At 59.2% G+C, this 57,460-nt stretch carries 54 protein-coding genes and 2 pseudogenes (1 of these 56 cut by a window edge); 28 read left to right on the top strand and 28 right to left on the bottom strand.

Features of this window, described 5'->3' with window-relative positions; all coding sequences use genetic code 11:
* Both KGA81_RS21470 and KGA81_RS21465 read left to right on the top strand, forming a co-directional pair.
* Window positions 1-148: the end of an LTA synthase family protein gene (locus KGA81_RS21470; protein ID WP_223548198.1), read on the top strand. 1,802 nt of this gene lie to the left of the window's left edge; 148 of the gene's 1,950 nt are visible here — the last part of the coding sequence; the start codon falls outside the window, past its left edge; the stop codon is at window positions 146-148.
* Window positions 149-202: 54 nt separating this feature from the next.
* Window positions 203-946: a phosphatase PAP2 family protein gene (locus tag KGA81_RS21465; RefSeq protein ID WP_223548196.1), complete on the top strand. Its 744-nt coding sequence runs from the start codon at window positions 203-205 to the stop codon at window positions 944-946.
* A gap of 121 nt (window positions 947-1,067) precedes the next feature.
* Here KGA81_RS21465 and groL read toward each other — a convergent pair whose 3' ends face one another.
* The 4 genes from groL to KGA81_RS21445 all read right to left on the bottom strand — a co-directional run bounded on the left by groL (window position 1,068) and on the right by KGA81_RS21445 (window position 4,580).
* Entirely contained in the window at window positions 1,068-2,714 is a 1,647-nt protein-coding gene (gene groL, locus KGA81_RS21460; RefSeq protein WP_223548194.1) for a chaperonin GroEL, read from the bottom strand.
* A gap of 49 nt (window positions 2,715-2,763) precedes the next feature.
* Window positions 2,764-3,057 carry a co-chaperone GroES gene (locus KGA81_RS21455; RefSeq protein WP_007985847.1) on the bottom strand — a complete coding sequence of 98 codons (294 nt, stop codon included), beginning with the start codon at window positions 3,055-3,057 and terminating at the stop codon, window positions 2,764-2,766.
* Between the two features lie 248 nt (window positions 3,058-3,305).
* Entirely contained in the window at window positions 3,306-3,782 is a 477-nt protein-coding gene (locus KGA81_RS21450; RefSeq protein WP_223548192.1) for an FxsA family protein, read from the bottom strand.
* Window positions 3,783-3,848: 66 nt separating this feature from the next.
* Window positions 3,849-4,580: a HugZ family protein gene (locus KGA81_RS21445; protein WP_223548191.1), complete on the bottom strand. Its 732-nt coding sequence runs from the start codon at window positions 4,578-4,580 to the stop codon at window positions 3,849-3,851.
* Window positions 4,581-4,743: 163 nt separating this feature from the next.
* Here KGA81_RS21445 and KGA81_RS21440 point away from each other — a divergent pair.
* Window positions 4,744-5,496 (top strand): annotated as a pseudogene (locus KGA81_RS21440) (SDR family oxidoreductase); the annotation flags it as partial.
* Between the two features lie 21 nt (window positions 5,497-5,517).
* Here the strand turns inward: KGA81_RS21440 and apbC are convergent.
* Entirely contained in the window at window positions 5,518-6,612 is a 1,095-nt protein-coding gene (gene apbC, locus KGA81_RS21435) for an iron-sulfur cluster carrier protein ApbC (protein ID WP_223548188.1), read from the bottom strand.
* Between the two features lie 324 nt (window positions 6,613-6,936).
* On the opposite strand from apbC, the gene metG reads away from it, so the two are divergent.
* The 8 genes from metG (at window position 6,937) to KGA81_RS21395 (ending at window position 13,911) form a co-directional block, all read left to right on the top strand.
* On the top strand, window positions 6,937-8,988 hold the full coding sequence (gene metG / locus KGA81_RS21430; protein ID WP_223548186.1) for a methionine--tRNA ligase: 2,052 nt from the start codon (window positions 6,937-6,939) through the stop codon (window positions 8,986-8,988).
* Between the two features lie 235 nt (window positions 8,989-9,223).
* Window positions 9,224-9,793 (top strand): electron transport complex protein RnfA, encoded by a 570-nt coding sequence (locus tag KGA81_RS21425; RefSeq protein WP_223548184.1) that lies wholly within the window; start codon window positions 9,224-9,226, stop codon window positions 9,791-9,793.
* A complete protein-coding gene (rsxB, locus tag KGA81_RS21420) occupies window positions 9,790-10,803 on the top strand; it encodes an electron transport complex subunit RsxB (protein ID WP_223548181.1) in 1,014 nt (337 codons plus the stop codon). The genes KGA81_RS21425 and rsxB overlap by 4 nt, the downstream gene beginning before the upstream one ends.
* Window positions 10,790-11,776, top strand: coding sequence for an RnfABCDGE type electron transport complex subunit D (locus tag KGA81_RS21415; protein WP_223548179.1), 987 nt, complete (start codon window positions 10,790-10,792; stop codon window positions 11,774-11,776). Before rsxB ends, KGA81_RS21415 begins: the two co-directional genes overlap by 14 nt.
* Window positions 11,773-12,384 (top strand): RnfABCDGE type electron transport complex subunit G, encoded by a 612-nt coding sequence (locus KGA81_RS21410; RefSeq protein WP_223548176.1) that lies wholly within the window; start codon window positions 11,773-11,775, stop codon window positions 12,382-12,384. Before KGA81_RS21415 ends, KGA81_RS21410 begins: the two co-directional genes overlap by 4 nt.
* Window positions 12,377-12,961 carry an Rnf-Nqr domain containing protein gene (locus KGA81_RS21405; RefSeq protein WP_223548174.1) on the top strand — a complete coding sequence of 195 codons (585 nt, stop codon included), beginning with the start codon at window positions 12,377-12,379 and terminating at the stop codon, window positions 12,959-12,961. Before KGA81_RS21410 ends, KGA81_RS21405 begins: the two co-directional genes overlap by 8 nt.
* Window positions 12,962-12,986: 25 nt before the next feature.
* Window positions 12,987-13,625: an endonuclease III gene (gene nth, locus KGA81_RS21400; protein WP_223548172.1), complete on the top strand. Its 639-nt coding sequence runs from the start codon at window positions 12,987-12,989 to the stop codon at window positions 13,623-13,625.
* A 106-nt stretch (window positions 13,626-13,731) separates the two neighbouring features.
* Window positions 13,732-13,911: a PA3496 family putative envelope integrity protein gene (locus KGA81_RS21395; protein WP_223548170.1), complete on the top strand. Its 180-nt coding sequence runs from the start codon at window positions 13,732-13,734 to the stop codon at window positions 13,909-13,911.
* An 80-nt stretch (window positions 13,912-13,991) separates the two neighbouring features.
* Here the strand turns inward: KGA81_RS21395 and KGA81_RS21390 are convergent, their stop codons facing one another.
* Window positions 13,992-14,618 carry a response regulator transcription factor gene (locus tag KGA81_RS21390; RefSeq protein ID WP_008053528.1) on the bottom strand — a complete coding sequence of 209 codons (627 nt, stop codon included), beginning with the start codon at window positions 14,616-14,618 and terminating at the stop codon, window positions 13,992-13,994.
* Between the two features lie 481 nt (window positions 14,619-15,099).
* Between KGA81_RS21390 and KGA81_RS21385 the strand changes: the two genes are divergently transcribed.
* Window positions 15,100-15,810 (top strand): hypothetical protein, encoded by a 711-nt coding sequence (locus KGA81_RS21385; RefSeq protein ID WP_223548167.1) that lies wholly within the window; start codon window positions 15,100-15,102, stop codon window positions 15,808-15,810.
* Window positions 15,811-15,953: 143 nt separating this feature from the next.
* Here the strand turns inward: KGA81_RS21385 and KGA81_RS21380 are convergent, their stop codons facing one another.
* Both KGA81_RS21380 and KGA81_RS21375 read right to left on the bottom strand, forming a co-directional pair.
* On the bottom strand, window positions 15,954-17,171 hold the full coding sequence (locus tag KGA81_RS21380; RefSeq protein WP_007985864.1) for an argininosuccinate synthase: 1,218 nt from the start codon (window positions 17,169-17,171) through the stop codon (window positions 15,954-15,956).
* 129 nt (window positions 17,172-17,300) lie between these two features.
* Complete coding sequence (locus KGA81_RS21375) at window positions 17,301-18,206, bottom strand: flagellar protein MotY (protein WP_223548165.1); 906 nt, start codon at window positions 18,204-18,206, stop codon at window positions 17,301-17,303.
* 159 nt (window positions 18,207-18,365) lie between these two features.
* On the opposite strand from KGA81_RS21375, the gene pyrC reads away from it, so the two are divergent.
* Together pyrC and rnt are read left to right on the top strand one after the other, a co-directional pair.
* Window positions 18,366-19,412 (top strand): dihydroorotase, encoded by a 1,047-nt coding sequence (pyrC, locus tag KGA81_RS21370; RefSeq protein WP_223548163.1) that lies wholly within the window; start codon window positions 18,366-18,368, stop codon window positions 19,410-19,412.
* Complete coding sequence (rnt, locus tag KGA81_RS21365) at window positions 19,409-20,086, top strand: ribonuclease T (protein ID WP_223548161.1); 678 nt, start codon at window positions 19,409-19,411, stop codon at window positions 20,084-20,086. The genes pyrC and rnt overlap by 4 nt, the downstream gene beginning before the upstream one ends.
* An 86-nt stretch (window positions 20,087-20,172) precedes the next feature.
* On the opposite strand, the gene KGA81_RS21360 is transcribed toward rnt, so the two are convergent.
* Window positions 20,173-20,775, bottom strand: coding sequence for a peroxiredoxin (locus tag KGA81_RS21360; RefSeq protein WP_223548159.1), 603 nt, complete (start codon window positions 20,773-20,775; stop codon window positions 20,173-20,175).
* 312 nt (window positions 20,776-21,087) lie between these two features.
* Here KGA81_RS21360 and KGA81_RS21355 point away from each other — a divergent pair, with 312 nt between their 5' ends.
* Window positions 21,088-21,306: a bacterioferritin-associated ferredoxin gene (locus tag KGA81_RS21355; RefSeq protein WP_116262067.1), complete on the top strand. Its 219-nt coding sequence runs from the start codon at window positions 21,088-21,090 to the stop codon at window positions 21,304-21,306.
* Window positions 21,307-21,504: 198 nt separating this feature from the next.
* Entirely contained in the window at window positions 21,505-21,978 is a 474-nt protein-coding gene (gene bfr / locus KGA81_RS21350; RefSeq protein ID WP_223548157.1) for a bacterioferritin, read from the top strand.
* Window positions 21,979-22,186: 208 nt separating this feature from the next.
* Here the strand turns inward: bfr and grxD are convergent, their stop codons facing one another.
* From grxD to KGA81_RS21335, 3 genes are all read right to left on the bottom strand, one after another.
* The gene (grxD, locus tag KGA81_RS21345; RefSeq protein WP_223548155.1) at window positions 22,187-22,528 is read right to left on the bottom strand and encodes a Grx4 family monothiol glutaredoxin; all 342 of its coding nucleotides are present in this window, start codon (window positions 22,526-22,528) and stop codon (window positions 22,187-22,189) included.
* Window positions 22,529-22,625: 97 nt separating this feature from the next.
* Complete coding sequence (locus KGA81_RS21340) at window positions 22,626-24,734, bottom strand: molybdopterin oxidoreductase family protein (RefSeq protein ID WP_223548153.1); 2,109 nt, start codon at window positions 24,732-24,734, stop codon at window positions 22,626-22,628.
* Window positions 24,735-24,868: 134 nt separating this feature from the next.
* Window positions 24,869-25,006, bottom strand: coding sequence for a hypothetical protein (locus KGA81_RS21335; RefSeq protein WP_411736569.1), 138 nt, complete (start codon window positions 25,004-25,006; stop codon window positions 24,869-24,871).
* Window positions 25,007-25,309: 303 nt separating this feature from the next.
* Here KGA81_RS21335 and argF point away from each other — a divergent pair, with 303 nt between their 5' ends.
* Window positions 25,310-26,230: an ornithine carbamoyltransferase gene (gene argF / locus KGA81_RS21330; protein WP_223548151.1), complete on the top strand. Its 921-nt coding sequence runs from the start codon at window positions 25,310-25,312 to the stop codon at window positions 26,228-26,230.
* Window positions 26,227-27,336, top strand: coding sequence for an ABC transporter ATP-binding protein (locus tag KGA81_RS21325; RefSeq protein ID WP_223548149.1), 1,110 nt, complete (start codon window positions 26,227-26,229; stop codon window positions 27,334-27,336). Before argF ends, KGA81_RS21325 begins: the two co-directional genes overlap by 4 nt.
* Before the next feature lie 114 nt (window positions 27,337-27,450).
* On the opposite strand, the gene KGA81_RS21320 is transcribed toward KGA81_RS21325, so the two are convergent.
* Both KGA81_RS21320 and ybaK read right to left on the bottom strand, forming a co-directional pair.
* A complete protein-coding gene (locus tag KGA81_RS21320) occupies window positions 27,451-28,233 on the bottom strand; it encodes a PhzF family phenazine biosynthesis protein (RefSeq protein ID WP_223548132.1) in 783 nt (260 codons plus the stop codon).
* 106 nt (window positions 28,234-28,339) lie between these two features.
* Window positions 28,340-28,810: a Cys-tRNA(Pro) deacylase gene (gene ybaK / locus KGA81_RS21315; RefSeq protein WP_007971306.1), complete on the bottom strand. Its 471-nt coding sequence runs from the start codon at window positions 28,808-28,810 to the stop codon at window positions 28,340-28,342.
* 347 nt (window positions 28,811-29,157) lie between these two features.
* On the opposite strand from ybaK, the gene KGA81_RS21310 reads away from it, so the two are divergent.
* From KGA81_RS21310 to glpD, 4 genes are all read left to right on the top strand, one after another.
* Window positions 29,158-30,009, top strand: coding sequence for an MIP/aquaporin family protein (locus tag KGA81_RS21310; RefSeq protein WP_223548130.1), 852 nt, complete (start codon window positions 29,158-29,160; stop codon window positions 30,007-30,009).
* 75 nt (window positions 30,010-30,084) lie between these two features.
* Window positions 30,085-31,590, top strand: coding sequence for a glycerol kinase GlpK (gene glpK, locus KGA81_RS21305; RefSeq protein WP_223548128.1), 1,506 nt, complete (start codon window positions 30,085-30,087; stop codon window positions 31,588-31,590).
* A gap of 95 nt (window positions 31,591-31,685) precedes the next feature.
* Window positions 31,686-32,441, top strand: coding sequence for a DeoR/GlpR family transcriptional regulator (locus KGA81_RS21300; RefSeq protein ID WP_085715846.1), 756 nt, complete (start codon window positions 31,686-31,688; stop codon window positions 32,439-32,441).
* Window positions 32,442-32,779: 338 nt separating this feature from the next.
* Complete coding sequence (glpD, locus tag KGA81_RS21295; protein WP_223548125.1) at window positions 32,780-34,318, top strand: glycerol-3-phosphate dehydrogenase; 1,539 nt, start codon at window positions 32,780-32,782, stop codon at window positions 34,316-34,318.
* Between the two features lie 67 nt (window positions 34,319-34,385).
* Here glpD and KGA81_RS21290 read toward each other — a convergent pair whose 3' ends face one another.
* From KGA81_RS21290 to KGA81_RS21280, 3 genes are all read right to left on the bottom strand, one after another.
* On the bottom strand, window positions 34,386-35,492 hold the full coding sequence (locus KGA81_RS21290; protein WP_223548123.1) for an NADH:flavin oxidoreductase/NADH oxidase: 1,107 nt from the start codon (window positions 35,490-35,492) through the stop codon (window positions 34,386-34,388).
* Window positions 35,493-35,769: 277 nt separating this feature from the next.
* A complete protein-coding gene (gene recJ / locus KGA81_RS21285; protein WP_223548121.1) occupies window positions 35,770-37,479 on the bottom strand; it encodes a single-stranded-DNA-specific exonuclease RecJ in 1,710 nt (569 codons plus the stop codon).
* 66 nt (window positions 37,480-37,545) lie between these two features.
* Complete coding sequence (locus tag KGA81_RS21280; protein WP_223548119.1) at window positions 37,546-38,088, bottom strand: YaeQ family protein; 543 nt, start codon at window positions 38,086-38,088, stop codon at window positions 37,546-37,548.
* 147 nt (window positions 38,089-38,235) lie between these two features.
* Between KGA81_RS21280 and KGA81_RS21275 the strand changes: the two genes are divergently transcribed.
* Together KGA81_RS21275 and KGA81_RS21270 are read left to right on the top strand one after the other, a co-directional pair.
* On the top strand, window positions 38,236-39,435 hold the full coding sequence (locus tag KGA81_RS21275; RefSeq protein ID WP_223548117.1) for a CaiB/BaiF CoA transferase family protein: 1,200 nt from the start codon (window positions 38,236-38,238) through the stop codon (window positions 39,433-39,435).
* Between the two features lie 61 nt (window positions 39,436-39,496).
* A pseudogene (locus tag KGA81_RS21270) lies at window positions 39,497-39,679 on the top strand (hypothetical protein); the annotation flags it as partial.
* Window positions 39,680-39,922: 243 nt separating this feature from the next.
* On the opposite strand, the gene KGA81_RS21265 reads toward KGA81_RS21270, so the two are convergent.
* The 11 genes from KGA81_RS21265 to ffh all read right to left on the bottom strand — a co-directional run bounded on the left by KGA81_RS21265 (window position 39,923) and on the right by ffh (window position 50,348).
* Window positions 39,923-40,210 (bottom strand): DUF3509 domain-containing protein, encoded by a 288-nt coding sequence (locus KGA81_RS21265; RefSeq protein ID WP_223548115.1) that lies wholly within the window; start codon window positions 40,208-40,210, stop codon window positions 39,923-39,925.
* A gap of 160 nt (window positions 40,211-40,370) precedes the next feature.
* Complete coding sequence (locus KGA81_RS21260) at window positions 40,371-41,726, bottom strand: transporter substrate-binding domain-containing protein (protein WP_223548113.1); 1,356 nt, start codon at window positions 41,724-41,726, stop codon at window positions 40,371-40,373.
* A gap of 119 nt (window positions 41,727-41,845) precedes the next feature.
* A complete protein-coding gene (gene thrC, locus KGA81_RS21255) occupies window positions 41,846-43,255 on the bottom strand; it encodes a threonine synthase (protein WP_223548111.1) in 1,410 nt (469 codons plus the stop codon).
* 66 nt (window positions 43,256-43,321) lie between these two features.
* Entirely contained in the window at window positions 43,322-44,626 is a 1,305-nt protein-coding gene (locus KGA81_RS21250; protein WP_223548109.1) for a homoserine dehydrogenase, read from the bottom strand.
* A gap of 133 nt (window positions 44,627-44,759) precedes the next feature.
* Window positions 44,760-45,491 (bottom strand): bifunctional protein-disulfide isomerase/oxidoreductase DsbC, encoded by a 732-nt coding sequence (dsbC, locus tag KGA81_RS21245; protein ID WP_223548107.1) that lies wholly within the window; start codon window positions 45,489-45,491, stop codon window positions 44,760-44,762.
* Window positions 45,492-45,767: 276 nt separating this feature from the next.
* A complete protein-coding gene (gene xerD / locus KGA81_RS21240; RefSeq protein WP_223548105.1) occupies window positions 45,768-46,664 on the bottom strand; it encodes a site-specific tyrosine recombinase XerD in 897 nt (298 codons plus the stop codon).
* Between the two features lie 98 nt (window positions 46,665-46,762).
* A complete protein-coding gene (gene rplS, locus KGA81_RS21235) occupies window positions 46,763-47,113 on the bottom strand; it encodes a 50S ribosomal protein L19 (RefSeq protein WP_003175895.1) in 351 nt (116 codons plus the stop codon).
* Window positions 47,114-47,158: 45 nt separating this feature from the next.
* Complete coding sequence (gene trmD, locus KGA81_RS21230) at window positions 47,159-47,911, bottom strand: tRNA (guanosine(37)-N1)-methyltransferase TrmD (protein WP_007941398.1); 753 nt, start codon at window positions 47,909-47,911, stop codon at window positions 47,159-47,161.
* Window position 47,912: 1 nt separating this feature from the next.
* Window positions 47,913-48,449 (bottom strand): ribosome maturation factor RimM, encoded by a 537-nt coding sequence (gene rimM, locus KGA81_RS21225; RefSeq protein WP_150754524.1) that lies wholly within the window; start codon window positions 48,447-48,449, stop codon window positions 47,913-47,915.
* A 5-nt stretch (window positions 48,450-48,454) separates the two neighbouring features.
* Window positions 48,455-48,706 (bottom strand): 30S ribosomal protein S16, encoded by a 252-nt coding sequence (gene rpsP, locus KGA81_RS21220; RefSeq protein ID WP_007972721.1) that lies wholly within the window; start codon window positions 48,704-48,706, stop codon window positions 48,455-48,457.
* A gap of 265 nt (window positions 48,707-48,971) precedes the next feature.
* Window positions 48,972-50,348 carry a signal recognition particle protein gene (gene ffh / locus KGA81_RS21215; protein ID WP_056726162.1) on the bottom strand — a complete coding sequence of 459 codons (1,377 nt, stop codon included), beginning with the start codon at window positions 50,346-50,348 and terminating at the stop codon, window positions 48,972-48,974.
* 210 nt (window positions 50,349-50,558) lie between these two features.
* Between ffh and KGA81_RS21210 the strand changes: the two genes are divergently transcribed.
* The 4 genes from KGA81_RS21210 (at window position 50,559) to KGA81_RS21195 (ending at window position 57,266) form a co-directional block, all read left to right on the top strand.
* Window positions 50,559-51,371, top strand: coding sequence for an inner membrane protein YpjD (locus KGA81_RS21210; protein WP_223548102.1), 813 nt, complete (start codon window positions 50,559-50,561; stop codon window positions 51,369-51,371).
* Between the two features lie 12 nt (window positions 51,372-51,383).
* Window positions 51,384-52,616: a transporter associated domain-containing protein gene (locus KGA81_RS21205; protein ID WP_223548100.1), complete on the top strand. Its 1,233-nt coding sequence runs from the start codon at window positions 51,384-51,386 to the stop codon at window positions 52,614-52,616.
* 257 nt (window positions 52,617-52,873) lie between these two features.
* Complete coding sequence (locus KGA81_RS21200) at window positions 52,874-54,190, top strand: MFS transporter (protein ID WP_223548098.1); 1,317 nt, start codon at window positions 52,874-52,876, stop codon at window positions 54,188-54,190.
* Window positions 54,191-54,419: 229 nt separating this feature from the next.
* Entirely contained in the window at window positions 54,420-57,266 is a 2,847-nt protein-coding gene (locus tag KGA81_RS21195; RefSeq protein ID WP_223548096.1) for a valine--tRNA ligase, read from the top strand.
* Window positions 57,267-57,460 lie beyond the last annotated feature (194 nt).

Genomic DNA, 57,460 nt, shown 5'->3' with positions numbered 1-57,460 from the left:
CGAAAGCCGCGAGTCGCGGTCCGGCGCCGATGACCCGTTGATTACCCGCGCAATCACCTATTACCAAACCGCCAGTTATGGCTTCAAGCAACAGCTGCTTGGCTGGAAGGCGCCCAAGGAGGGTGCCGGTCAAGTCGGCGAACGTTAACCGAATCGCCCCGGGCCGATGCCCCGGGGCTTGTTCCTTTGTTCAGGATCCACCATGTCATCAACCGCTGTCCGCCCTGCCTCTCGCCCACTCAACTTCCGGGTGTGCCTGGGGGTTCCCGCCATTGCGGCGATCGTTCTGGTGTTGCTCGAACTGACCTCACTGGACATGGACCTTGCCAAGCTGTTCTACGACCCGGTCGCGGGTGACTTCATCGGGCGGCACAGTTACTTCCTGGAAAACATTCTGCATACCCGCGCCAAGCAGGTCGTCATTGCGTTTTCGGTGTTTGCCATCCTCGGCTACATCGCTTCGTTTTTCATGGCAAAACTCAAGCCGTACAAGCGCGAGCTGGGTTGTCTGGTGCTGTCCCTGGGCCTGGCGACTTCCTTTGTCACGCCCATGAAAGCGGTGACCGCGGTGCAATGCCCCTGGAGCCTTGAGCAATTCGGCGGTCACGAGACCTACAGCGAACTGTTGAGCCCTCGCCCGCACACCGAAAAACCGGGACGTTGCTGGCCCGGCGGCCATGCGGCCACCGGCTTCACCCTGTTTGCCCTGTTTTTCGTATTGCGTGACCGTCGTCCGCGCATGGCTCGCGCAGCGTTTGTCTTCGCCTTCGCCCTCGGTTCGGTGTTCTCCATCGGACGAATGATGCAGGGTGCGCACTTCTTCTCGCACAACGTGTGGACGGCGGTGTTCTGCTGGCTGATTTGTTTGGGGTCGTATTACTGGATTCTGTATCGACCTGCACTCAAGACTGAGCACGAGACAAAGGCTGAACCGGTCAGCGCCTGACCTGACGCTATCGCGAGCAAGCTCGCTCCCACAGTGGATCGATGTGACCACTGAAATCCGGGCGATAAAAAACCCCGCCTGCTTTCGCAGGCGGGGTTTTTCGTACCGGGGTAAGGCTGGCTTACATCATGCCGCCCATGCCACCCATGCCGCCCATGTCTGGCATACCGCCGCCAGCACCGCCGTCTTTCTTCGGTGCGTCAGCAACAGCAGCTTCGGTGGTCAGGATCAGACCGCCGATCGAGGCTGCGGCTTGCAGAGCCGAACGGGTAACCTTGGTTGGATCCAGGATGCCCATTTCGATCATGTCGCCGTATTCGCCAGTCGCAGCGTTGTAGCCGAAGCTGCCTTCGCCGCTCTTGACCTTGTCGACCACTACGCTTGGCTCGTCGCCGGAGTTGGCAACGATCTGACGCAGCGGCGCTTCAACAGCGCGACGCAGTACAGCGATACCCACGTTCTGATCGGCGTTGTCGCCTTTCAGTTCGGTCAGTGCTTCCAGAGCACGGATCAGCGCAACGCCACCGCCAGGTACCACGCCTTCTTCAACGGCTGCACGGGTTGCGTGCAGGGCGTCTTCAACGCGGGCTTTCTTCTCTTTCATTTCGACTTCGGAACCAGCGCCAACCTTGATCACTGCAACGCCGCCGGACAGCTTGGCCAGACGCTCTTGCAGTTTTTCACGGTCGTAGTCCGAGGAAGTTTCGGCAACCTGGGCACGGATCTGAGCAATGCGGGACTCGATGTCGCCTGCTACGCCAGCACCGTCAACGATGATGGTGTTTTCCTTGGAGATGGTCACGCGCTTGGCGCTGCCCAGGTTTTCCAGGGTGGCTGCTTCCAGGCTCAAGCCGATCTCTTCGGAGATAACGGTACCGCCGGTCAGAACGGCGATGTCCTGCAGCATGGCCTTGCGACGGTCGCCGAAGCCTGGAGCCTTGACGGCTGCGACTTTAACGATGCCACGCATGTTGTTCACGACCAGAGTCGCCAGGGCTTCGCCTTCAACGTCTTCGGAAACGATCAGCAGTGGACGGCCGGCTTTGGCAACGGCTTCCAGCACTGGCAGCATTTCGCGGATGTTCGAGATCTTTTTGTCGACCAGCAGAACCAGCGGGTTGTCCAGCTCGGCAACCATGGTTTCCGGCTTGTTGACGAAGTACGGGGACAGGTAGCCACGGTCGAACTGCATGCCTTCTACAACCGACAGTTCGTTTTCCAGGCCCGAGCCTTCTTCAACGGTGATCACGCCTTCTTTACCGACTTTTTCCATGGCTTCGGCAATGATGTCGCCGATGGAGTTGTCGGAGTTGGCAGAGATAGTACCTACCTGAGCGATGGCCTTGGTGTCAGCGCATGGCTTGGACAGGTTTTTCAGCTCTTTGACGATGGCGATGGTCGCCTTGTCGATGCCGCGCTTCAGATCCATCGGGTTCATGCCGGCAGCGACGGCTTTCAGGCCTTCGTTGACGATCGACTGAGCCAGAACGGTAGCGGTGGTGGTGCCGTCGCCTGCGTCATCGTTGGCACGGGAGGCAACGTCTTTGACCAGCTGCGCGCCCATGTTTTCGAAACGGTCTTCGAGTTCGATTTCTTTGGCGACGGAAACGCCGTCCTTGGTGATGGTCGGAGCGCCGAAGCTCTTCTCGATGATCACGTTACGGCCTTTCGGGCCCAGGGTCGCTTTTACCGCGTCAGCCAGGACGTTGACGCCTTTGAGCATTTTCTTGCGGGCGGAATCGCCAAACAGAACTTCTTTAGCAGCCATGATCGATATTCCTTAAATACTTTGTAGTAGCGGGAAAATGAACGGGTAATCAGCCTTCGATAACAGCGAGGATTTCGTTCTCGCTCATTACCAGCAGGTCTTCGCCGTCGACTTTCACAGTGTTGCTGCCGGAGTAAGGACCAAACACAACCTTGTCGCCCACTTTCACGGACAGTGCACGCACTTCACCGTTTTCCAGTACGCGGCCGGTGCCTACAGCGAGGATTTCGCCGCTGTTGGCTTTTTCAGCAGCCGAACCTGGCAGGACGATACCGCCAGCGGTTTTCTTTTCTTCTTCGCTGCGACGGATGACGACGCGGTCATGCAGAGGACGAAGCTTCATTGTCGATCTCTCCTAATTGTGGTTTTCATCGGCCGGTGTAGTCCCGGCGGGTTTAACAAAGGCCGGCAGTGCCGGTTGCGGCTCGTCAAGCGAACCGCGGAAGTCTGTCTGGCGTAATCGCCAGAAACCTTGCGGTGACCGTTACATAAGGGCGCATAAGCTTATTACAAGGGCGGGGAGCGAAAATTTTTCAGGTCGCGGCCCCGCAAACGAACACGGCACCCGAAGGTGCCGTGTCAATGTGCGCATTACTTGGCATCGCGGTGTTCGAACTCGCCTTCGATCACGTCAGGCTCGCGGCCCAGCGGCTCGCGAGGCGCTGGGCCGCCACGGGCCTGGAGGTCATCGGCGAACGCTCGTTGACGCATGGCCTGCTCTTCGGCGCGCTGGCGCATTTTACCCGCCAGCAGACGACGACTGAACGGCAGCAACATGAACAGGCCGATCACATCACTGATGAAACCCGGAAGAATCAGCAGGCCACCGGCCAACGCCAACATCAGGCCTTCGAGCATGGTCTGGGCCGGCAGCTCGCCACGGCTCAGGCTTTCACGGGCACGCAGGGCCGTGGCCAGGCCGGCCACGCGCAGCACGAACACACCGAACATCGAGCCGAGAATGATCAGCAGCAGGGCCGGGAAAAACCCGATCGATCCTGCCACCTTGACGAATACGAACAGCTCCAACACCGGGAACAGCAGAAAGAGCAACAAAAAAGGGCGCATCAAATGGTTCCTCAACGCAAGAATACCTTGCCAGTTCACCCTAGATGACGTCGCCGTTGTGTGAATTCAAGCGTCGGCCACTTCACTTTTCGGCCAATGCTCGGCGTGAGCCAGGGAAACCAAGGCTTCGCGGATTTGTGTCGGCGTATTACAAGGAGCTTGAAACGGCAACCAGTACAGACTCTGGCCGATGCGCAGGTGCATGCCTTCGCTGTCGATACCGGCCATTTGCGCCGGCACGTTTTTCGGCAGTCCGGCCAACTCGACGTAATGGGCGATGGCCTTGGCGTGGTCGGCGTTCATGTGCTCGACCATGCTCACTTCGGCCTTGCCGGCGAACGGGTTGGCCAGGGTCAGGTCGTTGATCCAGTGAATCGCGCCAAAACCGCCGATATAACGGTGGCGTACGGGCTTGAGCACCCAGAAATCGAAATCGTGGGCCTTGTGATAACCCTGCGACTCGGGGAAGTAGCGGTAGTAACGCTCGGAGGCGGCTTCGATAGCGGTTTCGTCTTCGAGCTGCTGCGCCTCGGCCAGGTAAGTCAATCGACCAACGGCCTGGACGTCTTCAGCCCCACGTTCGCCCACGAACAGCGAACATTTCGGATCTTTCTGCAGATTATGCGTGTGCTGGGCGATGCGACTGATCAGGATCAGCGGCCGGCCCAGCTCATCCAGGCAGTACGGGACCACGGAGCCGAATGGAAAACCGGGCATCGATTTGGAGTGCGTCGAAAGCACCCCACGGTATTCCTTGAGGAGCAATTCTCGTGCATGCTTAGCCGCTTCAACGCTCAATTTATGACTCCTTAAATAGAATCCGTCATAAAAACGGACGGGCTGCTGGTGAAAGTCCCAGCATGCCATCGGGGCAGTTCTCATGTGCAGCCAAGCCAGGTCAGGTGCAGATCGAGAGGCTCTCTAAAGGAAACCACTCAGACCTGCCACCGGGGGCATGCGAATGCAACTCACTGACAAAGTAATCATTATCACGGGCGGTTGCCAGGGTTTGGGCCGTTCCATGGCCGAGTATTTCGCCGCCAAGGGCGTGAAACTCGCGCTGGTCGACCTCAATCAGGAAAAACTCGACGATGCCGTCGCGGCCTGCAAGGCCCAAGGTGTCGAGGCCCGCGCCTACCTGTGCAACGTGGCCAATGAAGAGCAAGTGACCCACATGGTTGCCCAGGTCGCTGAAGACTTCGGCGCGATCCATGGTTTGATCAACAACGCCGGGATCCTGCGCGACGGCCTGTTGCTCAAGGTCAAGGACGGTGAAATGACCAAAATGAGCCTGGCCCAGTGGCAGGCGGTCATCGACGTCAACCTGACCGGCGTGTTCCTGTGCACCCGTGAAGTCGCGGCGAAAATGGTCGAGCTGAACAACAGCGGCGCGATCATCAATATCTCGTCGATTTCCCGCGCTGGCAACGTCGGTCAGACCAACTACTCGGCGGCCAAGGCCGGTGTCGCTGCGGCAACCGTGACCTGGGCCAAGGAACTGGCGCGCTACGGCATTCGCGTCGCCGGCATTGCACCGGGCTTCATCGAAACCGAAATGACTCTGGGCATGAAGCCTGAAGCGCTGGAAAAAATGACCGCCGGGATCCCGCTCAAGCGTATGGGCAAGCCTGAGGAAATCGCCCATTCGGCGGCATACATCTTCGAGAACGACTACTACACCGGTCGGATTCTGGAGATGGATGGCGGGCTGCGATCTTTTAACAGGCGACCGGGATCAATCGTCGCTGACGCTGATATTCGGCATCGCTGGCGTCAACGCTTCCTGCAATACGATCCGCGCACCGACATGACGAGCCAGTTCCTGGTAGACCATGGCGATCTGGCTGTCAGGCTCGGCGATCACCGTTGGCTTGCCGCCATCGGCCTGCTCGCGGATGACCATCGACAGCGGCAACGAGGCCAGCAGTTCGACGCCATACTGGTTGGCCAGTTTCACGCCCCCGCCCTCACCGAACAGATGCTCGGCATGTCCGCAATTGGAGCAGATGTGCACGGCCATGTTTTCCACCACGCCCAGCACCGGAATGTTGACCTTGCGGAACATTTCCACGCCCTTGCGCGCGTCCAGCAATGCCAGGTCCTGCGGAGTGGTAACGATGACCGCACCGGCCACAGGCACTTTCTGCGCCAGGGTCAGCTGGATGTCACCGGTGCCTGGCGGCATGTCGATGACCAGATAGTCCAGGTCGCCCCACGCGGTTTGGGTCACCAGTTGCAACAGGGCGCCGGAAACCATCGGCCCGCGCCAGACCATCGGCGTGTTGTCATCGGTCAGGAACGCCATGGACATCACTTCGACGCCATGGGACTTGAGCGGCACGAACCACTTCTGATCCTTGACTTCAGGGCGGGTGCGCTCCGGTATGCCAAACATGATGCCTTGGCTCGGACCGTAAATGTCCGCGTCGAGAATCCCCACCTTGGCGCCTTCACGGGCCAGTGCCAACGCCAGGTTGGCCGCCGTGGTGGATTTGCCCACGCCGCCCTTGCCGGACGCCACGGCCACCACGTTCTTGACGTTGGCCAGCCCCGGAACCTGGGCTTGGGCCTTGTGTGCGGCAATCACACTGGTGATCTCGACTCGCGCACTTGCCACGCCATCCAGCCCTTGAATGGCCATTTCCAGCATCTGTGCCCAGCCACTCTTGAACAGGCCGGCGGCGTAACCCAATTCAAGCTGAACGCTGACGCGCTCGCCCTGGATCTCGATGTTGCGCACGCACCCGGCGCTGACCGGGTCCTGGTTCAGGTAAGGGTCGGTGTATTGGCGAAGGACGGCTTCCACCGCTGCGCGATTGACGGCGCTCATGGGCAACTCCGAAAACAGGACTGGAAAAGATGAAGAGTATCGTACCCCGCAGATTCATTTGTTGTGAGTGGATTTGTGCCCAAACACAATTTGTGGCGAGGGAGCTTGCTCCCGCCCGGGTGCGCAGCAGCCGCAATCAGATTGACGCGGTGTTTCTGACAAAACCGGTTAGTCCGGTATGGGGCGGCTTCGCCACCCAGCGGGAGCAAGCTCCCTCGCCACGGTTTTCACCAGCTATGCATCCGGAAACAGGCTCACAGGGTGAAAAATATGCGCCGGCCCTTTATAGTGACCGACCTCCGTTTCATCAAGTAGCCGAGCCCCATGTCCGAGCCACGCAAGATCCTCGTCACCAGCGCCCTGCCCTATGCCAATGGTTCGATTCACCTCGGCCATATGCTGGAATACATCCAGACCGATATGTGGGTGCGCTTCCAGAAGCACCGCGGCAATCAATGCATCTATGTCTGCGCCGACGACGCCCACGGTTCGGCGATCATGCTGCGCGCGGAAAAGGAAGGCATCACCCCGGAACAACTGATCGCCAACGTCCAGGCTGAACACAGCGCCGACTTTGCCGACTTCCTGGTGGATTTCGATAACTTCCACTCCACTCACGCCGAAGAAAACCGTGAGCTGTCGAGCCAGATCTACCTGAAGCTGCGTGACGCCGGGCACATCGCCACGCGCTCGATCACCCAGTATTTCGACCCGGAAAAGAAAATGTTCCTGGCCGACCGCTTCATCAAGGGCACCTGCCCGAAATGCGGCACCGAAGACCAGTACGGCGACAACTGCGAAAAATGCGGCGCGACCTACGCGCCAACCGACCTGAAGGATCCGAAGTCGGCGATCTCCGGCGCCACCCCGGTGCTCAAGGATTCCCAGCACTTCTTCTTCAAGCTGCCAGACTTCCAGGCCATGCTGCAGACCTGGACCCGCAGCGGCACCCTGCAGGACGCTGTTGCCAACAAGATCGCCGAATGGCTGGATGCCGGCCTGCAGCAGTGGGACATCTCCCGCGATGCGCCGTACTTCGGTTTTGAGATCCCCGACGAGCCGGGCAAATACTTCTACGTGTGGCTGGATGCACCGATCGGCTACATGGCCAGCTTCAAGAACCTGTGCAACCGCACGCCGGAGCTGGACTTCGATGCGTTCTGGGGCAAGGACTCCACTGCCGAGCTGTACCACTTCATCGGCAAGGACATCGTCAACTTCCACGCCCTGTTCTGGCCAGCCATGCTCGAAGGCGCGGGCTACCGCAAACCGACCGGGATCAACGTGCACGGCTACCTGACCGTCAACGGCCAGAAAATGTCCAAGTCCCGTGGCACCTTCATCAAGGCCCGCACCTACCTTGATCACCTGTCGCCGGAATACCTGCGCTACTACTACGCGGCCAAGCTGGGCCGTGGCGTCGACGACCTCGACCTGAACCTCGAAGACTTCGTGCAGAAGGTCAACTCCGACCTGGTGGGCAAAGTCGTCAACATCGCCAGCCGTTGCGCCGGGTTCATCAACAAGGGCAATGCCGGCGTGATGGTCGACACCAACGCCGCGCCTGAACTGACCGAAGCCTTCCTGGCCGCCGCGCCAGGCATCGCCGACGCCTATGAAGCCCGCGACTTCGCCCGCGCCATGCGCGAGATCATGGGCCTGGCCGACCGCGCCAACGCCTGGATCGCCGACAAGGCACCGTGGTCGCTGAACAAACAGGAAGGCAAGCAGGATGAAGTCCAGGCTATCTGCGCCACCGGCGTCAACCTGTTCCGCCAACTGGTGATCTTCCTCAAGCCTGTGCTGCCGCTGCTGGCCGCCGACGCCGAGGCGTTCCTGAACGTCGCGCCGCTGACCTGGAACGATCACGCGACCTTGCTCGGCAACCATCAGTTGAACGAGTTCAAGGCGTTGATGACCCGAATCGACCCGGTCAAGGTACAAGCCATGACCGACGCCTCGAAAGAAGACCTGACCGCCAGCCAGACCGACACCGGCGAAGCTGCACCTGTCGGCAATGGCGAACTGGCCAAGGATCCGCTATCGCCGGAAATCGAGTTCGACACCTTTGCTGCTGTCGACCTGCGTGTCGCGCTGATCGTCAAGGCTGAACACGTGGAAGGCGCCGACAAGCTGTTGCGCCTGACCCTCGACATCGGTGATGAACAACGCAACGTGTTCTCCGGGATCAAGAGTGCCTACCCGGACCCGTCCAAGCTCAATGGTCGCCTGACCATGATGATCGCCAACCTCAAACCACGGAAAATGAAGTTCGGCATCTCCGAAGGCATGGTGATGGCCGCCGGCCCTGGTGGCGAAGAAATCTACCTGCTCAGCCCTGACAGCGGTGCCAAGCCTGGTCAGCGCATCAAGTAAATTTCTGCGCTGAACCGATCCCACAGTCGTGCCTGGCGCGACTGTGGGATTTTCATGTCTGGCCCACCCTCCGTCCTTGCCGGATAATGCCTAAGCTTTTCAGACCATCTCCTGTAGGAGCGAGCTCGCGATGGTCGTTAACGATAATGCGTGCCCACAGGTTGAACGTGGCGCTCTTGAGTCCATCGCGAGCAAGCTCGCTCCTACAAAAACTACCGTTCCTGTCGGCACGATCATGACCGAAACACTGCTTACGCTCATCAGCGCTGCCTTGATCAACAACCTTGTGTTGCACTGGCCGCTGGGCGTCGATCCGCTGCTGGGCAGCCAGCGCCGGCAGGTCCATGCCTTGGGCATTGCGACGACGTGCCTGATGCTGATCGTGGGCATGTTCGGCTACGCGCTCTATCACTGGCTACTGGTGCCGTTGCAATTGACGCCGCTGCGTCTGTTTGTGTTTCTGCCATTGAGCGTGCTGCTGATCGGCCCGTTGCTGAAGTTGCTGGCCCGGGTGTTTTCGACATTGCCGTTCGAGGACCTCTGGCCGTTGCTGCTGGGCAATGCTGGCGTGCTCGGCGTAGCCTTGCTCAACGCTCAGCAAGACAAGGGCTTCTTTCACGCCACAGCCTTGAGCCTTGGTGCAGGGTTGGGCTTCTGGCTGGTGTTGAGCCTGTTCACTGATTTGCGTGAACATACGGCCGACAACGATGTTCCCCTGCCCTTTCGCGGCTTGCCGATCGACCTGATTGGTGCCGGCCTGATCGCTGTGGCTTTTCTCGGATTCAGCGGACTGATCAAAACATGAGTCTGATTCAACGCATCGACGCACTCTTGCCGCAAACCCAATGCGGCAAATGCGGTCACCCCGGGTGCAAGCCGTACGCCGAAGGCATCGCCAGCGGTGAGCCGATCAACAAGTGTCCGCCCGGTGGCAAGGAAACCATCGCAGCCCTGGCCGAGCTGCTGAAAGTGCCGGTGCTGGAACTGGACATCACCCGCGGCCCGGCACCTGCGCAGATCGCCTATATCCGCGAAGCCGAGTGTATTGGTTGCACCAAGTGCATTCAGGCCTGTCCGGTCGATGCCATTGTCGGTGCGGCCAAACTGATGCACACGGTGATCATCGATGAGTGCACCGGTTGCGATCTTTGCGTGGCACCGTGCCCGGTGGACTGCATCGAAATGCGCCCGCTGCCGCCGGACACGGTACTGCCCGTTGTCGGGGGCCTGGCCCTCACACCGCAAGCGCGGCAGGCCCGCACCCTCAAGCGCGATCACGCACGGCGCCGCTTCGAGCAACGCAACGCGCGCTTGCAGCGTGAGGAGCAACAGAAAATTGCCGAGCGCCAGGCAAGGCAGCGAGCCGCACAACCTGCTGAAGCGGCAGTCGACCCGGTGCACGCCGCCCTCGAACGTGTTCGCGCACAGAAAGCCGCCAATGCCGATGCCGCGCTGAAAAAGGCGAAAATCGATGTGGCGATGAGTCGGGCGCAACTGCACAAATCGCTGAAGGCCTTCGGACATCCGCCGACCTTCGAACAGCAATCGCAGTTGATCGTCCTGCAACAACAGTTCGAAGCCGCCGAGCAAAACCTGGCGCAACTGGAAAGCGTCGCACCACCGGCCCCTGCGCCGACGATCCCCGCTGTGTCGTCAAATGATGCCGATCTGAAACGGGCCAGGATCCAGTTGGCCATGCGCCGCGCAGAACTGAAAAAGGCTCAGGCCAACGAAGCACCGGCAGAACAAATCGAAGCCCTGGAGCGCGCACTCAGCGAAGCCGAACGCCAGGTGGACGCCCATGCCAACCCTTGAAACGGTTGATGATCGCCTGCAACAGGCGATGAAACTGGTGCTGTTGGCCACGCTGCCGGGAATGCTGGCGGCGTTCTGGCTATACGGCTGGGGCGTGTTGATCAACCTGGTTCTGGCGGCCGCTGCTGCGTTGGCCGTCGAGGCCGCCGTTGTGCAATGGCGCAAGCGGCCGCTGCGACCAACCCTGAGTGACGGTAGCGCATTGGTCAGTGCCACCTTGCTCGCTCTGGCGCTGCCACCTTACTGCCCATGGTGGCTGACCCTCAGTGCCGCCGCTTTTGCCATGGTGTTTGGCAAGCACTTGTATGGCGGTGTCGGCTCGAATCCCTTCAACCCGGCGATGCTCGGTTTTGCTCTGGTGCTGGTGACCTTTCCCCAACCAATGACCCATTGGCCATCGTCCCATGGCCTGGATCTGCTCAGTGGCTTGCAGCAAGTGTTCGGTATCGGCCAGGCGCCGGATGCATGGGTACAGGCCACGGCACTGGACAGTCTGCGGATCAACAAAAGCCTGACCATGGATGAACTGTTTGCCGGCAACCCGGCATTCGGCCACTTCGGCGGCCGGGGAGTGGAATGGATGAGCCTGGCGTTTCTGGCAGGTGGATTGTTTCTCCTGCAACGGCGGGTGATCAGTTGGCATGCCCCGGTCGGCATGCTGGCCAGCCTGTTCATCATCAGCCTGTTGTGCTGGAACGGGTCGGGTTCCGACTCCCATGGTTCACCGCTGTTTCATCTGCTTAGCGGCGCGACCATGCTGGGGGCGTTCTTCATCATCACCGAACCGGTGTCCGGTGCCAGAAGCCCTGGCGCGCGACTGCTGTTCGGCGCTGGCGTCGGACTGCTGACTTATCTGATTCGTACCTGGGGCGGCTATCCGGACGGCATCGCCTTTGCCGTGCTGCTGATGAACCTGTGTGTGCCGGCGCTGGAGCGGTTCGTGGCGGCCAGACAACAGCCGGAGGTACCATGAGGCGGACGTCAAGCATCGCGCTTGTGGTGCTTTTGACCGCACTGGGCCTTGGTGTGACGTACTTCGTGCAGCTCGTCAGCGCGCCGCGCATTGCAGCCGAACAGCGCCTGATCGACAGCCGTAATCTGCTAGACCTGATCGCGCCGGACAGCTACGACAATCAACCACTCGAACACCCCATCAGGGTCGAATCAACTGCCCTGACCAACAGCGTCTTGCTCGGTGGCTATCTGGCGACCCGGGCCGATCAACCCGTCGCCGTGTTGCTGCGCAGTCAAACCCTGGGCTATGCGGGTGCCATCGACCTGTTGATCGCTGTCGACGCCAATGGCAGGTTGCTGGGCGTGAAAACCCTCAAACAGTCGGAAACCCCAGGACTGGGTGCGCGGATCGCCGACTGGCCCAATGCCTGGCTTCAGGTTTTTTCCGGCAAGTCTCGAACAGAACCGGGCGACAGTGGCTGGGCGTTGAAAAAGGATCAGGGACAGTTCGATCAGATCGCAGGCGCGACTATCACCTCAAGGGCGGTGATCAATGCCGTTCACGATGCGTTGCGCTACTTCGATGAACACCGGCAACAACTGCTCGGAAACCCTGCCCATGGATAACTCATCAACCCTGCGCAACGCCTTGATGCTGACGCCGCTGATCGGCGCTACCGAGTCGCTGATGGCCGCACTTGGACTGTGCCTGATGTTCATGGTGGTGACCCGGTTGTTCAGCCTGACCATGGGCGCCCTGCGATCCCGACTGGCCCCGGCGACCCGCTTGCTGGCCAGCATCCTGCTGGCGGCCACGCTCACCAGTTGCACGGAACTCATGGCACAGGCCTGGTCGCTGCAATGGCAGCAACATCTGGGGTTTTATGGCGCTTTGATCGCCTTGCAATGCGTCGCACTGGAACACACCGGGTTCTTTCAGAGCGATTGGCGTCAACGCCTGCAACTCGACAGCCTGTTTGCCACACTGATGATAGCACTGGGCCTGCTGCGCGAACTCATCGGCAACGGAACCTTGGGAAACCATCTATCGTGGCTGATCGGCGCAACGCAAACTGACTGGCAAGGTTGGGTACTGATGGCGGATGGCGGTCTGCGCCTGGCCACATTGGTCCCTGGCGGGTTCATCCTGCTCGGACTACTGATCGCCACCTGGCAGGCCTGGCGACCCAGGTCCACATATTGATCGTCTTCGAGGAAACTCACTGCACATGAATGCCGCAAAACGTCTGGAAATTTTCCGCAGGCTGCACGAGGACAACCCGGAACCAAAGACCGAACTGGCCTATTCCTCACCGTTCGAATTGCTGATTGCCGTGATCCTCTCCGCGCAGTCGACCGATGTCGGCGTCAACAAGGCCACAGCCAAGCTGTTCCCGGTCGCCAATACCCCGGCAGCAATCCATGCCCTGGGCGTGGAGGGACTGTCGGAGTACATCAAGACTATCGGTCTGTACAACAGCAAAGCAAAAAACGTGATCGAAACCTGCCGCCTGCTGATCGAGCGCCACGCCGGTGAAGTGCCACAAACCCGCGAAGAGCTGGAAGCACTGCCCGGCGTCGGCCGCAAAACCGCCAATGTGGTACTCAATACGGCATTCCGTCAGCTGACCATGGCCGTCGACACGCATATTTTCAGGGTCAGCAACCGGACTGGCATTGCTCCCGGCAAGAATGTGGTGGAAGTCGAGAAAAAGCTGATGAAATTCGTGCCCAAGGAGTACCTGCTCGACTCCCATCACTGGCTGATCCTTCACGGCCGCTATGTTTGCCTGGCCCGCAAGCCCCGATGCGGGAGCTGCCGGATCGAGGACTTGTGCGAATACAAGCACAAAACCTCCGACGATTGAGGCGCTATTAGGTTTATTGAATTGTCGATTGAAAAAATCTTTTTTACCCGCCGGGAGATTGTCGATATAAGGAGCGCCAAAGGCCTTCTTAGCCTGGAGTAGCTAAATGAGTACTGGCAAAGAGCAATTGGACGTAGAAGACGACTTCACCACCACCGAAACCGATGACGCCGAGCCGGTGGTTGAAGTAGCGAAAACCAATCTGAGTAAACGCCGCACCATCGACAACCTGCTGGAGGAGCGCCGACTGCAAAAGCAATTGGCCGATTACGATTTTGACTTATGACATCTCAAAGCCTCCCGAAACGGAGGCTTTTTTTTAAGTGCCATACTCTGCTGGACGCCCCTTGTCGCACAGTCAGGTCATCACACCAGACCATTGCGTTGTGCCAGCTCGATCAGATCGACCAGAGACCGCGCATTCAGCTTGAGCAACAGGCGGGTCTTGTAAGTACTGACTGTTTTATTGCTGAGAAACATTCCATCGGCAATCTCTTTATTGGTCTTTCCTCGGGCCAACTGTTGCAGGACCATCATTTCCCGCCCCGACAATCGATCAACCATATCGGCCTCACTGGCGTTCCCCAAACTGCAACGCACGGTATGCAGGGCTTGATTGGGAAAGTAGCTGTAGCCTGACAACACGGCCTTTATCGCACTGAGCAACTCCGTCAGGTCTTGTTGTTTGCAGACATAACCGGCCGCACCGGATTGCATGCAACGCATTGAAAAATGCCCCGGCGCCTGGGAAGTCAGGATCAGAACTTTCATCGGCATTGAGGTCGAAGACAAACGCGCGATGACTTCCAATCCGTCCAGCTTCGGAATCCCGATATCCAGAATGACAATATCCGGCATAAGTTCACGGGCTAGTTGCAGTGCATCCACACCATTATCAGTTTCTGCAATAACTTCGTAGCCATGACGTTCCATTAGCATACGTACCGCAAGACGAATGACGGGGTGATCATCCACGATCAGCACTTTATTCATGGGCAAGTCCAATTTTCGCTGTTCGAATTTTTAGAACCCGCACAATAGCCTAGTCGTTTCACCCATGGCATGTCGCCCCTTCCGGCCACCTGCACCAAGAGACATCCCCTACAAACAACACGGATTTCTCCTACAAAAATCCCTCGAACGGAATGAGTTGAAAACTGTGTCAGCGTCAGTGTGTCGCACTTTCCAGCAGCTGCCTCTATCGATTTACGCCCAAAATTTTCCGAGAGCCGGCCTGAACAGTCGCGCCCCGACAAACATAAGCCTCTACTCCTTCGTTAAAACGTAACTGATATTTACGCACTCAACACTCACACCAGAAATATCACACACCAAGAATCCAATTACTCTTACAGCAAATAATATTTTTTGAGCAATCATTAAAGCACCATCAACATTAAAAAAAATCGAAGAAAACGCGAAAACCACTACATCAACCCACCCTCATAAACCATTCAGAAAAAGACAATAGAAGATGAATACAGGACATGATAAAAAACGAATCAGCAACCCGATGACAATTATCGCGATATTCGCGGCGCTCTCTGAAACTTCGGCAGCCGTTTCTCTACCCTTCCTTGACCAAGAGGAAAGAGAACTCTATGTCTGGTTTCTGATCAGCTTTCCGTTTTATTTACTTTTGCTTTTTTTCGCGACACTCAACTTCAACTACAAATCACTTTATGCACCTTCCGACTTTGAAAAGGGCAAACACTTCATGAAAGTCATGGATGATGCCGGGCGGCCGACAAAAAAGACGTCCGGGAAGTCCTCTGGGAGCTCCACTCTGGAAACATCGACGAATGACCGACAGTCAGCTCGGACACCCTGCGGCGCACAGGACCCGCCAACGGAGATCGACCTGCAAACCACCGTATTTGTTCAGCATCAACTTCAGTTACCGGAATTTATAAAAGACCTGTACATCGTGGATGCACGCTGGATGAGCAAGGAGGTCGAGTTTGGAGCGCTGCTGGAAAAAATCCAGAGGCCACCGGAAAAGACGGCGTACGTGATTCTGTTTGTCACGTGTGCCGCTTCGGAGGCTTTATTGAAAGCCAGTGCGCTTGAACATTCAAAGCAGAGCAAGAGGCGCTGTGTCGCCTTCTATGTTGCCTACAATCTGGACTCGCACAGGTTGTCGGTCATCGATCAAACCGGACAACCGGCAGACAACAACACCTAGGACAGGACAGACCATTGGAAGGAGAAAAACAGGAAATCGTCAGCGCAAACACACGACAATGAAGTAACTGGCGTCACACCCCGTTTTCAGGTGCCTGACCTCGTCCTGGACGAGATCAGGCATCCATCACGATCTCAAAGGTCTCAGAACAGCTTCCGGCCTTTGTTCGCGGCGATACGCATGCGCAAGGCGTTGAGCTTGATGAAGCCCGCCGCATCCGCCTGGTTGTAGGCGCCGCCGTCTTCCTCGAAGGTCGCAATGTTGGCGTCGAACAGCGAGTCGTCAGACTTGCGGCCAGTGACGATCACATTGCCCTTGTACAGCTTCAGGCGCACAACGCCGTTCACGTTGACCTGGGACGCATCGATCATCTGTTGCAGCATCAGACGCTCAGGGCTCCACCAGTAGCCGGTGTAGATCAGGCTGGCGTACTTGGGCATCAGCTCGTCCTTGAGGTGAGCCACTTCGCGGTCCAGGGTGATCGACTCGATCGCACGGTGGGCACGCAGCATGATGGTGCCGCCAGGGGTTTCGTAACAGCCACGGGACTTCATGCCCACGTAACGGTTCTCGACGATGTCGAGACGGCCGATACCGTGCTCGCCACCGATACGGTTCAGGGTCGCCAGTACGGTGGCCGGAGTCATTTCGACGCCGTCCAGCGCGACGATGTCGCCGTTGCGGTAGGTCAGTTCCAGGTACTGCGGCTTGTCCGGAGCGTTTTCCGGGGAAACGGTCCAGCGCCACATGTCTTCTTCGTGCTCGGTCCAGGTGTCTTCCAGCACGCCGCCTTCATAGGAGATGTGCAGCAGGTTGGCATCCATGGAGTACGGGGATTTCTTCTTGCCGTGGCGTTCGATCGGGATCGCGTGCTTATCGGCGTAATCCATCAGTTTTTCACGGGACAGCAGATCCCATTCGCGCCAAGGGGCAATCACTTTCACACCAGGCTTCAAGGCATAGGCACCGAGTTCGAATCGAACCTGGTCGTTACCCTTGCCGGTGGCGCCATGGGAAATGGCGTCAGCGCCGGTTTCGTTGGCGATTTCGATCAGGCGCTTGGCGATCAGCGGACGAGCGATGGAAGTACCCAGCAGGTACTCGCCTTCGTAAACGGTATTGGCGCGGAACATCGGGAAAACGAAATCGCGCACGAACTCTTCGCGCAAGTCGTCGATGTAGATCTCTTTGACGCCCATGGCCTGAGCCTTGGCGCGTGCAGGTTCGACCTCTTCGCCCTGACCCAGGTCAGCGGTGAAGGTCACCACTTCACAGTTATAAGTATCCTGCAGCCACTTGAGGATCACCGAAGTGTCCAGGCCGCCGGAATACGCCAGAACGACCTTGTTTACGTCCGCCATGCCATCACTCCACGGGATTCTACGGAAAGCCGGGAAGTCTACCGCTCATGCAGAATAATTTACAGTGGCGCGACAGCTTATGACGACGAAGCGACAGATTATGTCGAGAGAGCGACGATGACCGAAAGGTCAGGAAGTGGCCGAAGTCGCCGCTTTCGTCGTCTGCGGGGCGACTTGTTCCACTGCTGCTCCACGCTCCAGGCGTACCGCTACCCGACGGTTCTTCGCGCGGTTGGCGTTACTGGTATTAGGCGCCAACGGATAACGTTCGCCATGGAAACGTACGGTGATTTGCGACTCCTGGATGCCGTTGGCCTTGAAGAACTCCATCACTGCCAGGGCTCGGCGCCGCGACAGGTCGCGGTTGGTCAGGCGGTTGCCGCTGTTGTCGGAGTGACCGTCGAGCTCGATGCGATTGACTGTCGGATCGGCCTTCATGTACTCCAGCATCACCTGCAGCCTGGCCTTCGCGGCGCTGTCGAGTTCGATTCCGCCGCCGGGGAAGCCGATGTCGGATTGCTTCACCTGCTCGAAGTTCTGCGGCAACAGTTTGGCCACGCAGATTTGATAATCGGCAAACGCCTTGGTGAACCGGACCGGCAGCAGGCGCACTTCCGACACTCGGCCATCCCCCGAAGAATGGCGAACCACCGGACTGCGACCGTCCATCAGTCCGCTGATCAGGCGCCCGGCCTGAGCCTGTGAACTGTTGAACAAGACGTTGCCGCTACCGATCCTTACCGTGCCCAGGTTGATGTCGTCACGCCCCGGTTGCCACGGTGCTGCAGCGGCCAGCAAGGTCGCCGAACCGCCGCCGATCATCGGGTTATAGGCTTTCAGACGAAACGTTGCCTGCTCACCGGCCTTGCGCACGAACTCGCCCGAACCGAAGTCGGCAACCGGCTGAGTCAGGCGGCATTCGAACTTGTCACCTTCGACCGTCCACTCAATGCTCTCCAGACGAGTCTGGAAAGTGAGCGCCATCGCGGGAAGGCTGGCAAACACACTGAGCAAGGCTAAATAACGCTGGCGCACGGGAGGCTCCACTGGCTTTTACAACAAAAAGACCGACACACGCATGTTCACGGCATACCTGTTGGATATCGGAAGCTTCCTGCAAAACTTGATAGCGAGTGCCTGCAAGAGTCTTTTCCGGTAGCATTCCCTTGAGTTTGACCCGCCTGGAATCCCCTCATGTCCGACCGCCTGACCCTGCTGCGTCCCGACGACTGGCACATTCATCTTCGCGATGGTGCCGTGTTGACCAATACCGTCGCGGATGTCGCGCGCACCTTTGGCCGCGCCATCATCATGCCCAACCTGGTTCCACCAGTGCGCAACGCGGCCGAAGCCGACGGCTATCGCCAGCGGATTCTCGCTGCCCGCCCGGCCGGCAGCCTGTTCGAGCCACTGATGGTCCTGTACCTGACCGACCGCACCCAGCCTGAAGAAATTCGCGAGGCCAAGGCCAGCGGATTCGTGCACGCCGCCAAGCTGTACCCGGCCGGCGCGACCACCAACTCGGACTCTGGCGTCACCAGCATCGACAAGATTTTCCCTGCACTCGAGGCCATGGCCGACGTCGGGATGCCGTTGTTGATCCACGGTGAAGTCACCCGGGGCGATGTCGACGTATTCGACCGCGAAAAAATCTTCATCGACGAGCACATGCGTCGTGTGGTCGAGCGTTTCCCGACCCTCAAAGTGGTCTTCGAACACATCACCACCGCGGACGCCGTGCAGTTCGTCAACTCGGCCTCGGCCAACGTGGGCGCGACCATCACCGCGCACCACCTGCTGTACAACCGCAACCACATGCTGGTGGGCGGGATTCGGCCGCACTTCTATTGCCTGCCGATCCTCAAGCGCAATACCCACCAGGAAGCCCTGCTCGACGCCGCCACCAGCGGCAGTGAGAAGTTCTTCCTCGGCACCGACTCGGCGCCCCACGCCCAGCACGCCAAAGAGGCGGCCTGCGGCTGCGCCGGTTGCTACACCGCCTATGCGGCCATCGAGATGTACGCCGAAGCCTTCGAACAGCGCAATGCGCTGGACAAGCTCGAGGCCTTCGCCAGCCTCTACGGCCCGCGGTTCTATGGTCTGCCGGCCAACACCGATCGCATCACCCTGGTCCGCGAAGAATGGACCGCCCCTACCAGCCTGCCATTTGGCGAGCTGACCGTTATCCCGCTGCGCGCCGGTGAAAAACTGCGCTGGCGCCTGCTGGAGGAACACGCGTGAGTGAAGCCCATTTCGACGACGAACTGGAAGGCAATGGCGGCGCAAGCGGCCCTCGTCATCCAATGGCAGCCAGGTTCCGTGGCTACCTGCCAGTTGTCGTCGACGTAGAAACCGGTGGCTTCAACTCGGCCACCGACGCCCTGCTGGAAATCGCCGCGACCACCATCGCCATGGATGAAAAGGGGTTTGTCTACCCGGATCACACCTACTTCTTCCGTGTCGAGCCGTTCGAAGGCGCGAACATCGAAGCGGCGGCCCTGGAGTTCACCGGGATCAAGCTCGATCACCCGCTACGCATGGCCGTGAGTGAAGAGACGGCCCTGAACGATATCTTCCGCGGCGTGCGCAAGGCCCTCAAGGCCAATGGTTGCAAACGGGCGATCCTGGTCGGGCATAACAGCAGCTTCGACCTGGGCTTCCTCAATGCAGCGGTTGCGCGTCTGGACATGAAGCGCAATCCGTTCCATCCGTTCTCCAGTTTCGATACCGCAACGCTCGCTGGCCTGGCCTACGGTCAGACCGTGCTGGCCAAGGCTTGCCAGGCAGCGGACATCGATTTCGATGGCCGCGAGGCTCACTCGGCCCGTTACGACACCGAGAAGACCGCTGAGCTGTTCTGCGGCATCGTCAATCGCTGGAAGCAAATGGGCGGTTGGGAAGATTTCGACGATTGATTGTTCCGGCGTTATCCCGCCCATAAAAAAACCGGCCTCGATGGGCCGGTTTTTTTGTACCTGCTTTTGTAGCTTGAGCGTGCGCCTTACAGAGCGGCAGCGTGCTCGGTCAGGTATGCCGCAACGCCTTCTGGCGAAGCGTTCATGCCTTTGTCGCCTTTTTTCCAGTTGGCAGGGCAGACTTCGCCGTGCTCTTCGTGGAATTGCAGAGCGTCGACCAGACGGATCAGCTCTTCCATGTTACGGCCCAGTGGCAGGTCGTTGATGATCTGCGAGCGGACAACACCTTTGTCGTCGATCAGGAACGCGCCACGAAATGCCACGCCGTCAGCGGACTGAACGTCGTAGGCCTTCATGATGTCCTGCTTGATGTCGGCAGCCATGGTGTAGCGAACCTGGCCGATACCGCCATTGTTCACTGGAGTGTTGCGCCATGCGTTGTGGGTGAAGTGCGAGTCGATCGACACAGCGATCACTTCAACGTTACGCGCCTTGAACTCGGACATGCGGTTGTCCAGAGCGATCAGCTCGGACGGGCAAACGAAAGTGAAGTCCAGTGGGTAGAAGAACACCAGGCCGTATTTGCCTTTGATCGCCGAAGACAGGGTGAAGCTGTCAACGATCTCGCCATTGCCGAGTACGGCCGGTACGGTGAAGTCAGGGGCTTGTTTGCCTACGAGTACGCTCATTGGATATCTCCTGGTGTAATAGCGTGAGAAACAGGGTTCGAATCAGCCTGCCACCCTGAGGCGACAGCCCTGTGACACGATCCCCGGTCGCAAAAGACCGTCCATCATACACCGCACGTTTGAGCTGGCTTAGCTGTATTTTCCCGGTACGATGAAATCCGCATCGGTTTTTATATCACCGGTTTACCAGGCAGACCGTTCGTCAGCCATCCCCACTCATGACGAAAAGTGCACTGAAACTACTTTGACAATCATTCTCGTTAACATTAAGATCCATCGCAATTGAGTCACAATCAGCGACGGTCTTTCCTTATGTATGTTTGCCTCTGCACTGGCGTCACCGACGGTCAAATCCGCGATGCGATCTATGAAGGATGCTGCAGCTACAAGGAAGTCCGAGTGGCCACCGGCGTTGCCAGTCAATGCGGCAAATGTGCCTGCCTCGCCAAGGAAGTGGTCCGCGAGACCCTGACCAAACTGCAAACGGCCCAGGCTGCTATTCCTTTTCCAGCAGAATTTACCGTGGCTTAAATATAGAATTTCAAAGAACCGGACATATGTCCGGTTTTTTTATGCCTGAAAATCAACTGGTTATGTTCTAGACGCGGAACACAAACATTCTTATTCCGATTAATTTTCATTTAAGTTTCAACAACTTAGGTTTGACACCCTTAAATACGCAGCTCAAACTCTGCCCTATTGACAGCTAATAAAGGGCAGGACCCCATCATGAAAGGCGACGTTACAGTCATCCAGCATCTCAACAAGATCCTCGCCAATGAGCTGGTCGCGATCAATCAATACTTCCTGCATGCGCGCATGTATGAAGATTGGGGCCTGAACAAGCTCGGCAAGCACGAGTACCACGAATCCATCGACGAGATGAAGCACGCCGACAAGCTGATCAAGCGGATCCTGTTCCTTGAAGGCCTGCCGAACGTCCAGGACCTGGGCAAGCTGCACATCGGCGAGCACACCAAGGAAATGCTGGAGTGCGACCTGCGTATCGAACGCACCGGTCACGCGGATCTCAAAGTGGCTATTGCCCATTGCGAAACAGTCGGCGACTTCGGTAGCCGCGAGCTGCTTGAAGATATCCTCGAGTCCGAAGAAGAACATATCGATTGGCTGGAAACCCAGTTGGGCCTGATCGATAAAATCGGACTCGAGAACTACCTGCAATCGCAGATGGGCGAAGAGTAGGAGCTGCCGCAGGCTGCGATCCTGGCGATTGCAGCGGCAACTTTGCAGTAACACCCAGACACAATGAAAAGCCCCGCACTCTGCAACAGAGGCGGGGCTTTTTAATGCCTCCTGTAGGAGCTGGCTTGCCAGCGAAGAACGATGACGCGGTTCAGCGATATACCGCGTCATCGTTCTTCGCGAGCAAGCTTGCTCCTACGGGGCCGAGTCAGGCTTCGGACTTGTTGGCAGCAGCGGCTTCAACAGCAGCCTTGATGGTGGCTTGCAGCGAACCGTCAGCAGCCATTTCAGTCATGATGTCGCTACCGCCGATCAACTCACCACCGACCCACAGCTGCGGGAAGGTTGGCCAGTTGGCGTATTTTGGCAGGTTGGCGCGGATTTCCGGGTTCTGCAGGATATCCACGTACGCAAACTTTTCGCCACACGCCATCACGGCCTGCGCGGCTTTCGCGGAGAAGCCGCACTGCGGGGCATTCGGCGAGCCTTTCATGTAAAGCAGAATGGTGTTGTTGGCAATCTGCTCTTTAATCGTTTCGATGATATCCATGGAGCACCTCGGCTGAACTTTCCGACTCATGGGTCGGCACGGTGGCGCATTGTAACGGAAAGCCGAGCACCCTGCTCGGTCTCTCCATCAGTCTGGTTCAAACCGCCGCTACTGTCACCGGCACACCATTGAGCACGGCGTTTCCCGACAGTTCGTCAAGCCGGCATTCGTCGGTCAGGTCGTTGGCGCTCGAACCCGGCTGACTGCTGGCAATCGACATTTGCACGCCCGGCCGCGCGTGACCCCAGCCGTGAGGGAGGCTGACCACGCCTTTCATCATGTCCAGACTGCCAAGCACTTCGACCTCAATTACCCCCACCCGCGAGCTGACCCGCACACGCTGTCCGTCGCTGAGACCGCGACCGGCCAGGTCGTGCGGATGCATCAGCAACTGATGACGCGGCTTGCCCTTCACCAACCGATGATAATTATGCATCCATGAGTTGTTGCTGCGCACATGCCGGCGGCCAATCATCAACAACTCGTCGGCGGCCGGTGCCTTCAAGGCTGCAAAGCGCGCCAGGTCAGCGAGAATCGCGGTCGGTGCGGCCTGAATGCGTTGATTGGCAGTCTTCAGGCGTGGTGCCAGGTTAGGCTTGAGCGCTCCCAGATCAACGCCATGGGGATGATCGAACAAGGTCGCCAGTGACAGCCTGTGCTCTGAAATGTCGCCGTACATCCCCGTTCGCAGGCCGTGATCGATCATTTGCGCCGGGGTGATGGTGGGCTTCAACTCTTTGCCGGTCCTGGCGGCAAATGCCTTGGCCAACCCGACGAAGATCTCCCAGTCGTGCAATGCACCTTCGGGCCTGGCGAGAATGGCGCGGTTGAAGCGGCTGACGTTGCGCACTGCAAACAGGTTGAACGTCGTGTCGTAATGATCGTTTTCCAGCGCCGATGTGGACGGCAGGATCAAGTCGGCGTAACGCGTGGTTTCATTGATGTACAGGTCGATACTGACCATGAATTCCAGCCCGCCCAGCGCCTGCTCGAGCTTTCGGCCATTGGGCGTGGACAGCACCGGATTGCCTGCCACCGTGATCAGCGCCCGGACTTGCCCTTCCCCCTCGGTGAGCATCTCTTCGGCCAGCGCCGACACCGGCAACTCTCCGGCATATTCCGGGCGCCCGGAAACCCGGCTCTGCCACAGATTGAAATGCCCGCCCGAGGTCGACGCCACCAGGTCCACCGCCGGCTCAGTGCACAAGGCACCACCGACGCGATCGAGATTGCCGGTGACCAGATTGATCAACTGCACCAGCCAGTGGCACAGCGTACCGAAGGCCTGGGTCGAGACGCCCATGCGGCCATAGCAGACCGCACTCGGTGCCGCAGCGAAGTCCCGCGCCAATTGGCGGATCTGTTCGGCTGGTACGGCGCACAACGGGCTCATGGCTTCGGCGGTGAACCGCGCGACGGCATCCCGCACGTCCTCCAGACCGTCTACCGGCAGATGGCTGTCGCGGGTCAGACCTTCAGCGAACAAGGTATTGAGCAGCCCGAACAACAGCGCGGCATCACCACCCGGGCGCACGAACAGATGCTGATCGGCAATCGCCGCCGTTTCACTGCGACGAGGGTCGACCACCACCACTTTGCCGCCCCTGGCCTGTATCGCCTTCAAGCGTTTTTCCACATCCGGCACGGTCATGATGCTGCCGTTCGAAGCCAGCGGGTTGCCGCCCAGAATCAGCATGAAATCGGTGTGATCGATGTCCGGGATCGGCAGCAGCAAACCGTGGCCGTACATCAAATGGCTGGTCAGGTGATGAGGCAATTGATCGACCGAGGTGGCGGAAAACCGGTTGCGGGTTTTCAGCAAGCCGAGGAAGTAGTTGCTGTGAGTCATCAGCCCGTAATTGTGCACGCTCGGGTTGCCCTGATAGACCGCCACTGCGTTTTGCCCGTGACGCTCCTGAATGGCGGCGAGGCGTTCGGCGACCAGCTTGAATGCCGCGTCCCACTCGATGGGCTGCCACTCATTGCCCACCCGTTGCATTGGCCGATGCAGGCGATCCGGATCGTTCTGGATGTCTTGCAGTGCCACGGCTTTGGGGCAGATGTGCCCACGGCTGAACGTATCCTGAGGGTCGCCCTTGATCGATGTGATCCGGACGTTACCGCCTTCGACCTCGGTGGTTTCGATGGTCAGGCCACAGATGGCTTCGCACAAATGGCACGCACGGTGATGGAGAGTCTTGGTCATGGCCAGTCTCTGTCTTGTTTTGGGCCGGCAACGATGGCCGCGGAAACAAAACTATGGCGCCAGACCCGCCGCCACGCCAGCGACGTGCGTCTTGTGAATCGGTGGATATCAGGCCAGCCGATGTCCACCGCAGTTCAGGTCGAAGGCAGCCTGGGCGGCGCCTGCAACTGGAGTTCCTGAAAGGTTTCAATCGGCCCGTGAGGGACATGCACGTCACCCACTTCGCCGGTCAGGCTCCCGTGTTCGTCGAGCCCGGTGCTGATCAATGACAAGTCAGAAACCGACTGTCAGCACACCGTTGCCACCCCGCCTGATTGCCAAGCCCCGAGAGGCCAGTGTACAAATGAGGCGCCGCTATCAGGAAACAGGCTTCAAAAGCGCTACCTCGGTAAACCCGTAGCACCTCTGAAACTCCCTAAAAACTGTAGCCCTATTGGTAAGACGCGACATTTAATTATAAGATCGCGCCTTCCCCTATTTCGTCGCCCCGTGCGGCTTACGCCGCAGGTCTCGCCCGTTGTTCCGTCAAACAAGGCTTTGAGCATCTGCGGTTTGTAGCAAAAAGGTAGTCAATGATGAGCGCAAGGCACTTTCTCTCCCTGATGGATTGCACGCCCGAAGAGCTGGTCAGCGTGATCCGTCGAGGCGTTGAGCTCAAGGACCTGCGTAACCGCGGCGTACTGTTCGAGCCTCTGAAAAACCGCGTCCTGGGGATGATTTTCGAGAAATCCTCGACCCGCACCCGGATCTCCTTCGAGGCTGGCATGATCCAGCTCGGCGGCCAGGCGATCTTTCTGTCGCCACGTGACACCCAGTTGGGTCGTGGCGAGCCGATCGGCGATTGCGCCATCGTCATGTCGAGCATGCTCGACGCAGTGATGATCCGTACCTTTGCCCACAGCAACCTGACCGAATTCGCCGCCAACTCCCGCGTGCCCGTGATCAATGGCCTGTCCGATGACCTGCATCCGTGCCAGTTGCTGGCGGACATGCAGACCTTCCTCGAACACCGCGGCTCCATCCAGGGCAAGACCGTGGCCTGGATCGGCGACGGCAACAACATGTGCAACAGTTATATAGAAGCGGCGATCCAGTTCGACTTCCAGTTACGCGTGGCCTGCCCGGAAGGCTACGAGCCCAATCCTGAATTCGTGGCCAAGGCCGGCGATCGGGTCACCATCGTTCGCGATCCGAAAGAAGCCGTGCGCGGTGCACACCTGGTGAGTACCGACGTCTGGACCTCCATGGGTCAGGAAGAAGAAACCGCCAAGCGTCTGCAGCTGTTCGCACCGTACCAGGTCAACCGCGCCCTGCTTGACCTGGCTGCTGAAGACGTACTGTTCATGCATTGCCTGCCGGCACACCGCGGCGAAGAAATCAGTGTCGACCTGCTCGACGACAAACGTTCGGTGGCCTGGGATCAAGCCGAAAACCGCCTGCACGCGCAAAAGGCCTTGCTCGAGTTTCTCGTCGAGCCGGCGTACCACCACGCATGAGCCAGCCTTTACTGCTTAACCTGCGCAACCTCGCCTGCGGCTATCAGGACCAACGCGTAGTACAGAACCTGAACCTGCATCTGAACGCTGGTGACATCGGTTGCCTGCTCGGCTCTTCGGGCTGCGGCAAGACCACCACACTACGGGCGATTGCCGGCTTTGAACCGGTACATGAAGGCGAAATCCAGCTGGCGGGCGAAACCATCTCCAGCGCCGGCTTCACCCTCGCGCCGGAGAAACGTCGCATTGGCATGGTGTTCCAGGACTACGCGCTGTTTCCGCATTTGAGTGTGGCCGACAACATCGCCTTCGGCATACGCAAGCATCCGCAAAAGGATCGCGTGACCGAAGAACTGCTGGAACTGGTCAACCTGAAGAACCTCGGCAAGCGCTTCCCCCACGAACTTTCAGGAGGCCAGCAGCAACGTGTCGCCCTGGCCCGCGCACTGGCGCCCGATCCGCAATTACTGTTGCTCGACGAGCCGTTCTCCAACCTCGATGGCGAATTGCGCCGCAAGCTCAGCCACGAAGTACGCGACATCCTCAAGGCTCGAGGCACCAGCGCGATTCTGGTGACTCATGACCAGGAAGAAGCCTTTGCAGTCAGTGACCACGTTGGCGTGTTCAAGGAAGGTCGCCTGGAACAATGGGATACGCCCTACAACCTGTATCACGAACCGCTGACCCCCTTCGTGGCGAGCTTCATCGGCCAGGGCTATTTCATTCGCGGTCAGTTGAGCAGCCCGGAATCGGTGCAAACCGAACTCGGCGAATTGCGTGGCAACCGGGCCTACACCTGGCCGGTAGGCGGTGCCGTGGACGTGTTGCTGCGCCCGGACGATATCGTCTACGCGCCGGACAGCGCACTGAAGGCGCGAATTGCCGGCAAGACGTTCCTGGGTGCATCGACCCTGTATCGCTTGCAGCTACCGACAGGCGCACAGCTGGAATCAATCTTCCCGAGCCATGTCGATCGCCAGGTTGGGGCGGATGTAGGTATTCGTGTCGCGGCTGAACACCTGGTGCTGTTCCAGGCGTCCGGCAGCACCGCGGCGCAGATTCCGGCTGTTGAATCAGGTGTCCGGCGCTACAGCGCCGCTAGCTAAACAACACAATCCCTGTGGAAGCGAGCTCGCTCGCGATGACGGTTTCAAATTCAACAGAGATGCTGACTGATCCACCGCTATCGCGAGCAAGCTCGCTCCCACATTGGACTGGCATTAGCTCAACATCAGCGTGCCACTGGCAACCAGGGTCGCATTTCCACCGATCTTCACGCGATCGCCTTCCAGTCGACAGAACAATTCCCCACCCCGCGCCGAACACTGAAAAGCCGTCAGGCTCGACTTGCCCAATCGCCTTGACCAGTACGGAATCAGAAGGCAATGGGTCGATCCGGTCACCGGGTCTTCATTGATGCCGATTGCCGGGGCGAAGTAGCGAGAAACGAAATCGTGCTGGCTGCCCCGCGCCGTCACGATGGCGCCCAACCATGGCAGCTTTGCCAGGGCCACCATGTCCGGCTTGCAGTCGAGCACGGCTTGCTCGGACTCCAGCACCACGAACAGTTCATTCGAACCCAGCACCTCAACAGCCTCCACGCCCAGTGCACGCTCGATTTCCGGGATCATGTTCACCGGCGACGCAGCGATCGCAGGGAAGTCCAGCCACAGGCCTGCGCCCTCCCGCGTCACGCTCAACGGGCCGGACTTACAGGTGAAGTCCAGTCGCTCGACGGGCTCCTTATAGATCTCAAACAGCACATAGGCGCTAGCCAGCGTCGCGTGACCGCACAATGGCACCTCGGTGGTCGGCGTAAACCAGCGGATGTGCCAGCCCTGCCCTTCGCGCACGACAAACGCCGTTTCGGCGAGGTTGTGCTCAGCGGCAATCTTTTGCATCAGTTCATCGGCGAGCCAGGTATCGAGCCGATAGACCATCGCCGGGTTACCACTGAACGGCTGATTGCTGAACGCGTCGACCTGATGAAACTCAAGCTGCATAACCTTCTCCCTTGGTTTGTCCGCTGAGCATGCGGCGCAGGCCGAACGAGCGCCAGTGACAGAGCGGGCAGATTTTCACCATACAGCGCTGCACTTGCTTCAATGCTCACGCCCGACCGATATCGGCAAACTTCGCCTGGGTGTGCTCGGCCAGCACGGCCGGTGCCAGTTCGACTTCCAGTCCACGTCGACCCGCACTGACAAAAATACTGGCGAAGGGCTGGGCTGAATTATCAATGAATGTACGCAAACGCTTTTTCTGCCCCAACGGACTGATCCCGCCCAACAGATAACCCGTAGACCGTTGCGCTGCCGCCGGATCGGCCATTTCGACCTTTTTCACACCAGCGGCGTGGGCCAATCCTTTCAAGTCCAGGCTGCCGACAACCGGCACCACGGCCACCAGCAACTCTCCTTTTTCGCTGGCCGCCAGCAGGGTCTTGAACACCTGCGCCGGATCGAGCCCGAGTTTTTCCGCCGCTTCCAGGCCGTAGGAGGCAGCCTTCGGGTCATGTTCGTAGCTGTGTACGCGATGTTCGGCCCGAACCTTTTTCAACAAATCCAATGCGGGGGTCATGACAGCTCCAGACTGGGCGGCAGAAGAAAAATACTGCGCCCGATTCTAGGACATTGATCGTTAAAAGGCTCTACGGCGGAGCATCCATAACGTCATTGCCTGGCCATCCCATTGCGCAATGACTCATTCATTCATGCAACGAATAGTTTTTTTGTGACCGATGGTTCACTTTCGACCTTTGACATCAGCGTTTCTTGTCTATATTTTTTCGTTTCTGAAACTGCAAGAAACGTTCTACCGCTGCACCCCGCACCAGACCGAGACCAGGATGGGGATCCTGCCTCGGCGAAAAGCGCGCTCCGACCATGATGGAAAAAAGCGCCAGACAACAAAAAAAAGAGGTTTCAATGACAATCGCTTTACAACAACCGCCGCTCTCGAGCCAATGCATGGCCGAGTTTCTGGGTACGGCGCTGCTGATATTTTTTGGTACAGGCTGTGTTGCCGCGCTCAAGGTCGCGGGTGCCAGTTTTGGCTTGTGGGAAATCAGCATTATCTGGGGCGTCGGTGTCAGCATGGCGATCTATCTCACCGCCGGAGTTTCCGGGGCTCATCTGAACCCTGCCGTCAGCATTGCCCTGAGCATTTTCGCGGACTTCGAAAAACGTAAATTGCCTTTCTACGTACTCGCCCAAGTGGCGGGTGCCTTCTGTGGAGCGTTGTTGGTCTACACCCTCTACAGCAATCTGTTTTTCGAATTCGAACAAACGCACCACATGGTTCGCGGCACTCAAGCCAGCCTCGAATTGGCCTCTGTGTTCTCCACCTTCGCGAATCCTGTGCTGACCACCGCCCAGGCATTTCTGGTCGAGGTGATCATTACGGCCATCCTGATGGGCGTGATCATGTCCCTGACCGATGACAACAACGGCCTGCCAAAAGGCCCGCTGGCACCACTGCTGATCGGCCTGCTGATTGCGGTGATCGGCAGCTCGATGGGACCGCTGACCGGTTTTGCCATGAACCCTGCGCGGGACTTCGGCCCTAAACTGATGACTTTCTTCGCTGGCTGGGGTGAAATTTCCTTCACCGGCGGACGCGATATTCCGTATTTCCTGATTCCTGTTTTCGCACCGATTGTCGGTGCCTGCCTCGGCGCCGCCGCCTATCGCGGGCTGATTGCCCGCCATCTGCACAGCGCGGTAACTGCTACACAGAATGCAACAGCTGCCATTGACGGCAAACCCAGGACTTCTTGATACCGTTGGCGCGTGCCCCCTGCCCTTTGATCACGCGCCAGACCTCACTCCCTTATTTCGACCAAGGCAATCGACATGACCGACACACAGAATAAGAACTACATCATTGCCCTCGATCAGGGTACGACCAGCTCCCGCGCGATCATTTTCGACCGTGACGCGAACGTGGTGTGCACCGCCCAACGGGAGTTCGCACAGCACTACCCGCAAGCCGGTTGGGTCGAGCATGACCCGATGGAGATCTTCGCCACCCAAAGCGCCGTGATGGTCGAGGCCCTGGCACAAGCCGGCCTGCACCACGATCAGGTAGCAGCCATCGGCATCACCAACCAGCGCGAAACCACCGTGGTCTGGGACAAGAACACCGGCCGTCCGATCTACAACGCAATCGTCTGGCAGTGCCGACGCAGCACCGAGATCTGCCAGCAACTCAAGCGCGATGGCCACGAGCAATACATCAGCGAAACCACTGGCCTGGTCACCGACCCGTACTTCTCCGGCACCAAGCTCAAGTGGATCCTCGATAACGTCGAAGGCAGCCGCGAGCGCGCGCGCAACGGTGAACTGCTGTTCGGCACCGTCGACAGTTGGCTGATCTGGAAATTTACCGGCGGCAAGGTGCATGTCACCGACTACACCAACGCTTCGCGCACCATGCTCTTCAACATCCACACCCTGGAGTGGGACGCGAAGATGCTGGAAGTCCTCGACATCCCGCGCCAGATGCTCCCGCAAGTCAAATCGTCGTCCGAGATCTACGGCCACACCAAAAGCGGCATCGCCATCGGTGGCATTGCCGGTGACCAGCAAGCCGCTCTGTTCGGCCAGATGTGTGTCGAGCCAGGCCAGGCGAAAAACACCTACGGCACTGGCTGCTTCCTGTTGATGAACACCGGCGACAAAGCCGTGAAATCCCGACATGGCATGCTGACCACCATCGCTTGCGGCCCGCGTGGCGAAGTCGCTTACGCGCTGGAAGGCGCGGTGTTCAACGGCGGCTCTACCGTGCAGTGGCTGCGTGACGAACTGAAGATCATCAACGACGCCCACGACACCGAATACTTCGCCAACAAGGTCAAGGACAGCAACGGTGTGTACCTGGTGCCGGCCTTCACCGGCCTTGGCGCCCCGTACTGGGACCCGTACGCCCGTGGTGCATTGTTCGGACTGACCCGCGGCGTACGCGTGGATCACATCATTCGCGCCGCGCTGGAATCGATTGCCTACCAGACCCGCGACGTGCTGGACGCCATGCAGCAAGACTCCGGGGAGCGCCTGAAAGCTCTGCGTGTGGACGGCGGTGCAGTGGCCAACAATTTCCTCATGCAGTTCCAGGCCGACATCCTCGGCACCCAGGTCGAGCGTCCGCAAATGCGCGAAACCACGGCACTGGGTGCGGCTTACCTGGCCGGTCTGGCGTGTGGCTTCTGGGGCAGCCTGGAAGAGTTGCGTGGCAAGGCCGTGATCGAACGCCAGTTCGAACCGACGCTGGACGAAGCCGCGAAGGAAAAACTCTACGCAGGGTGGAAAAAAGCGGTCAGCCGCACCCGTGATTGGGCAGCTGAAGACGAGGCTGAATGAGCTAACCCCAGTCCCCATATCTGTATGTAACTGGTAGGGAGCGGATTCCTGCGTCATCATGGGCAAATTTTGCACGGCAGCCCAAAGGACGCCCCATGAATCTGCCTCCCCGTCAGCAGCAAATCCTCGAACTGGTCCGCGAACGCGGTTATGTCAGCATCGAGGAAATGGCCACGTTGTTCGTCGTTACCCCGCAGACCATCCGCCGCGACATCAATCAGCTTGCGGAAGCCAACTTGTTGCGTCGCTACCACGGTGGCGCCGCTTATGATTCCAGTGTCGAAAACACCGCCTACGCCATGCGCGCCGATCAGATGCGCGATGAAAAACAGCGTATCGGCGAAGCCATTGCCGCACAGATTCCCGACCATGCCTCGTTATTCATCAACATTGGCACGACCACCGAGTCCATTGCCCGGGCACTGCTCAACCACAGTCACCTGAAAATCATCACCAACAACCTGCATGTGGCTTCGATGCTCAGCGCCAAGGACGACTTCGACGTACTGCTGACCGGTGGCAATGTACGACGTGACGGCGGTGTGGTCGGTCAGGCCAGTGTCGACTTCATCAACCAGTTCAAGGTCGATTTCGCCTTGGTCGGCATCAGCGGTATCGATGAGGACGGCAGCCTGCTGGACTTCGATTATCAGGAAGTGCGGGTATCCCAGGCGATCATCGCCAATGCCCGGCAAGTGATCCTCGCGGCCGACTCCAGCAAATTCGGACGCAACGCCATGATTCGCCTGGGGCCGATCAGCCTCGTCGATTGCCTGGTCACCGATCAGCAGCCTTCCCCGGCGCTGGTGCAACTGCTGAATCAACACAAGGTTCGGCTGGAGGTCGTTTAAGCACACCGCTCCCCTGTGGCGAGGGAGCTTGCTCCCGCCGGGCTGCGAAGCGGCCCCCAAACCATTCAACCGAGATCGTTCAGATTCACTCGGTCAGCTGCAATTGCGACGGCTTCGCCGCCGAGCGGGACGGTGCGGCGATCCGACAAGCTCCCTCGCCACAAAAGCATTTAACTTGCGCATTCAATGTTCGTAAATTTTCCTTTAACGGCCCTTCGATGAGTATTTTCAATCGAAGCTGACTGGCTGCGGGCGTCTTTATGAGCTAGTATTTTCGAAAATGAACATTAATGTTCGAATTCAAATACAGAACATCAAAGAATTCCGAGGCTGAGCCGATGCCCAATTCCACCTTGCCTACGCCCCCTCTTGCCGAGGTTTACGATATCGCCGTCATCGGTGGCGGGATCAATGGCGTGGGAATTGCCGCGGATGCCGCCGGTCGCGGTCTTTCGGTGTTCCTTTGCGAAAAGGATGATCTGGCCAGCCATACCTCGTCGGCCAGCAGCAAGCTGATTCACGGTGGCCTGCGTTACCTCGAACATTACGAGTTCCGCCTGGTGCGTGAAGCCCTGGCCGAACGCGAAGTACTGCTGGCCAAGGCTCCGCACATCGTCAAGCAAATGCGCTTCGTATTGCCGCACCGCCCGCACCTGCGCCCGGCGTGGATGATTCGCGCCGGTCTGTTCCTCTATGACAACCTGGGCAAGCGCGAGCAATTGCAAGGTTCGAAAAGCCTGAAGTTCGGCCCCGACAGCGCGCTCAAAAGCGAGATCACCAAAGGCTTCGAATACTCCGATTGCTGGGTCGACGACGCGCGCCTGGTGGTGTTGAACGCCATGGCCGCCCGGGAAAAAGGCGCCCACATTCACACCCAGACCCGTTGCGTCAGTGCTCGCCGCACCAAGGGCCTGTGGCACCTGCATCTGGAGCGCGCCGATGGCAGCCTGTTTTCGATCCGCGCCAAAGCCTTGGTGAACGCGGCCGGGCCATGGGTCGCCAGGTTCATTCGCGATGACCTGAAGATGGAATCGCCATACGGCATCCGCCTGATCCAGGGCAGCCACCTGATCGTGCCGAAACTGTACGAAGGCGAACACGCGCACATCCTGCAAAACGAAGATCAGCGTATCGTGTTCACCATTCCGTACCTCAATCACTTCACCCTGATCGGTACCACCGACCGCGAGTACACCGGCGATCCGGCGAAAGTGGCAATTACCGATGGCGAAACCGATTACCTGCTGAACGTGGTCAATGCCCATTTCAAAAAGCAGATCAGCCGCGACGACATCCTGCACAGCTATTCCGGCGTGCGCCCACTGTGCAACGACGAATCCGACAACCCGTCGGCCGTGACCCGCGACTACACCCTGGCGTTGTCTGGCACTGGCGAAGAGGCTCCGTTGCTGTCGGTGTTCGGCGGCAAGCTCACCACCTATCGCAAACTGGCCGAGTCGGCGCTGGCGCAACTGGCACCCTACTTCAAGCACATCCAGCCAAGCTGGACCGCCAGCGCCACGCTGCCGGGCGGTGAGGACATGACCACCCCGCAAGCCTTGAGCTCACGTATCCGCGACCAATTCGACTGGGTGCCGAGCGAGATCGCTCGCCGCTGGGCTACCGCCTACGGCAGCCGCACCTGGCGCATGCTCGAAGGCGTACAGGACCTCAGCGATATGGGCGAGCACATCGGCGGCGGTCTCTACACCCGTGAAGTCGACTATCTGTGCAGCGAAGAATGGGCCACCAGCGCCCACGACATCCTCTGGCGTCGCAGCAAGCTCGGCTTGTTCACGACGGCGGCCGAACAGGAAAAACTCAAGGACTACCTGAACAAGGTCGAACAGAACCGCAGCAAGATCGAAGCGGCCTGATCGGTCACCAGCATAAACAAAAGCCCCCGAATCTCACGATTCAGGGGCTTTTTCGTATCGGTGGCTTTCAGTCGCGCAAATCCGATTCATGAATGGGCTGCTCACGGTGAGTCGCCCGCTGATACTGCGCCGGCCACACGGCCTTGTGCCCGCCCAGATCGTCATCCGCATGCAGCGCCCAGTAGGGGTCGCGCAACAACTCACGGGCCAGGAAGATGATGTCCGCCTGACAGGTGCGCAGGATGTGCTCGGCCTGTGCCGGCTCGGTGATCATGCCAACCGTGCCGGTGGCCATGCCCGACTCTTTGCGCACACGTTCGGCGAAGCGGGTCTGGTAACCAGGGCCTGTGGGAATTTCGGCATTCGCCGCCGTCCCGCCCGACGAGACATCGATCAGGTCCACCCCCTGGGCTTTGAGGCGACGGGCGAGCTCCACGGTTTCATCGGGGTTCCAGCCGTCCTCCACCCAGTCGGTGGCCGATACCCGGACAAACACCGGAAACTCTTCAGGCCACACCCCACGCACCGCTTCGGTGACCTGCAACACCAGCCGAATGCGATTTTCGAACGAACCGCCATATTGATCGCGCCGCTGATTGCTCAATGGCGAGAGGAACTGATGCAGCAGGTAACCATGGGCGGCGTGCACTTCTACCACCTTGAAACCGGCCTTTAACGAGCGCTTTGCCGCATCGACAAAGGCCTGGATCACCTTGGCGATCTCAGCGTCATCCAACTGCCTGGGTTGTGTGTGTTGTGGGTCAAAAGCAATCGGTGAAGGCCCGACCGGCACCCAGCCGCCCTCGTCGGGTTTGACGCTGCCATGCTTGCCAAGCCATGGCCGGTAGGTACTGGCCTTGCGCCCGGCATGGGCCAGTTGTATGCCGGCAACGGCGCCCTGGGCGTTGATGAAGCGGGTGATGCGTTGCAGGGGTTCGATCTGCTCGTCATTCCACAGACCGAGGTCCTGAGCGGTGATACGCCCGTCGGCGGTGACCGCCGTGGCTTCGGTAAACACCAGCCCGGCCCCGCCGACAGCACGGCTGCCGAGGTGGACCAGGTGCCAGTCATTGGCCAGGCCATCGGTGCTGGAGTACTGGCACATTGGTGATACCGCGATGCGGTTGGGCAGGGTCAATTGGCGAAGGGTAAAGGGTTCAAGCAGCAGACTCATGGGGCACCTCTCGAATCAGTGGGCAGGCTCCAGGTTCTGTTTGAATAGTCGACGAGTGACAGGAAAAAGGTACAGCACCCGCCCCCGCGGGCAAAAAATTCGACAAGACGTCACAAGGCTAAAATCAAGCAGTGTTTAGAGCCTAGTCGACATCGAGGGATGTCGCCCCCTTGTAGGAGCGAGCTCGCTCGCGATGGACGTGAACGATGGCGCTGGGGACCTGATACCCCGCGGTGTCCTGTCGTCCATCGCGAGCGAGCTCGCTCCTAAAAGGGGCTCAACGCGGTTCGATGTGGGCAATCATCAGCTGGACCGTCTCGTTGCCACGAAACTCGTTGAGGTCGAGTTTGTAGGCCAGCTCCACCCACTTGATGGTCGGATTCGGCCAGATGTCGCGGTCGATCCCGAAGGCAATGCCGTCGAGCTTCACCGAACCACACTCACTTTTGAGCACGACTTTAAGGTGCCGTTCGCCCACGACCCGCTGCTCGACCAACTGGAACACCCCATGAAACAACGGTTCCGGGAAGTGCTGCCCCCAAGGACCGGCATGCCGCAGGGCACGGGCCAGCTCCAGATGAAACTCTTCCACCGCCAGGGTGCCGTCCGACAACAGGCGGCCTGTCAGGTCTTCTTCGCGCAGTTGCCGGCGCACTTCAGCGTCAAAGGCTTCGGCGAACAAGGGGAAATTCGCTTCCGGCAGCGTCAGGCCGGCCGCCATCGCGTGGCCACCGTACTTGGTGATCAGATTCGGATGCTGCGCCGCCACCACGCTCAGGGCGTCGCGGATGTGAAAGCCCTGGACCGAACGCCCCGAGCCCTTGAGCAGGCCGTCTCCAGCATCGGCAAAGGCGATGGTCGGGCGGAAATAGCGCTCTTTCATCCGTGATGCGAGGATGCCGATGACGCCCTGATGCCACTCGGGATCGAACAGGCACAAGCCGAACGGCATCGACTCCACCGGCAGATCCTTGAGCTGCGCCAGCGCTTCGCGCTGCATGCCCTGCTCGATGGATTTGCGATCCTGGTTCATGCCGTCCAATTGAGCAGCCATCTCACGGGCCAGACCTGCGTCTTCGGTCAGCAGGCATTCGATGCCCAGGCTCATGTCATCCAGGCGCCCTGCCGCGTTCAGGCGCGGGCCGACAATGAAGCCCAGGTCGGTGGAGGTGATGCGTGCGTGGTCACGCTTGGCCACTTCGAGGATCGCTTTGATCCCTGGCCGGGCACGTCCGGCGCGAATCCTTTCCAGGCCCTGATGCACCAGAATCCGGTTGTTGGCATCCAGCGGCACCACGTCGGCCACGCTGCCCAAGGCCACCAGATCGAGCAGTTCGCCGATATTCGGCTGCGGCTTGCTGGTGTACCAGCCAAGTTCGCGCAACCGCGCGCGCAAGGCCATCAGCACATAGAAAATCACTCCGACGCCGGCCAGCGCCTTGCTCGGAAACTCGCAACCGGGCTGGTTCGGATTGACGATGGCATCGGCCAGCGGCAGCTCGTCACCGGGCAAGTGGTGGTCGGTGACGAGCACCTTGAGCCCGGCCTTTTTCGCCGCGACCACGCCTTCGACGCTGGAGATGCCGTTGTCGACGGTGATCAGCAAATGCGGCTGGCGCTCCAGCGCAACCGCGACAATCTCCGGTGTCAGGCCGTAGCCGTAGTCGAAACGGTTTGGCACCAGATAATCGACATGCGCCGCGCCCAGCAAACGCAGACCCAGTGTGCCCACGGTACTGGCCGTCGCGCCGTCGGCATCGAAGTCGCCGACGATCAGAATGCGCTGACGCTGTTCGAGCGCCGTCACCAGCAGATCCACGGCGGCATCGATGCCCTTGAGCTGCCGGAACGGAATCAACCGCGCCAGGCTCTTGTCCAGTTCAGCCTCGGATTGCACACCCCGCGCCGCGTACAGGCGGGTCAGCAGCGGGGGGATATCACCGAGGAATGGCAGGGTGTCGGGCAGCAGGCGAGGTTCAATGCGCATGGGGTGAAAGATGCTTCTCTTCAATACGTAGGATAAAACCGGGTGGTGCGCTAAAGCGGCGAAAAATCAGCCGCGCTCACCGGCCAGCCACTGCAACTGGACTTCGTGCTGTCCACGGTCGTCGGTGACGAAGATCGTCCCTTCGCTGATCATCACGTCCCACTTGATAACGCGAGGCATGTCTTTGGCCAGGATTTCCAGGACTTCCTGGGGCACGGCAGCGATGTTGACGTTCTTCAGGTTTTTCACTGCCGGTACCACTTTGCCTTCCCACACGCGCAAGCTGCCGTAGGCCAGCAGGCTGGTGCGTTCAGTGCGACGCGAACACCAGGTAAGACGCTCGGCATCGGGCTGGCCGACTTCGATCCAGTGCAGGACGCGGTCATCCAGGCTTTTTTCCCACAAGGCAGGTTCATCCACATCCGACAGACCACGGCCAAACGACAGCTGCTCGTTGTACCAGAGGGCGTAGGCCAACAGGCGAACGGTCATGCGTTCTTCGGTTTCCGAAGGGTGACGGGCAATGGTCTGCTTCACGTTCTCATAGACGCTGCGGTCAAGGTCGGTGAGGTTCAGTTCAAACTTGTAGGTCGTGGACGGCTGGGCCATGAACGGGCTTCTTGATACGAGGAAAGGCGGCAAGTCTAACCGATGCGCAAGGCAATCCACGAATTGAAGGTGATCAACCTCAAGCGCCTGACAGTCGGCTATGTTAAAACGCTCTAATCGCTCATCCCTTGTCCTGCAGGATCCCGCATGCCGCTTACCGCCAAACCGCTTTCCGGTCTGAAAGTCATCGAATTGGGTACCTTGATTGCCGGCCCGTTTGCTTCGCGCATTTGCGCTGAATTCGGTGCCGATGTGATCAAGGTCGAGTCTCCGGACGGCGGTGATCCATTGCGCAAATGGCGCAAGTTGTATGAAGGTACTTCGTTGTGGTGGTTCGTCCAGGCCCGCAATAAAAAGTCCCTGACCCTCAATCTCAAGCACCCCGACGGTCAGGCGATCCTGAAACAGCTGCTGGGTGAAGCAGACATTCTGATCGAAAACTTTCGTCCCGGCGTCCTGGAGAAACTCGGCCTGGGCTGGGACGTCCTGCACGCCTTGAACCCGAAACTGGTCATGGTGCGGCTGTCGGGTTTCGGCCAGACCGGTCCGATGAAAGATCAGCCCGGCTTTGGCGCGGTTGGTGAATCCATGGGAGGCCTGCGCTACATCACCGGCTTCGAAGACCGGCCACCGGTGCGCACCGGCATTTCCATCGGCGACTCGATTGCCGCGCTCTGGGGCGTGATCGGTGCGCTGATGGCCCTGCGTCATCGCGAAGTCAACGGCGGCCAGGGGCAAGTGGTGGACGTGGCGCTGTACGAAGCCATCTTCGCGATGATGGAAAGCATGGTCCCGGAGTTCGACGTGTTCGGCTTCATTCGCGAACGCACGGGCAATATCATGCCGGGCATCACTCCGTCCTCTATCCATACCAGTGCCGATGGCAAGCACGTGCAGATCGGCGCCAATGGCGACGCGATTTTCAAACGCTTCATGCTGATCATTGGCCGGGAAGACCTGGCCAACGACCCTCAGCTTGCCAGCAACGATGGCCGCGATGCCCGACGCGACGAGATTTATGGCGTCATCGATCGCTGGGTCAATTCGTTGCCGCTGGACAGGGTGCTGTCGCAACTCAATCAGGCCGAGGTGCCGGCCAGCCGGATCTTCAGCGCCGAAGACATGTTCAATGACCCTCAGTATCTGGCCCGGGAAATGTTCCTGCAGGCCAAGCTGCCGGACGGCAAAGACTTCAAGATGCCGGGCATTGTGCCGAAACTCTCAGAGACACCCGGTGAATGTGAATGGGTCGGGCCACAATTGGGTGAACACAACGCACAGGTACTCCAGGAACTTGGCTATGACGCGACGCAGATCGCAGAGTTGCGCAAACACGGAGCCATCTGAACTGAGGCGCCGGCCTGCGTGGGCCATTCGACACTACCCGTCGCGCGGCGGTTGGCTGCTGGACGTGCTGGCACCCTTTATCAAAGACGGCGAAGTGGATCTGGCAGACCTGCTCGCCAGTGGCAGCGAGAAACTGGGGATTATTGCCGAGCGCAACTATGGCGAATACCTCGACGGACTGTTCAAGCAAGCGCCAGCCGACGCGCTGCCCCCTCATTACGGCAACGACGCCTTGGGCCGCCTGGCTGGAACCCGAGAGCCGTAGCGATTACCTGAAAGACACCAAGGCGTTTTTTGACAATCTGACGCAGCCATGACCAATTCCGGGCAAAAAGAAACCCCGGGAAGTGGGGAGACGACCCGGGGTTAAACGTGGTCTGCCTGGAGACCAGTAGCAGCAAGCTACAAGCACCGGAGCACAATGCTTGATCCCGCTGTTACAAAGTCTGACTGACCTGGGCGCGGGAAGGTTCCCACAAAAATCCCTTCAATTGCGCCTGGCCAGCAGCTTGTCCTGTGCCGCATTACGCAATGCCGCGATGACACAAGGCTCAAGGCGTCCTTCAGCGATCAGCACGTCGCGATGCAAACCGTCGACCACATCCGTCAGCAGCCGTTTGTCATTCAACTGGACCTGATTGAACTCGCGCTCGACCACGGTCGCGCCGATAGCATTCGTCAGGGTTACCCGGCATTCGCCACGAATGCCTGACGGGGTCAACGTAACCTGATACGGGCTCAGCGCCTCACCGAGCAACAGATTGATACTTTCCATCCCGATCACCACTCAATAGTCCGAAACAACGTACCTGGGGCAGGCCTGAAAAAGATGACCGCTGGCCCGAGAAGAAAGTTCTGGATACTGACCGCAAGCGAAACTGCAGCCCAGTCAAGAGAGCATGCACGGCGAACATGACAGAGAAAAAACGCAACCATCACGTCTGTCGGGTACGTCGGGCGATGTCGGCCCAGCCCCCCAACAATCCTCGTAGCTGGCCATCCGCGGTGTAAAACGGCACCGTCCACTGGTAGATATCCCTGACACCGTCCTTGAACATCAATTGACGCTCGAAGAAGCGTGTCCTGCGTGTACTCAACTGCGCCAGAAACTCGGCGTGCAGCAGTTCTGCGGTTTGCCTGGGCATGACATCGACCTCGATCAACTGCCGCCCCTGCATCCGGTCAAAACGTGTCGACAAGGCATCCTCATAACTTTTGTTGCACATGATCAAGCGCCCTTGCAGATCACGGACAAACATCGGGTCAGGCATGGCATCCATCAGGGCATGCTGGAAGGCAAGCTGATCGCGCAGATTGCTTTGAGCTTCGATCCGTTGCCTGACCACCACCGCCAACCGCCGATTCCAGAGCAGGGACAACAGACCGAACAGGCTGACTACCAACACACCCCAGCAAACCCACTGGTCAATCCGCTGCCAGAGGCCAGGCGCCTGTGGCGCGGTAGCGCCGCCGAACCACTTCAGCCGAAGGTTGCGCAACTCCTGTTCAGGAAACGCCTCGAGCGCCTTGTTGAGGATACTCAGCAGCTGCGGCTGGCCTTTGCGCACCGCCAGATAATCCGCATCCCATTTACCCGGCACCACGGCGCCGATCTGCAGCCGGCCCGACGGAATCAGCTGGGTGCCGATTTCGCTTTCGATGGTGGCGTAGGCTTCGCCGCTTTCCACCCAGGCACGGGCTTCGGCGTAGGTTTTCACCGAACGCAACTCGATGGACGGATAATTGCGACGGACCATCGCTTCCAGTGCATGCCGGGTCGGCAGCACCAGCACCCGCTTCGTCATATCCTCCAGCGACTGCACCGGCGGTGCCCCGGCCTGCCCGACAAAGACCCATCCTGCACCGCCATACGCATGACTGAAATCGAGAAAAGCCCGGCGTTCGTCATTCATTGACAGCATGGTGCTCAAATCCGCCGCGCCGCTTTCCAGCCGCGCCAGCATCTGATCCACGGAAAAAGACTCTTCGTAAACGAACTGCAACCCCGTCATGTCACTGATGCGCTTGAGCAGGTCACTGTTCAGCCCCGTCCATTGACCATACTCATCCTTGAACTGGTACAGGGGGTATTCCAGTGCCGTGACCACGACCCGTGGATGGCTGGCTATCCATTGCAACTCCTGATCATCCAGCACGACCACTGAACGTGCGACGGACTTCCCACCCTCCTGAATCGATGCAGGGCTCGCCCCTCCCCATTGGGCAACACCCAGCATGCCGAATAAAAACAGCCAGCGTGCGACTGGCTTGAACACACTTGTAGACAGCATTCCCACGTCCTTGGTGATCCACTCGCCTGTCCTTTCGCGGCGATAACTCGACAATTGTGCCTGCAGAAATGAAAAAGCCCGTCAGGAGACGGGCTTCAAAATGTTACAGCGCTGACCGGTTACAGCGGCTTGCCGCGGTTGCCATGCTGACTGACAAAGGCCTGCACGGCCTTCAGGTCATTTGGCAATACGGTGCAACGTTCGTCTCGCTCAAACAAATCAGAAAGATGTACCGGCAGCTCGAGCGCTTTTCCTACACCGGCTTTTTCCACGGCGTCCGGGAATTTGACCGGGTGGGCGGTGCCCAGGATCACCATTGGAATGTCCAGGCTGCGACGGCATTCCCGCGCAGCTTTCACACCGATGGCAGTGTGTGGATCCAGCACTTCGCCAGTCTGCCCGTAAACTTCGGCGATGGTTTCGCAGGTTTGCGCGTCATCCACGGCCAGCGAGTCGAACAACTTGCGCGCTTCGGTCCAGCGCTCTTGCTCGACGCTGAAACCGCCGCCCTGCTTGAACGAATCCATCAGCCCGGCGATGGCCGCGCCGTTGCGACCATGCAGGTCGAACAGCAGGCGTTCGAAGTTCGACGACACCATGATGTCCATGGACGGCGACAGCGTGGCATGCAGGGTGTCCTTGACGTACTGGTTGCCGCTCATGAAGCGGTGCAGGATGTCGTTGCGATTGGTGGCGACGATCAACTGGTTGATCGGCAGGCCCATGTTGCGCGCCAGGTAACCGGCGAAGATGTCGCCGAAGTTGCCGGTCGGCACCGAGAACGACACCGAACGCGCCGGGCCGCCCAGTTGCAGGGCCGCATGGAAGTAGTAAACGATCTGGGCCATGATCCGCGCCCAGTTGATCGAGTTCACGGCGACCAGGCGAGTGCCCTTGAGGAAGCCCTGGTCGGCGAAGCTCGCCTTGACCATTTCCTGGCAGTCATCGAAGTTGCCTTCGATGGCGATGTTGTGGATGTTCTCACCGAAGATGGTGGTCATCTGCCGACGCTGCACTTCGGACACCCGGTTGTGCGGGTGCAGGATGAAGATGTCGACGTTTTCGCAGTGCTTGCAGCCTTCGATGGCGGCCGAACCGGTATCACCGGAGGTGGCGCCGACGATCACCACGCGCTCGCCGCGCTTTTCCAGCACGTAGTCAAGCAAACGACCGAGCAGCTGCAGGGCGAAGTCCTTGAACGCCAGGGTCGGGCCGTGGAACAGCTCCAGCACCCATTCGTTGCCGTTCAACTGACGCAGCGGCGCAACGGCGCTGTGGGCGAACACGCCGTATGTTTCTTCCAGAATCTTTTTGAAATCGGCATCCGGGATGCTGCCGGTGACGAACGGGCGCATGACCCGGAAAGCCAGCTCGTGATACGGCAGGCCGGCCCAGGAAGCGATTTCTTCCTGGGTGAAGCGTGGCAGGTTTTCCGGGACGTACAGACCACCGTCAGTGGCAAGGCCTGCCAGCAGGACGTCTTCGAAATTCAGGGCCGGTGCCTGGCCGCGGGTACTGATGTAACGCATGACTGACTCCAATGGACAGTGTTCGTAGTGCCGGGCCCGCAAGCGAGCCCGGTCAACGATATCGGCTTAGTTCAGGTGCTCGACACGGATCCGTACGACCGGACCGACCACACCCGCCAAGGCTTCCAAAGCAGCGATGGCATCGTTGATGTGCTGTTCCAGCACGCGGTGGGTCAGCAGGATCATCGGCACCAGGCCGTCGTGCTCCTCGGCTTCCTTCTGCATGATCGACTCGATGTTGATGCCGCGCTCCGAGAGGATGCTTGCAACCTGAGCCAATACGCCCGGATGGTCCTTGGCCTGGATGCGCAAGTAGTAGGCGCTTTCGCAGGCTTCGATCGGCAGGATCGGGTGAGCCGACAGCGAATCCGGCTGGAATGCCAGATGCGGCACGCGGTTTTCCGGGTCGGAAGTCATGGCGCGGACCACGTCCACCAGGTCGGCGATCACCGACGACGCGGTCGGCTCCATGCCGGCGCCAGCGCCGTAGAACAGGGTCGAACCGGCAGCATCGCCGTTGACCATTACCGCGTTCATCACGCCGTTGACGTTGGCGATCAGACGATCGGCCGGGATCAGCGTCGGATGCACGCGCAGCTCGATACCGGCCGCGGTGCTGCGCGCCACGCCCAGGTGCTTGATGCGGTAGCCCAGCGCTTCGGCGTAGTTGACGTCGGCAGTGGTCAGCCTGGTGATGCCTTCGGTGTAGGCCTTGTCGAATTGCAGCGGGATACCGAACGCGATGGACGCCAGGATCGTCAGTTTGTGAGCGGCGTCGATACCCTCGACGTCGAAGGTCGGATCGGCTTCGGCGTAACCCAGTGCCTGGGCTTCGGCCAATACGTCCACGAAGGTGCGACCCTTCTCGCGCATTTCCGTCAGGATGAAGTTGCCGGTGCCGTTGATGATACCGGCCACCCAGTTGATGCGGTTGGCCGACAGGCCTTCGCGGATCGCCTTGATCACAGGGATGCCACCGGCTACCGCTGCTTCGAACGCAACGATCACGCCCTTCTCGCGGGCCTTGGCGAAAATTTCATTACCGTGAACGGCGATAAGTGCCTTGTTCGCGGTGACCACATGCTTGCCATTCTCGATGGCCTTGAGTACCAGCTCGCGGGCAACGGTGTAGCCGCCCATCAGCTCTATGACGATGTCGATCTCAGGGTTCGTGGCCACTTCGAAGACATCGTTGGTAATCGCAATACCGGTCGTTTGGAACTGAGGCTTTGGCGTGCGCATGGCAATTTGTGCCACTTCGATCCCACGCCCGGCACGACGAGCAATTTCCTCGGCGTTGCGCTGAAGTACGTTGAAGGTACCGCCACCGACGGTTCCTAACCCACAGATGCCTACTTTGACCGGTTTCACTGTGAACTCCCCATAAAACGGCCGACTCGAGGCCGGCCGTGAAAACAACCGCAGACTCGCGGCTCTCTATTGATGGCCCGGCGAATGTCGCTGCCGGACCATGATCGTCAAGGCTTGCCGTGACGATGCGAATTTACTTCGCGCCCAGCGCCAGTTTGGCGACTTGTGGCGCAGGCTGGTAGCCCGGAATGACCTGACCGTCGGCCAAAACGATGGCCGGTGTGCCGTTCACGCCGATCGACTGGCCGAGTGCGAACTGTCTGGAAACCGGGTTATCGCACTTGGCGGCCTTGATTTCCTTGCCGTCGACCATTTTGTCCATGGCCGCTTTCTTGTCTTTCGAGCACCACACCGCTTGCAGCTGTTCGTCACCCGGCGAGCCCAGGCCTTGGCGCGGGAAGGCGACGTAACGCACTTCGATGCCGCGCTTGTTCAGCTCGGGCACTTCGGCGTGGAGCTTGTGGCAGTACGGGCAGGTGGTGTCGGTGAATACGGTGATGTGCGACTTGGTTTCGCCAATGGCCGGGTAGACAACGGTTTCGGCAACCGGGATGTCGTTGATCAGCCTGGAGATCCCCAGGCGCTCGGTCTTCTCGGTGAGATTGACCGGCTTGCCGCCCTTGAGATCGAACAGGTAGCCCTGAACCACATACTGGCCGTCGGCACTGGCATACAGCACGCGGCTGCCTTTGAGTTTGACTTCGTACAGGCCGGGCAACGGGCTGGCGGTGATGCTTTCCACTGGCACTTCAAGCTGGAGGTTTTCCAGGCTTTTACGAATGGCTTTGTCGGCCGCATCATCGGCGACGGCAAAGGTGCTGACCAACGCAATGGCTGCGGCGGCGAAAATCTGGGTCAGACGCATGAGAACTCCTGAAGGCGAACATATGGGACGATCAGAACGCCCGTGCCGAAACACCGGGTCATAAACGCCCATCGTGCAAACCGGTCCAGCCTATCACATAAGGTCCGCAGGGCCGAATGCGCCTTATGCAAGACATCTCGGTGCAGGCGAACAACAATTATTCCTGTGGCGAGGGAGCTTGCTCCCGTTCGGCTGCGAAGCAGTCGCAATCAGGAAAACCTTGGGGTTGCTGCGCAACCCAGCGGGAGCAAGCTCCCTCGCCACAAAAGCTGCCCACTAACCGCGGGGGTGATGTTTGGCATGCAGATCCTGCAACCGTGCCCGGGCAACATGGGTGTAGATCTGGGTCGTCGACAAATCGCTGTGCCCCAGCAGCATCTGCACCACCCGCAGGTCTGCACCGTGATTGAGCAGGTGCGTGGCGAAGGCGTGACGCAAGGTGTGCGGCGACAGCGATTTGCCGATCCCGGCCACCTTGGCCTGGTGCTTGATCCGGTGCCAGAAGGTCTGGCGGGTCATCTGCTCGCCACGCTGACTGGGGAACAACACATCGCTGGGACGTCCGCCCAGCAGTTCGCTGCGCCCATCACGCATGTAGCGTTCGACCCAGACAATCGCCTCCTCGCCCATCGGCACCAGCCGCTCCTTGCTGCCCTTGCCCATCACTCGCAACACGCCCTGACGCAAATTGACCTGTTCCAGGGTGAGACTGATCAGCTCGGTCACCCGCAAGCCACAGGCATACAGCACTTCAAGCATGGCCCGGTCGCGCTGGCCGATGGCCTCGCTCAAATCAGGCGCCTTCAGCAAAGCTTCCACATCGGCCTCGGACAAGGACTTTGGCAGCGGCCTGCCGAGCTGCGGCATATCAATCCGTAACGTTGGATCGACGGCGATCATCTTTTCCCGCAGCAAATAACGATAGAAGCCACGCACACCGGAGAGAAATCGCGCAGTGGAACGGGGCTTGTAGTTTTGCTCCAGGCGCCAGGCCAGGTGGTCGAGAATCAATTCGCGCCCGGCGCTGATCAACTCCAGCCCATTCTCCTGCAACCAACCGTTAAACAGCGCGAGGTCACTGCGATAGGCGTCTCGAGTGTTATCGGAGAGACCTTTCTCCAGCCAGAGAGCGTCGAGAAACTGGTCAATCAGGGGATGATCAATGGCAGGCATAAAGGCTCAGGCAAGACCGGCAATACGGCCAGGGAAGATAAATCGCGGGCAACAAAAAAGCAGCCCGCAGGCTGCTTTTTTTGCATCGGAAGCTGGACTTAAGCCAGTTTTTCCTTGATGCGAGCTGCTTTACCCGACAGGTCGCGCAGGTAGTACAGCTTGGCTTTACGTACGTCACCGCGACGCTTGACAGCCATGCTGTCGATTTGCGGGGAGTAGGTCTGGAAAGTACGCTCTACGCCAACACCGTTGGAGATTTTACGAACGGTGAATGCACTGTTTACGCCGCGGTTACGCTTGGCGATAACAACACCTTCGAACGCTTGCAGACGCGAACGGTCGCCTTCCTTCACTTTCACCTGAACGACAATGGTGTCGCCCGGGGCAAAGGTAGGGATCTCTTTGGTCATCTGCTCTGCTTCGAGTGCAAGGATGATTTTGTTAGTCATGCTGTGCTCCTAAGGTAAATCGTCGGATCTACCATCGATACGTTGTTAACTATCGTCCCGCTCGCGGATGTATTCCTCGAGCAGCTTCTTCTCTTCTCCAGAAAGCGAGCGGCTTTCCAGAAGATCGGCGCGTCGTTCATAGGTCCGACCAAGGGACTGCTGTAAACGCCAACGCCGGATATGCGCGTGATTGCCACTTAGCAATACGTCGGGAACACGCTGATCCGCATACACCTCCGGTCGGGTGTAGTGCGGGCAATCCAGCAAACCATCCGTAAAGGAATCTTCCTCGGCGGAGTCCGCATGCCCTAAAGCTCCAGGCAGCAGTCGTGTAACCGCATCGATCAGGACCATCGCCGGCAGCTCGCCGCCAGACAGTACATAGTCGCCAATCGACCACTCTTCATCGACATGAGCATCAATAAATCGCTCGTCAATGCCTTCATAGCGGCCGGCAATCAGGATCAATGCATCCAGATTCGCCAACTCGCGTACCGCCGACTGAGTCAGTTGACGGCCTTGGGGGGACAGGTAAATCACCTTCGCCGCCTCCCCGGCTGCTGCCTTGGCCTGAACCAGAGCATCTTCCAGGGGTTTGATCTTCATCACCATGCCCGGACCACCGCCAAACGGGCGATCGTCCACAGTGTGATGTCGATCCGTCGTGTAGTCTCGCGGATTCCAACAGGTGAGCTGCAAGAGCCCCTGTTTCACCGCACGACTGGTGATGCCGTACTCGCTGATGGCGGAGAACATCTCGGGAAACAGACTGATCACTTCTACGCGCAAGTTAGCCACGTTAGAAATCCGCGTCCCAATCCACCTTCATCTCGCCTGCCGCCAGGTCGATGGCCAACACGCATTGCTCCGTATAGGGCAACAGGCGTTCGCGATCATCCAGGCTGCCAGCGCAAGGCTTGACCACCATGACATCGTTCGAGCCGGTCTCCAGCAGGTGATCGATTTTCCCGAACAGTTGCCCGAGAGTGTCGATGACCTTGAGACCTTCCAGCTGGTACCAGTAGTACTCGCCGTCGGTGAGTTCAGGGAACAGGTTGCGCGGCACGCAGATCTCATAACCGGCCAGAAGACGAGCTTCTTCGCGATCATCGAGACCCTTGAGCTTTGCGACCAGGAACTTGTCGTTCCCGCGTCCGCTGACCAGCTCTACCTGCTTTACATTGCCGTCACGCTTGAGCGTCCAGGTTTTGTAATCCAGCAGGTTCTTGATCGGATCAGTAAAGGAGTACACCTTCACTTCGCCGCGAACGCCGTGAACTGAATAAATCTTGCCGATAACGATCAAATCATCAGCAATGGCTGGCGTCGCGTTCATATTGCTCAGGCCGCAGCCTTGGCAGATTCCTTCAACAACTGAGCAACGCGCTCAGAAGGTTGTGCACCAACGCTCAGCCAGTAGGCTACGCGCTCTTGGTTCACGGACAGACGAACTTCCTGACCACGGGCAACAGGGTTGAAGTAGCCAACCTGTTCCTTGTGCGAACCGTCGCGCGGGTTGCGGCTGTCGGTTACGGTCAAGTGGTAAAACGGGCGCTTTTTGGAGCCGCCAAGGGCAAGACGGATTGTTAGCATGTGAACATCGTTCCTGTAGTCGGTGCTGCAAATCTAAATGCACAGCGGGCATGGGTGCCCGAAAGGCCGCATATTCTAAGGAATATCCGGACTTTTGCAAATGACTTTTTCCGGCGCCTATTGGCCGCCATGCAGATTTGCTATAGAGCCGTCGTTGAAAACGGCCGATCAGCTCCCGCCAAGTGCGGGTTTGCTGTGTATCCCACGTCCGTGTGGGTTGGCGCCGACCCGATGGCCGGCGCGGATTCTGGTGCTTAACAGAGCACTACATCTTTGGCATGCCGCCGCCGGGCAACATACCGCCCATGCCGCGCATCATCTTGGCCATTCCGCCTTTCGCGGAGAATTTCTTCATCATCTTCTGCATCTGCTTGTGCTGTTTGATCAAGCGGCCGATGTCCTGCACCTGGGTGCCGGAACCCATGGCGATCCGGCGCTTGCGCGAACCGCTGATCATCTCAGGGTCGCGGCGCTCGGCCGGGGTCATGGAGTTGATGATGGCTTCCATCTGCTTGAATTGTTTCTCTGCCGCGCCCTGGGCGTTGCCCATCTGCGCCAGATTCACGCCACCCATGTTCGGCAGCTTGTCCATCAGGCCGCCGAGGCCACCCATGTTCTTCATTTGTTGCAGCTGATCACGGAAGTCTTCGAGATCGAAGCCCTTGCCCTTCTTCAGTTTCTTGGCCAGTTTGTCGGCCTTGTCCTTGTCGAGGGTCGCTTCCGCCTGCTCGATCAGGCTGAGCACGTCGCCCATGCCGAGGATGCGCGAGGCGATACGCTCAGGATGGAACGGATCGAGCGCTTCGCTCTTCTCGCCCATACCGATGAACTTGATCGGCTTGCCGGTGATCGCACGCACCGACAGTGCGGCACCACCACGGGCGTCGCCGTCGACCTTGGTCAGGATCACACCGGTCAGCGGCAATGCGTCGCCGAAGGCCTTGGCCGTGTTGGCAGCGTCCTGGCCGGTCATGGCGTCGACCACGAACAGGGTTTCGACCGGGTTGATCGCGGCATGCAGCGCCTTGATCTCGCCCATCATCTCTTCATCGATGTGCAGGCGACCGGCGGTATCGACGATGACCACGTCGATGAATTTGAGTTTTGCTTCCTTGATAGCCGCTTGCGCGATCTCGACCGGCTTCTGGCTCAGGTCGGACGGGAAGAAGGTAACACCGACTTCACCGGCGAGCATTTCCAGCTGTTTGATCGCCGCCGGACGATAAACGTCGGCGGACACGACCATGACCGACTTCTTCTTGCGCTCTTTAAGGAAGCGCGCGAGCTTGCCGGCGGTGGTGGTTTTACCAGCACCCTGCAAACCGGCCATCAGGATGACCGCTGGCGGCACGGCGCTCAGGTTCAAATCTTCGTTGGCCGCGCCCATCAGGCTTTCAAGTTCGGCCTGGACGATCTTCACGAAGGCCTGGCCCGGCGTCAGGCTGCGCGACACCTCGGTACCGACGGCACGTTCCTTGACCGAATTGACGAAGTCCTTGACCACCGGCAGGGCGACGTCGGCTTCGAGCAACGCCATGCGCACTTCACGCAGGGTGTCTTTGATGTTGTCTTCAGTCAGCTTGGCCTTGCCGGTGACATGGCGCAGCGTCTGCGAGAGACGGTCGGTTAAGTTTTCAAACATTGCGCGATCCTTTCAGGCCCTGTGTAGACCGGGATAATGGCGGCCCGGACCGGACTAAACGTGTGCTCGGCGAGCCTGCGGCGTGGGCAGGTCGCGGATTATAGCGAAGACTGTGGCCGGCGGACACCTCGCTGTCGGGTTGCACGGTCTTTCGTGTGGCGGGGGTTCTATGCCAAACTCAGCGACTTTCGGGCTTGCCTAACAGGATTTATGCTCCCCTTGTCACCCAGCTTGCTAACTACCCTCGCCGCCGCCTGCTTGTATGCCGCTGCGACCATTTACCAGGGCACTCGCCTGGCGTCCGGCGCCAAGGCCAACAAACGCCTGCTGGTCATGTTCGGCGTGCTCGCCGTATTGACCCACAGCGCCAGCCTGCTCACCCACCTGCTGACCCCGATCGGCCTGGGCCTGGATTTCTTCAGTGCCGCCAGCCTGATTGCCGCAGCGGTCATTGCATTGACCCTGCTGGCCTGCTCGCGGATCCCTGTGGAGAACCTGCTGATCCTGCTGTTCCCGCTTGGGGCCTTGACCGTATCGCTGGCGCATTTCGCGCCGGCCGGTACGGTGCAGATCATCGATGAGGAGCCAGGCATCCTCGCCCACATCCTGCTTTCGATCCTGGCCTATGGCATGTTCACTATCGCGGCGTTCCAGGCCTTGCTGCTGCTGGTTCAGGACCATCAGCTCAAGCACAAGCACCCATCCGGACTGATCAAGAACTTCCCGCCACTGCAAACCATGGAAAGCCTGCTGTTCGGTTTCCTCTGGGCCGGCTGGACGCTGCTGTCGCTGTCGCTGATTTCAGGCTGGCTGTTCGTCGAAAACCTGTTCGCCCAGCATCTGGTGCACAAAACCCTGCTGGCCTGCCTGGCCTGGATCGTTTTCAGCGTACTGCTGTGGGGACGCAATCGCCTCGGCTGGCGCGGGCACAAAGCGATTCGCTGGACCCTGGCCGGTTTTTGCCTGCTGATGCTGGCGTATTTCGGCAGCAAACTGGTTCGTGAATACATCCTGCATATCTGACGGGCGGCATTAATGGACGACTTGCCCATAGGGCCGATGCTCGCGGTAGTGACCCTGCTGATTTTATGGTCGGGGCTGTTTACCGCCATCGAAGCGGCGCACCAGCACTTACTGGCCCAGCGCATCGCAACGCGTTCCAGCGACAAACCGGTGGCGAAACTCAGCTTCCCGCTGGCCAGCCTGATTTTTTGCAACACCCTCTGCCGTGTACTCGTGGTAGTCATCAGCACCTTGCTGGCCATTTTCACCTGGAGCGGGAACGGCCCGTGGGTCGCTTGCCTTGGGGCGGGCGCCATTTTACTGGTGTTTTCCGACTATTTGCCCCGAGCGCTCGCCACCCGCTATCCGGATGTGATCCTGGCCCAGGGCAACAATCTGTTGCGCGTGCCACTGAAAATCATCTATCCCGCCGCATGGTTGCTCAACGGCATCAGTCAATTGTTGATGCGGCCGTTCGCCCGTAAAGCCAAAGTAGTACAACACAGTGACGACGAAACGCTGACGGAGCGGCATGCATCCCCCGAAACCGTAACCCGCACTCACCCGCTGCCAGGCATCCACGCGCTGGACAACATCACGGTCAATGACATCCTGGTACCGCGCAGTGACGTGGACGGCATCAACCTCGATGACCCCATCGAAGAAATCATCGAACAATTGCGCCACAACAAACGCACTCGCCTGCCGGTGTTCCACAGTGATATCAACCAGGTCGAAGCCGTCGTCAACACCCGGCACATCCTGCACTTGCTGCCCGATGCGAGCCTGACCAGGGAAGCGTTGCTGGCGGCCAGTCACGAGCCGTATTTTGTGCCGGAAAGTACCCCGTTGCAGTTGCAACTGCTCAATTTCCATAAGCAGCAGCGGCGCCTGGGCATGGTGGTCGACGAATACGGCGAAGTGCTGGGCATCGTCACCCTGGAAGACATTCTCGAAGAAATCGTCGGCGAGTTCGAAAGCCAGCACAGCGTGGACAATCCGCACATTCATCCGCAAGCCGACGGACGCCTGGTGATCGACGGTGCCGCCTCCATTCGCGAGCTGAACAAGAGCCTCGGCTGGCACCTGCCCAGCGATGGCCCGAAAACCCTGAACGGCTTGGTCACCGAGGCCCTGGAAACCATTCCCGAAAGCGCGGTGTGCCTGAAGATCGGCCGCTATCGCCTGGAAATTCTCGAGACTGAGGACAACCGGGTCACGCGGGTACTGATCTGGCAGACCAGCTCGATGCCTGTGGTTATCTAAAGCGCGACACAAATCCCTGTGGCAAGCCCTCTTGTTCGATCGTTAGCCACCTTCCTATAATCGAAGCGCTTACCCAAGCCTCGCCGGCCCCGTGCTTACCCCGCACTTCGCAGCTTCCGGCCCGACCACCAGCAAGATCCGCAGCAAACCGACGACTGTTCCTACCTGAAACAGCGACCGCGCCCCCACCCACATCCCTGGGTTCTCGACCATAATAATTCGCTCCACTGGGGCACATGACTGTCAGGGATAACCGCATGACGACCAGCACGACTTACAGCGATTCCACACCTGCGCAACCGACGAACTCCGCCACCCGCGTGGCCACCGCGAGTTTTATCGGCACAGCCATCGAGTTCTACGACTTCTACGTTTACGCCACCGCCGCTGCGCTGGTGATCGGACCCGTGTTCTTTCCACAGACATCCGGCACCGCCCAGATGCTGTCGGCGTTTCTCACGTTCGGCATCGCGTTCCTTGCACGACCACTTGGCTCGGCACTGTTCGGCCACTTTGGCGACCGAATCGGTCGTAAATCGACCCTGGTTGCCTCGCTGCTGCTGATGGGCCTGTGCACCACACTGATCGGCGTACTGCCCGGGTACGACAGCATTGGCGCCTGGGCACCGATCCTGCTGTGTGTCCTGCGCTTCGGCCAGGGCTTGGGGCTGGGCGGCGAATGGGGTGGCGCGGCGTTGCTGGCCACGGAGAACGCCCCCAAAGGCAAGCGCGCGTGGTTCGGCATGTTCCCCCAACTCGGCCCTTCCATCGGTTTTCTCGCGGCCAACGGTCTGTTCCTGACCTTGGCCGTGGTGCTTGACGATGAACAATTCCGCTCATGGGGCTGGCGCATTCCATTCCTTCTCAGCGCCGCGCTGGTGATGGTCGGCCTGTACGTGCGCCTCAAGCTGCATGAGACCCCGGTGTTCGCCAATGCCATGGCGCGTCAGGAACGGGTGAAGATCCCCCTGTTCGAGTTGTTCGGCCAATACTGGGCTCCCGTCTTGCTGGGAGCCGGCGCGATGGTGGTGTGTTACGCGCTGTTTTACATCTCCACCGTGTTTTCCTTGAGTTACGGCGTGGCAACGCTCGGCTACAGCCGTGAAACCTTCCTCGGGCTGCTGTGCTTCGCCGTGCTGTTCATGGCGGCCGCCACCCCACTGTCGGCCTGGGCCAGTGACCGTTACGGGCGCAAACCGGTGCTGATCATCGGTGGCGTACTGGCGATCCTGTCCGGCTTCCTCATGGAACCATTGCTGACCCAAGGCTCGACCTGGGGGGTGGCGCTATTCCTGTGCATCGAGCTGTTTCTGATGGGCGTGACGTTTGCGCCAATGGGTGCGCTGCTGCCGGAGCTGTTTCCCACTCACGTGCGCTACACCGGCGCCTCGGCGGCCTACAACCTGGGCGGTATCGTCGGTGCGTCCGCAGCGCCGTTCTTCGCGCAGAAACTGGTGGCGATGGGCGGTTTGGGTTACGTAGGCGGTTATGTGTCCGGTGCGGCAGTGCTGAGCTTGATTGCGGTGCTGTGCCTGAAAGAAACGCGGCATAACGATTTGAATCAGATCGCCTGACAGATCGCTTTCGCTGGCAAGCCAGCTCCTACAAGGTTAGTGTCGATCACAAAACAGGTGTATGACACGTAACCGTAGGAGCTGGCTTGCCAGCGATGGGGTCATCACTGACAAAACACCAACCAATATTTTTCCCCAGCCCATTGTCACCTCGCTATACGCGCATTGGCTCATCCCCGCTATACTTCCCGGCTTTTCCTGAATAAATGCCAATAGGGTCCCGCCGCGCATGGATAAGACCTACCAGCCGCACGCCATTGAAACTTCCTGGTACAAAACCTGGGAATCAGAGAATTACTTCGCCCCGCAAGGCGCGGGCGAGTCCTACACCATCATGATCCCGCCGCCGAACGTCACCGGCAGCCTGCACATGGGTCACGGCTTCAACAACGCGATCATGGACGCCCTGATCCGTTTCCGCCGCATGCAGGGTCGCAACACCCTGTGGCAGCCGGGCACCGACCACGCCGGTATCGCCACGCAAATGCTGGTAGAGCGTCAGCTCGAAGCCAAGGGCCAGAGCCGCCATGACCTGGGCCGCGAGAAATTCCTCGAGAAAGTCTGGGAGTGGAAAGATGAATCCGGCGGCAACATCAGCCGTCAGATCCGTCGCCTCGGTTCGTCCGTAGATTGGAGCCGCGAGCGCTTCACCATGGACGACGGCCTCTCGGAAGCCGTTAAAGAGGCTTTCGTCCGCCTGCACGAAGACGGCCTGATCTACCGCGGCAAGCGCCTGGTCAACTGGGACACCAAGCTGCACACGGCGATTTCCGACCTGGAAGTGGAGAACCACGACGAGAAAGGTTTCCTGTGGAACCTGAAGTACCCGCTGGCCGATGGCGCCAGGACCGCTGAAGGCAACGATTTCCTGATCGTCGCGACCACTCGCCCGGAAACCATGCTCGGCGACTCCGCCGTGGCCGTTAACCCGAACGATGAACGCTACAAAGCCCTGATCGGCAAATTTGTCGAGCTGCCGCTGGTCGGCCGCCGCATCCCGATCATTGCCGACGATTACTGCGACCCCGAATTCGGCACCGGCTGTGTGAAAATCACCCCGGCCCACGACTTCAACGACTATGAAGTCGGCAAGCGTCACAACCTGCCGCTGCTGAACATTTTCGACAAGAACGCAGCCGTTCTTCCAGCGTGCCAGGTGTTCAACCTCGACGGCACACTGAACGAAACCATCGACGGCAAGATCCCGGCCGAATACGCCGGTCTCGACCGCTTCGAAGCGCGCAAGCAGATCGTGGCCGCGTTCGATGCTGCCGGTCTGTTGGTCAGCGTTGACGACCACGCCCTGAAAGTTCCGAAAGGTGACCGCTCCGGCACCGTCATCGAACCATGGCTGACCGACCAGTGGTATGTGTCCACCAAGCCTTTGGCCGAACCTGCGATCGCCGCCGTTGAAGACGGCCGTATCCAGTTCGTGCCGAAACAGTACGAAAACATGTACTTCTCGTGGATGCGCGACATCCAGGACTGGTGCATCAGCCGTCAGCTGTGGTGGGGCCACCGGATTCCGGCCTGGTACGACGAGTCGGGCAAGGTCTATGTCGGACGTGACGAAGCCGAAGTGCGTGCCAAGCACAACCTCGGCCCGGACGTTGCACTGCAACAGGACAACGACGTTCTCGACACCTGGTTCAGCTCGGGCCTGTGGACGTTCTCCACCCTCGGCTGGCCGGAAAAAACCGAGTTCCTGAAGAAATTCCACTCCACTGACGTGCTGGTGACTGGCTTCGACATCATTTTCTTCTGGGTTGCCCGGATGATCATGCTCACCATGCATTTGGTGAAAAACGAAGACGGCACGCCGCAGGTTCCGTTCAAGACCGTGTACGTTCACGGCCTGGTGCGTGACGGCCAGGGCCAGAAGATGTCCAAGTCCAAGGGCAACGTCCTGGACCCGCTGGACATCATCGACGGCATCGAACTTGAAGCGCTGGTGCAGAAACGCACCTCCGGCCTGATGCAGCCGAAACTGGCGAAGAAGATCGAGAAGCAGACCCGCGACGAGTTCGCCGAAGGCATCGCCAGCTACGGCACCGACGCCCTGCGCTTCACCTTCTGTTCGCTGGCGTCCACCGGTCGTGACATCAAGTTCGACATGGGCCGCGTCGAAGGCTATCGCAACTTCTGCAACAAGATCTGGAACGCGGCGCGCTACGTGCTGGACAAGGGCGAAGACTGTGGCCAGAACGGCGAAGCCTACGAGCTGTCCCTGGCCGATCGCTGGATCATTTCGCAGCTGCAGCGCACCGAAGCCGAAGTGACCCGCCAGCTCGACCAGTTCCGTTTCGACCTGGCTGCACAAGCCTTGTACGAGTTCATCTGGAACCAGTATTGCGACTGGTACCTGGAGCTGTCCAAGCCTGTGCTGTGGGACGAAAATGCACCGCTCGAACGCCAGCGCGGCACCCGTCGCACCCTGGTGCGTGTACTGGAAGTCGCCCTGCGTCTGGCGCATCCGTTCATGCCGTTCATCACCGAAGAAATCTGGCAGCGCATCGCGCCGCTGGCCGGTATCGAAGGCAAGACGATCATGCTGCAACCTTGGCCAGTGGCCAATGAAACACGCATCGATCAGGCGGCCGAAGATGACATCGAATGGCTCAAGGGTTTGATGCTCGGCACCCGTAACATCCGTGGCGAAATGAACATCGGCCCGGGCAAACCGCTGCCGCTGTTCCTGAAGAACGTCAGCGTCGAGGATCAGCGTCGTCTGACCGAGAACGAAGCCCTGCTGAAGAAGCTGGCGCGCCTCGAATCGATCACCGTACTGGCTGCCGGCGACGAAGCTCCGCTGTCCGCCACCGCGCTGGTCGGCGAGATGGAAGTGCTGGTGCCAATGGCCGGCCTGATCGACAAAGGTGCGGAACTGGCGCGTCTGGACAAGGAAATCCAGCGTCTGCAGGGTGAAGTGCAACGTGTCGGCGGCAAGCTGTCCAATGCCGGTTTCGTTGACAAGGCGCCAGCCGAAGTCATCGACAAAGAACGCGCCAAACTGGCCGAGGCCGAACAGGCCCTGGGCAAGCTGGCCGAGCAGCATGCGCGGATTGCCAGTTTGTAACGGCAGATCGCAATGAAGAAGGGAGGCCAGCAATGGCCTCCCTTTTTTGTGCCTGCCATGTTTTCACAACTCATGAAGATCCCACAGGGTTATGTGCTGATTACCACAATTGGGTTCAAATCGGCTGGATGTGGGACAATGCCCGCCACTTTCAGCCATACCCGAATCGACCACACCCATGACCGCCCCCCGCC

The sequence above is a fragment of the Pseudomonas sp. A-B-19 genome, assembly GCF_019947515.1.
GTDB lineage: Bacteria > Pseudomonadota > Gammaproteobacteria > Pseudomonadales > Pseudomonadaceae > Aquipseudomonas.
This window is presented reverse-complemented; position numbering and strand designations above follow the sequence as displayed.

Coding starts and splice junctions, on each gene's coding strand:
- KGA81_RS21465 (WP_223548196.1), top strand. CDS start 203: ATGTCATCAACCGCTGTCCGCCCTGCCTCTCGCCCACTCAACTTCCGG.
- groL (WP_223548194.1), bottom strand. CDS start 2,714: ATGGCTGCTAAAGAAGTTCTGTTTGGCGATTCCGCCCGCAAGAAAATG.
- KGA81_RS21455 (WP_007985847.1), bottom strand. CDS start 3,057: ATGAAGCTTCGTCCTCTGCATGACCGCGTCGTCATCCGTCGCAGCGAA.
- KGA81_RS21450 (WP_223548192.1), bottom strand. CDS start 3,782: ATGCGCCCTTTTTTGTTGCTCTTTCTGCTGTTCCCGGTGTTGGAGCTG.
- apbC (WP_223548188.1), bottom strand. CDS start 6,612: ATGAGCGCCGTCAATCGCGCAGCGGTGGAAGCCGTCCTTCGCCAATAC.
- metG (WP_223548186.1), top strand. CDS start 6,937: ATGTCCGAGCCACGCAAGATCCTCGTCACCAGCGCCCTGCCCTATGCC.
- KGA81_RS21425 (WP_223548184.1), top strand. CDS start 9,224: ATGACCGAAACACTGCTTACGCTCATCAGCGCTGCCTTGATCAACAAC.
- rsxB (WP_223548181.1), top strand. CDS start 9,790: ATGAGTCTGATTCAACGCATCGACGCACTCTTGCCGCAAACCCAATGC.
- KGA81_RS21415 (WP_223548179.1), top strand. CDS start 10,790: ATGCCAACCCTTGAAACGGTTGATGATCGCCTGCAACAGGCGATGAAA.
- KGA81_RS21410 (WP_223548176.1), top strand. CDS start 11,773: ATGAGGCGGACGTCAAGCATCGCGCTTGTGGTGCTTTTGACCGCACTG.
- KGA81_RS21405 (WP_223548174.1), top strand. CDS start 12,377: ATGGATAACTCATCAACCCTGCGCAACGCCTTGATGCTGACGCCGCTG.
- nth (WP_223548172.1), top strand. CDS start 12,987: ATGAATGCCGCAAAACGTCTGGAAATTTTCCGCAGGCTGCACGAGGAC.
- KGA81_RS21395 (WP_223548170.1), top strand. CDS start 13,732: ATGAGTACTGGCAAAGAGCAATTGGACGTAGAAGACGACTTCACCACC.
- KGA81_RS21390 (WP_008053528.1), bottom strand. CDS start 14,618: ATGAATAAAGTGCTGATCGTGGATGATCACCCCGTCATTCGTCTTGCG.
- KGA81_RS21385 (WP_223548167.1), top strand. CDS start 15,100: ATGAATACAGGACATGATAAAAAACGAATCAGCAACCCGATGACAATT.
- KGA81_RS21380 (WP_007985864.1), bottom strand. CDS start 17,171: ATGGCGGACGTAAACAAGGTCGTTCTGGCGTATTCCGGCGGCCTGGAC.
- pyrC (WP_223548163.1), top strand. CDS start 18,366: ATGTCCGACCGCCTGACCCTGCTGCGTCCCGACGACTGGCACATTCAT.
- KGA81_RS21360 (WP_223548159.1), bottom strand. CDS start 20,775: ATGAGCGTACTCGTAGGCAAACAAGCCCCTGACTTCACCGTACCGGCC.
- KGA81_RS21355 (WP_116262067.1), top strand. CDS start 21,088: ATGTATGTTTGCCTCTGCACTGGCGTCACCGACGGTCAAATCCGCGAT.
- bfr (WP_223548157.1), top strand. CDS start 21,505: ATGAAAGGCGACGTTACAGTCATCCAGCATCTCAACAAGATCCTCGCC.
- grxD (WP_223548155.1), bottom strand. CDS start 22,528: ATGGATATCATCGAAACGATTAAAGAGCAGATTGCCAACAACACCATT.
- KGA81_RS21340 (WP_223548153.1), bottom strand. CDS start 24,734: ATGACCAAGACTCTCCATCACCGTGCGTGCCATTTGTGCGAAGCCATC.
- argF (WP_223548151.1), top strand. CDS start 25,310: ATGAGCGCAAGGCACTTTCTCTCCCTGATGGATTGCACGCCCGAAGAG.
- KGA81_RS21325 (WP_223548149.1), top strand. CDS start 26,227: ATGAGCCAGCCTTTACTGCTTAACCTGCGCAACCTCGCCTGCGGCTAT.
- KGA81_RS21320 (WP_223548132.1), bottom strand. CDS start 28,233: ATGCAGCTTGAGTTTCATCAGGTCGACGCGTTCAGCAATCAGCCGTTC.
- ybaK (WP_007971306.1), bottom strand. CDS start 28,810: ATGACCCCCGCATTGGATTTGTTGAAAAAGGTTCGGGCCGAACATCGC.
- KGA81_RS21310 (WP_223548130.1), top strand. CDS start 29,158: ATGACAATCGCTTTACAACAACCGCCGCTCTCGAGCCAATGCATGGCC.
- glpK (WP_223548128.1), top strand. CDS start 30,085: ATGACCGACACACAGAATAAGAACTACATCATTGCCCTCGATCAGGGT.
- KGA81_RS21300 (WP_085715846.1), top strand. CDS start 31,686: ATGAATCTGCCTCCCCGTCAGCAGCAAATCCTCGAACTGGTCCGCGAA.
- glpD (WP_223548125.1), top strand. CDS start 32,780: ATGCCCAATTCCACCTTGCCTACGCCCCCTCTTGCCGAGGTTTACGAT.
- KGA81_RS21290 (WP_223548123.1), bottom strand. CDS start 35,492: ATGAGTCTGCTGCTTGAACCCTTTACCCTTCGCCAATTGACCCTGCCC.
- recJ (WP_223548121.1), bottom strand. CDS start 37,479: ATGCGCATTGAACCTCGCCTGCTGCCCGACACCCTGCCATTCCTCGGT.
- KGA81_RS21280 (WP_223548119.1), bottom strand. CDS start 38,088: ATGGCCCAGCCGTCCACGACCTACAAGTTTGAACTGAACCTCACCGAC.
- KGA81_RS21275 (WP_223548117.1), top strand. CDS start 38,236: ATGCCGCTTACCGCCAAACCGCTTTCCGGTCTGAAAGTCATCGAATTG.
- KGA81_RS21265 (WP_223548115.1), bottom strand. CDS start 40,210: ATGGAAAGTATCAATCTGTTGCTCGGTGAGGCGCTGAGCCCGTATCAG.
- KGA81_RS21260 (WP_223548113.1), bottom strand. CDS start 41,726: ATGCTGTCTACAAGTGTGTTCAAGCCAGTCGCACGCTGGCTGTTTTTA.
- thrC (WP_223548111.1), bottom strand. CDS start 43,255: ATGCGTTACATCAGTACCCGCGGCCAGGCACCGGCCCTGAATTTCGAA.
- dsbC (WP_223548107.1), bottom strand. CDS start 45,491: ATGCGTCTGACCCAGATTTTCGCCGCCGCAGCCATTGCGTTGGTCAGC.
- xerD (WP_223548105.1), bottom strand. CDS start 46,664: ATGCCTGCCATTGATCATCCCCTGATTGACCAGTTTCTCGACGCTCTC.
- rplS (WP_003175895.1), bottom strand. CDS start 47,113: ATGACTAACAAAATCATCCTTGCACTCGAAGCAGAGCAGATGACCAAA.
- rimM (WP_150754524.1), bottom strand. CDS start 48,449: ATGAACGCGACGCCAGCCATTGCTGATGATTTGATCGTTATCGGCAAG.
- rpsP (WP_007972721.1), bottom strand. CDS start 48,706: ATGCTAACAATCCGTCTTGCCCTTGGCGGCTCCAAAAAGCGCCCGTTT.
- ffh (WP_056726162.1), bottom strand. CDS start 50,348: ATGTTTGAAAACTTAACCGACCGTCTCTCGCAGACGCTGCGCCATGTC.
- KGA81_RS21210 (WP_223548102.1), top strand. CDS start 50,559: ATGCTCCCCTTGTCACCCAGCTTGCTAACTACCCTCGCCGCCGCCTGC.
- KGA81_RS21205 (WP_223548100.1), top strand. CDS start 51,384: ATGGACGACTTGCCCATAGGGCCGATGCTCGCGGTAGTGACCCTGCTG.
- KGA81_RS21200 (WP_223548098.1), top strand. CDS start 52,874: ATGACGACCAGCACGACTTACAGCGATTCCACACCTGCGCAACCGACG.
- KGA81_RS21195 (WP_223548096.1), top strand. CDS start 54,420: ATGGATAAGACCTACCAGCCGCACGCCATTGAAACTTCCTGGTACAAA.